Source organism: Streptomyces geranii (genome assembly GCF_002954775.1).
GTDB classification, from domain to species: domain Bacteria; phylum Actinomycetota; class Actinomycetes; order Streptomycetales; family Streptomycetaceae; genus Streptomyces; species Streptomyces geranii.
Genome location: NZ_PJME01000068.1, coordinates 1 through 43,020 on the forward strand (window position 1 = coordinate 1; position 43,020 = coordinate 43,020).

Sequence of the window (43,020 nt, forward strand, 5' to 3'; positions counted from 1 at the left end):
CGTTGGGTTTTTCTCGCCCCCGCCGCCCCTACCCGTCCCATCCCTTCCTGGGGGCTGCGCCCCCAGACCCCCGCTTGTCGCGCTGACGCGCTCGTCCTCAAACGCCGGACGGGCTGGGGGTGCGGGCCTGGGGTGGGTGAGCAGGGGTGGGTGGGCGGGGAAAATCGGCCTGGACGGCCTCGTCCTCAAACTCCCCCAGAGGGGGGACCCCCAGACGGGCTGGGATGTGCCGCCCGGCGCTTAACAGGGGTGGCGGGTGTCGGTGGTAAGTGATTTGCCTTTGTCTGTTGGGCTGACGTAACGTTGGGTTTACCGACGCGGGGTGGAGCAGCTCGGTAGCTCGCTGGGCTCATAACCCAGAGGTCGCAGGTTCAAATCCTGTCCCCGCTACTCAGGCCGAGGGCCGGAGTCCTTTACAGGGCTCCGGCCCTCAGGCGTACCGGGGCCCAGCAGCGGATGATGTCGCGGACCGAGACGATGCCGGTGGGGTCGCCCGCGTCGTTCAGGACGATGAGGTGGCGGAAGCCGCCGTGGGCCATCGCTTGTGCCGCGTCCTCCAGGGTCCAGGAGGGGGCGGCGAAGACCACGTTGTTGGTGGTGTGGGCGTGGGCTCGTTCCGTGTCGGGGCTCTGGCCCATGCCTACGGAGTTGAGGATGTCGCGTTCGGTCAGGATGCCGATTCCGCCCGCGTCCGGGTCGAGGACCACCGCCGCGCCGATACGGCGTGCCGCCATCAGTGCGGCGGCCTGGCGGAGTGTGTGATCGGGGCCGATGGTGAGGACCACGGTGCTCATGGCGTCACGTACGAGCATGGGGTGGAGCCACCTCCTAGAGAGTTCCCGCCCCTGTTCATTTCCTTGTGCGTCGCCTTGTGTGTTGCCTTGTTCAGGGTTTCACAAGTTCACAAGTGGGGGGCTCTCAGAGTGGCAGTTAAAGAGAGGGTCAAGCAAGAGGGCGTCAGTAACGCTGGTTCAGGTAGCCCAGCATCTCGTCGTGGAGGTGGCCGTTCGACGCCGCCCCGTCTCCGCTGTGCGGGCCCGGGCGGCCGTCCAGGCCCGTGAAGGTGCCGCCGGCCTCTGTCACGATGATCGCGTTCGCCGCCATGTCCCACAGGGACAGCTCCGGCTCCGCGCAGATGTCGATCGAGCCCTCGGCGACCATCATGTACGGCCAGAAATCGCCGTACGCGCGCGTGCGCCACACCTCGCGGGTCAGGTCCAGGAAGCCGCCCAGTACCCCGCGGTCCTCCCAGCCGGTGAGCGACGAGTACGCGAACGACGCGTCCGTCATCTTCGATACGCCCGAGACACGCAGCCGGGACGCCGAGGAGAGGCTGCGGCCGGTGAACGCGCCGTGGCCCTTCGCCGCCCACCAGCGGCGGCCCAGCGCGGGGGCCGAGACGACGCCCACGACCGGCTGGAAACCGCCCTCGGCCGCCTCCATCAGGGAGATCAGCGTGGCCCAGACGGGCACCCCGCGGACGTAGTTCTTGGTGCCGTCGATCGGGTCGATCACCCAGCGGCGAGGGCCGGTGCCCTCGATGCCGTACTCCTCGCCGAGGATCGCGTCGCGCGGGCGGGCCCGCTGCAACTGGCCCCGGATCAGTTCCTCGGCCGACTTGTCCGCCTCGCTGACGGGGGTCATGTCCGGCTTCGTCTCGACCTTGAGGTCGAGCGCCTTGAACCGGCCCATGGTCGTGGCGTCGGCGGCGTCCGCGAGTACATGGGCAAGGCGCAGGTCATCGTGATAGTCGGGCATAGGCGAACCGTATCTTTCGGTACTGTCGCGCGGCTACGGGGGGCGGCGGGTGTGATTACCCGCAGTTGCCCGGCCGTGCTCGCCCCGTGCTCGCCCCGTGGTTGCCCCGCGCGCGCGTGCTGCCGGCCTCGGCGGGGGGTGTGAAATGTCGATACGCGCCCCCTGGCGCTGCCGCGAACCCTTGACAGTGACTCCGTCCGCGTCAAACCTGGGGCGCAGAGCCGCTCGCCCCTGGGAGGCCGATGATGCCCGCAGCGCGGGATTCCCTGCTGGACGCCGCCTACACGGCGCTCGCGCGCCGTCCGTGGTCCGCGGTGCGGATGGTCGACGTGGCCGCCACGGCCGGAGTGTCCAGGCAGACGCTGTACAACGAGTTCGGCAGCAAGGACGGGCTCGCCCGGGCCCTGGTGCGCAGAGAGGCCGACGCCTACCTCGCGGGCGTCGAGCGGGCGCTGACCGGGCCCGCGGAGCCCGGCGCCGGTGCGCGGGAGCGGATCACGGCCGCCGCCGAGTGGACCACGGCCGCCGCCCGCGACAGCGTGCTCGTACGGGCCCTGCTGACCGGCTGCTGGAGCGAACGGCTGCCCTCGCCGACACTGTCCGCCGTGCCGTCCTCCGCCGCCGTGCCCGCGCAGCGGCGGGCCGACGGGCCACTGCCCTCGCCCGGCGAGTTCGTGGCGCTGGTCCGCGACCGCGCCGTGACGGTGCTGTCCGGCCCCGGCGCGGCCAAGTCGGAGGCCGCCGAGATGTCCCGTACCTGCGAACTGGCCGTCAGACTCGCCCTGTCCTGCGTCGCCGCGCCCCCGGGAGAGGGCGGTGTCGCCGATCTCGTACGGAGTGTGCTGCGGCCCTCCGACGCCGCCGGGTGGAACTGAGCGCGCGAGCGGGTCAGTGCGAGGAGCCCGACAGCTGCAGGCCGATCACGCCGATGATCACCAGGCTGATCGAGACGATCTTCAGGACGGACACCAGGTCGTCCAGGAAGATCATTCCGTAGATCGCGGTGCCCGCCGCGCCGATGCCGGTCCACACCGCGTACGCCGGGCCCACGTCGAGTCTCTTCAGGGAGAGGGTCAACAGGCCGAAGCTGCCGAGGGCGAAGACGCAGAAGGCCGCTGTCGGCCAGAGACGGGTGAAGCCGTGGGACAGCTTCAGGCAGACCGCGAATCCGACTTCCAGGAGTCCCGCCACAACGACCAGCAGCCACGCCATGTCTTGTCCTCCCGTGTGCCACTTGGACTGCTTCGACCGCTTCGTCACGCTCGGATTCGGCTCGGTGCGATTATGCACTTACCGGTCGTCACGTCGGCCAAACAACGCGGAGGTCAGTCGCCTTCCGTGCGCTCCCGGGTCGACAGCAGCCGGCGCAGCGAGTAGAGGCGTGCCGGGTCCGCGTGGCCCTTCTCCACCCACTCGTCCAGCGCGCAGTCGGGCTCGTCGTGGCTGCACGCGCGCGGGCAGTTCTCCGTACCCGGTTCGAGGTCGGGGAAGGCGTGGATCACCAGGGACGGGTCGACGTGGTGCAGCCCGAACGAACGTACGCCCGGAGTGTCGACCACCCAGCCCGCGTTGCCCGAGAGGGGGAGGGCGAGGGCGGAGGTGGTGGTGTGGCGGCCCCGGCCCGTGACCGCGTTGACGTGGCCCGTCGAGCGGCGCTGGTCGTTCGGTACGAGGGCGTTGACCAGGGTCGTCTTTCCCACGCCCGAGTGGCCGACGAACGCCGTGATCTTGCCGTCCAGTTGTTCGCGTACGCGGGCCACGGCCTCCCCGCTCTCCAGTTCCTGGCGGCTGGTGACGACGTAGGGGATGTCCAGGGCGCCGTACAGCTCCAGGAGCTTGTCGGGCGGGGAGAGGTCCGACTTGGTCAGGACGAGGAGGGGGGCCAGGCCGCCGGCGTACGCGGCCACCAGGCAGCGGTCGATCAGGCGGGGGCGGGGTTCGGGGTCCGCGAGGGCGGTCACGATGGCGAGCTGGTCGGCGTTGGCCACGACCACGCGCTCGTACGGGTCGTCGTCGTCCGCGGTGCGGCGCAGGAGCGTGGTGCGCTCGCCGATGCGGACGATGCGGGCCAGGGTGTCCTTCTTGCCGGAGAGGTCGCCGATGACGGCCACGTGGTCGCCGACCACCGCGGCCTTGCGGCCCAGTTCGCGGGCCTTCATCGCCATGACGATCCGGTCGTCGACCAGGACGGTCAGTCGGCCCCGGTCGACGGTGAGGACCATGCCGTCGGCGGCGTCCTCGTGCTTCGGTCGGATGTTCGTACGGGGACGGTTGCCCTTGCGGTTCGGGCGGGAGCGGATGTCGTCCTCGTCGGTGTTCTTGCCGTAGCGGCGCATGATCCAGGTCCGCCCGTCAGTTCCCGAGCATTCCGGTCCACAGATCGGGGAAGTCCGGGAGGGTCTTCGCCGTCGTCGCCACGTTCTCGATCTGTACGTCCTTCACCGCCAGGCCGATGATCGCACCGGCGGTCGCCATGCGGTGGTCCTCGTACGTGTGGAAGGTGCCGCCGTGCAGGGGGCGCGGGCGGATGTGCAGGCCGTCGGCGGTCTCGGTGACGTCGCCGCCGAGTTCGTTGATCTCCTTGGTCAGGGCCGCCAGGCGGTCCGTCTCGTGGAGGCGGAGGTGGGCCACCCCGGTGAGGGTCGAGGGGGAGTCCGCGAGGGCGGCGACCGCCGCGATGCCCGGGGTCAGCTCGCCGACCTCGCTCAGGTCCACGTCGATGCCGTGGATCTTGCCGGAGCCGGTGAACTCCAGGCCGTACTCGGTGAGTTCGCAGGAGCCGCCCATCTCCGTGAAGATCTCGCGGAGCCGGTCGCCGGGCTGGGTGGTGCGGGCCGGCCAATCGGGGATCGTGACCTTGCCGCCGGTCACCAGGGCCGCCGCCAGGAAGGGCTGGGCGTTGGAGAGGTCCGGTTCGATGGTCAGGTCGCGGCCGAGCAGGGCGCCCGGGGTGACCCGCCAGACGTTCGGCTCGCCGCCCGACTCCGGGGTGTCGACCTGGGCGCCGATCGCGCGCAGCATGTCGACGGTCATCCGGATGTGGGGGAGCGAGGGGAGGGTCGCGCCGGTGTGGCGGACCTCGACGCCCTGGTTGAAGCGGGGGGCGGAGAGCAGCAGCGCGCTCACGAACTGGGAGGACGCGGACGCGTCGATCGACACCGGGCCGCCGTCCAGGGCGCCGCTGCCGTGCACGGTGAGGGGGAGTGCGCCCCGGCTGTCGTCGTCGATGCGGGCGCCGAGAGCGCGGAGGGCGTCGATGACGCCGTGCAGGGGGCGCTCGTACGAACGCGGGTCGCCGTCGAAGCGGATGGGGCCGTCTGCCAGGGCGGCGACGGGGGGCAGGAAGCGCATGACGGTGCCCGCGTTGCCGACGTCCACCGTGGCGGGGCCGTGGAGGCCGGAGGGGATCACTCGCCAGGCCTCGCCCGAGCCGTTGGGCTCTGTTGTGGCGGAGGAGTTCGAGGACACGGTCTCCTCGATGCCCACGCCCATCGTGCGCAGGGCGGCTGCCATCAGGAGGGTGTCGCGGGAACGGAGGGGGCGGCGGAGCCAGCCGGGCTCCGAGGCGAGGGCGGCGAGGATCAGGGCGCGGTTGGTGACGGACTTGGACCCGGGCACGTGGACCGTCGCGTCGACGGCTCCGCTTGCGTGGGGGGCGGGCCAGAGGGCGGGGTCTGCGGGGTTCGGGGCCATGGGGTCACTTTAGTAGTCGGTCGTGGATCGGGTGCCGCGCCGTTGTGGCTGGTCGCGCCCCGCGGCGGAGCCGCAAATGGAAACAGCCCCGCGCCCCTGAACAGCGTCCCTTCGGGACGTGTTCATACCTCCAGGAGCCAGCGCCCCCCGCCTATCAGCGAGCACAGGCTCACCGCGTGGAACAGGAAGAGCCACAACCCCGCCGGGACATGCGTCAGGCGGGACAGCTGGTCCGCGTCCGAGTCGCCCGCGCCGCCTCGCCTGCGTTTTGCCTGGAGTTCGAAGGCCGGGCGGACTCCGCCCAGGAGCAGGAACCAGACCACCGCGTACGCGAACGCCGCCTGGATCTGGGGGCCCGTCAGCCACGACACCGCCAGGAACGTGCCGCCGGAGACGAAGACCGTCAGGGCGCCGTACGCGTTGCGGATCATCACCAGCATCGCGACCAGCAGCACCGTGGCCAGCCACAGGAGGGCCGTGATGTGCCCGGCGGCGAGCAGGGCCGCGCCGCCCAGGCCCAGCAGCGGGGGTGCCGTGTAGCCGAAGGCGGCCGTCAGGATCATGCCTATGCCGTGCGGTTTGCCCCGGCTGACCGTCAGGCCGCTGGTGTCCGAGTGCAGGCGGATGCCGGTCAGGGTGCGGCCGGTCAGCAGTGCCACCAGGCCGTGGCCGCCCTCGTGCGCGATGGTGATGGCGTTGCGCGAGACGCGCCACAGGGGGTGCGGGACGGTCACGGCGAGCGCGGCCACCAGGGTCGCGATCACCACCCACAGGTCGGGGTCGGGCTGGCTGCCGAAGATCTCGTCCCAGAGGCCGGCCAGCGAGGTGGATGCGGTGCTGTCCATTGTGGTTGGGGGCTCCCTAGCGTCGCGGGTGGCGCGTCGAATCTGGCAGTGTGACATGTATGTGCGGTAGGTATGCGGCGAGTCGTGCGCCCGAGGATCTCGCAGGAATCTTTGAGATAGAGAAGTGGGAGCCGGAGGAGACCCTCGCCCCCGACTTCAACGTGGCCCCGACCAAAGAGGTCTACGCGGTACTCGACCGTCCTCTGAAGGACGCCGACAGCCCGAAACCGGTTCGGCAGCTCCGGAAGCTGAAGTGGGGGCTCGTGCCGTCCTGGGCCAAGACTCCCGAGGGCGCCGCCCGGATGATCAACGCGCGCGCGGAGACCGTCCACGAGAAGCCCTCGTTCCGTCGGGCCTTCACCACCCGGCGCTGCATCCTGCCCGCCGACGGGTACTACGAGTGGGTCACCGCGGCCGGTGAGCGTGAGCTGGAGGTCGAGGGCAAGAAGAAGCGGCCCCGCAAGCAGCCGTACTTCGTGACGCCCGTCGACGGGACGGTCTTCGCGATGGCGGGCCTGTACGAGTTCTGGCGGGACCGGACCCTGCCCGACGACCACCCGCAGGCCTGGTGGGTGACCTGCTCCGTCATCACCACCGAGGCCGAGACCTCCCCGCTCGCGGTCGGCCCCGCCGAGGGCCCGCGCACCCTCGCCGACATCCACCCCCGGATGCCCCTGATGCTCACCCCGGAGCACTGGGACGCCTGGCTCGACCCGGCCCGTACCGACGCGGACGACCTGCGCACGCTGCTCGCGGCGCCGCCCGCCGGGCTGATGCGCGCCTACCCCGTCTCCACGGCCGTCAGCAACGTCCGCAACAACGGCCCGGAGCTGCTGACCGAGCTGGAGGGCCCCGAGGAGGGCACACTCTTCTGACGTGAACACCCAGAACAGCACCGAGACCGTCGAGACCGACGCTGGCACCGCTCGCGTCACCTGGCACCCCGCCCCGCACCCCCGCCTCGTCCTCGCCGTCAGCCACGGCGCCGGGGGCGGTATCGACGCCCGCGACCTCCAGGCGCTCGCCGGGGAGCTGCCCGGGCACGGTGTCACCGTCGCGCTCGTCGAGCAGCCCTGGCGGGTGGCCGGGAAGAAGGTGGCGCCCGCGCCGAAGACGCTGGACGTGGGGTGGCGGGGAATCTGGCCCGCGCTCGCGAAGCCCGGGCTGCCGGTGATCGCCGGTGGACGGAGCGCCGGGGCCCGCGTGGCCTGTCGTACGGCCGAGGAGCTTGGTGCCGTCGCCGTGCTCGCGCTCTCCTTTCCGCTGCACCCGCCCGGGAAGCCCGAGAAGTCGCGGGCCGGCGAACTGCTCGGGGCCGGGGTGCCCACCCTGGTCGTCCAGGGCGGCAACGATCCCTTCGGGAAGCCGGACGAGTTCCCGGCGGGGGAGTTCGAGTTGGCCGAGGTGCCGTACGGCGATCATGGCTTCGTGGTGCCCAAGCGGGCGCCCCTCGGGCAGGACGAGGCCGTGGCGTTGATCACGGGGCGGGTCGTGGAGTGGACCGCGTCACTCGGGTGACGGCCGGGAATGCCGGGCGGCGGACCGCTGTTGTGCGGATCAGACACCACAGGCGTGTGGTGACCGTCCGTACGAGAGGAAGTCCGCCGCATGGGTTCGACCATCTGCCCGAATCGCCGCAGCAGTGCTGACCTGGACTGGACGGTCCTGCACGCGTCGAAGACCGCCCCTATTCGGGCGGCGGGCGGACACGATGTTCGTCTATCCTCCGATTCGAGTGGGATCGGTTTCGGTTCCATCACGTCGCTTGAGGAGGTGGGTCCGGTCACTGGGACCGACGCGGGGACCGAACACGGTCAGGCGGAGCAGCCCGAGGGCCAGGGCAGGAGCGAGTCGACCGCCGAGCGCAGCGCGCGCTTCGAGCGGGACGCGCTCGAATTCCTCGACCAGATGTACTCGGCCGCGCTGCGCATGACGCGCAACCCGGCCGACGCCGAGGACCTGGTGCAGGAGACGTACGCGAAGGCGTACGCGTCCTTCCACCAGTTCCGTGAGGGCACCAACCTCAAGGCATGGCTGTACCGCATCCTCACGAACACGTTCATCAACTCGTACCGCAAGAAGCAGCGCGAGCCCCAGCGCAGCGCGGCCGAGGAGATCGAGGACTGGCAGCTCGCGCGCGCCGAGTCGCACATGTCGACGGGTCTGCGCTCCGCCGAGTCGCAGGCGCTCGACCACCTGCCCGACTCGGACGTCAAGGAAGCGCTGCAGGCGATCCCGGAGGAATTCCGGATCGCCGTGTATCTCGCGGACGTAGAGGGCTTTGCGTACAAGGAGATCGCGGACATCATGGGGACACCCATCGGCACGGTGATGTCCCGGCTGCACCGCGGCCGTCGCCAGCTGCGCGGCATGCTGGAGGACTACGCCCGTGACCGTGGCCTGGTCCCGGCCGGTGCCGGAGAGTCGAACGAAGCGAAAGGCTCGGGCTCATGAGCTGCGGAGAGCCGCACGAGACGGACTGCAGTGAAGTACTCGATCATCTCTACGAGTTTCTCGACCGGGAGATGCCGGACTCGGACTGCACCAAGTTCGAGGTCCACTTCGAGGAGTGCTCTCCGTGCCTGGAGAAGTACGGGCTCGAACAGGCCGTGAAGAAGCTGGTCAAGCGCTGCTGCGGGCAGGACGACGTGCCGACCGATCTGCGCGCCAAGGTCATGGGACGGCTGGACATGATCCGCTCCGGACAGGTCGTGCCCGAGCACGACGTGGCCGCCGAGGGCTGACGCCAGTCACAGCAGGTGGCTACAACAAGTAGCCACGGTAGGTAGTCACAACAGATGGATCGGCCCCGCTGCTGCGGGGCCGATCGCTGTTTTTCAGCCTCGGGCGGGTCCCGGGGTCCTCAGACCTCCAGGCCGTTCTCGATCCTCTTCAGGCTGTGCCGGGCCAGTGCCAGGTTGCTGCGCGACCGGTCGAGCGCGACGTACAGGAAGAGTGCGCCCTTGCTGCTGGAGAGCGGGCGGATCAGGTGGTACTGCCTGCCCAGCGTGATCAGGATGTCCTCGATGGTGTCGTGCATGTCCAGCGAGGCCAGCGTGCGCATCTTCGCCCGGACGACCTCGGTGTTGCCGGCCGCCGCCAGCTCCAGGTCGAGGCCCGGGCCGCCGCCGAGGGTGCCGAGCGACATGCCGCTGTCATAGTCGACAAGGGCCACTCCGATCGCCCCGTCCACGGTCATGACTTCCTTGAGCGCTGTCTCGATGTTCATTCCGCTGCCCCAATTCCTCAGTGACGCTGACCGGTCGCTGTCCGTGCAACTACGATCGAACTCAGGCGACTCGTGAGTCGCAAACATCAACTTTTATGTCTGTTGTGGAAGTTGTCGTTCAAAGTACTGTGCAATGGTCGTACGCGAAGGGGGAATGGCGAAATGTCGACGGCAGTTGAGGCCTCGTTGGCCCGGTTCCTCGACTCCCCCGGCGTCACCGGTGTCGCCCTCGTCGACGCGGTCACCGGCCTCACCTACGGAGTCGCGGGCGACACCGCCGAGGCCGGCGACGGCCAGGAGAGCTCCGAGTTCGCCGCCCTCGTCGCCGAACGGCTGGGCCGCGCGGGCGCCGAGGGCGAGTTGGAGAGCGTGGTCACCACCAGCGTGCGCCGCCACCAGGTGCTGCTCGCGGTGGGCCGCCCGGCCGGCGATCCCCTGCTGCTGACCGCCGGACTCGACCGGGACCGGGCCAACCTCGCGCTCGCCGCGCGCAGTATGGGCGACCTGGCCGGCGAGGTGCTGGCATGAAGGCGTCCGTCGCCCGCAATCTGCCCGCCCTGCTGCTGGAACTCCGCGAGGAGGGGTTCAGCGGCACGGTACGGGTCTCCGGCACCCCCGGTGGCACGATTCACCTGCGCGACGGCCTGGTCGGCGCGGCCGAGACCCCCGGTGCGCCGACCGCCACCTCCACCCTGCTGACCTCGGGCCGGATCGGCGACGAGGCCTGGCTCGCCGCCTGCGCCGCACAGCCCGACCCGGACCTGCTCGGCGAACACCTGGTGGCCGACGGGCTGGTGGGCGGCGCCGAACTCGAAGTCATCTGCACGGCCGCCGTGTTCGACGCGGCCTTCGCCATGTCGCTGGGTGCGCCGGGCGGTTGGGAACTGAGCGACCGGGAACCGGCCCTCCGCGCCCGGCCGGGTGTGGAACCGAGACGACTGACCGACGAGACCACCCGACGCATCTCGCTGCTCAGCCGCCTGTGGGGACCCCCGGGCGAACTCGCCCGGGTACGCCCCGTACCGGGTACGGGAGTTGTGGAAGGGCCGCTGTCCGGTCGGCACGAGGACATTCTGAACCAGGTCAACGGGCGCCGTACGGCCCGGGACATCGCCTTCGCGCTGGGGCGCGGACTGTACGCCGTGATGCTGGACCTGGTCCGCATGGAGACGCTCGGGCTGCTCAGGTGGGAGACCCCCACCGTGCCCGACGGCCGGCCCAGCACCGCGCCCCGCGTTCCGCCCGGCCGTACGACGGCAGCCGGCCCGCCGCCGGTGCCGTCGAGAACCGAGCCGCTGCCGAGGCGCAAGCCCCGTGGCGGAGAGAAAGGGGGGTAGTGAGTGCGGACGATGGAAGAGATGCCGAAAGCGCTGCCGGAATCAGCAGGAGAACCAGCGGGGGAACAAGCGGGAGAACCAAGGGGCGAACCAACAAGGGCAGAGTTGGGAAAACCGCTGAAGGAGCCAAGGGAGCCGAGGGAGCTGAGGGAAGCGCCGCGCCCGGTGATCCGGCGCCCCTCGACCCGGCCCGACACACCCCGGCGACCCCTGACGACCAGGGTGTGACCACACCTCCGCTTCCCGTACGGAAGCCGCTTCCCGTACGGGGTCCCGCGAACCCGGCCCTACTGGGCCCCACGGCGGAAGAACTGGCCGCCGACCAACCCTCTGTCGAGACGCTGCGGCGAGTGCACCGTGCGTTGCGTGCTCTTCCCGAGCCCGACTGACCGCAAGGAGTACGTCCCATGGGTCCCCTGAGCCCTCCCCTGAGCGAAAACCAGCAGCCCTCCCAGTCCGACCAGTTGACCGGCATCCTGACCTCGTTGCGGGACCGGGTGATGGGAGTCTCCGAGACCGTTCTGTCCACGGTGGACGGTCTGCTCGTCGTCGCCGACACGGACACCGTGCACCCCGAGTCGGTGGCCGCGCTCGCCGCAGCCACGCTCGGGGTGAGCCGCCGGATCGCCGAACAGGCGCATGTCGGCGCCCTCCGCGAGGTGGTCGCCCGCTGCGGCTCCGGCCATGTCATCGTGCTGGCCGTCGGCGAACGCGCCCTGCTGACCGTCGTGGGCGACGACGGCCTCGACCTCGCCGCCTTCCAGCGTGAATCCCCGGCCGCGGTCGACGAGTTGGCCAAGGCGCTGGCGGCGGACGTGGCGTACTGACACCGACACGCCCTGTTCCCCCTAAAGGGCTAATCTGCGGCCCCTGAGGCCTGGGATTCCCCCAATGCCTCCGTACGGCCGCCACCGGCCGCCCTATCCTCCATGTCCCGGAGCCTGAACAGGCTTGTGCCGAACGTCAGCCCGGCCGGTCCGGTCCGGGACACGGGGGAGGGAGCGCCATGCGGTCGATCACACCGTGGGCGCGCGTCTACGTCGTCTGCGTCGCCCTGGGTGCCGTCCTCTGCGCGGCGCCCGTCAGCCTCGCGCACGCCCCCTGGGGCGCCGTCGCGCTGTTCGCCGCGCTGTGCGCCGCGTGCGAGCGGCTCGCGGTCGGCCGGTTCGGCGGGAGCAGGGGGTACGAGGGTCCTGGCGCCGCCGGTTCCGGTGGCGCCGGTGGCGGACCGCCCCGCTGGCATACGCCGGTGCTGCTCGCCGGTGCCTTCCTGCTGCCGCCCGCCGCCGCCGCGCTCGTACCGCTGCCGGGCGCGCTGCTCGTCCGGGGCGGTGAGCGGACGCCCTGGCCGCGCCGGCTCTGGCGGGCCGGACAGCTCGGGATCGGTGCCTGGACGGCCTCGCGGGTGCACTGGTCGCTGGGCGGGCCCGAGGCGGTCGAATCCGCCGGGTTCCCGTACGCCCTGCTCGCCGCCGGTGCGGCCGTGGTGGCGTTCTGCCTGGTCCTGGCCGTGCTCGACGGCGGCATCCTCGCCCTTGCCGAACGGGTGCCGGTGCGGCTGGCCTGGCGGGGGCTGTTCGTACGGTCCCTGGTGCCGGTCGGCGTGCACGGGCTCGCCGGGCTGATGATGGCCGTCCTGTGGCGCGGCCCGTACGGACCCCTGGCCGCGCTGCTCGTGCTGCTGCCGATGTGGGTGTCCTGGTGGGTGTTCGCCCAGTACCACCGGGAACGGGCGGCGCACCAGGCGACGATCCGGGCGCTCGTGCAGGCCGTCGACATCAAGGACGGGTACACGCGCGGGCACAGTGAGCGGGTCGGGCAGGCGTCGATGATGATCGCGCGTGAGCTGGGCATGGACGACGAGCGGGTCGAGGTCCTGCGGTTCGCCGGGATCCTGCACGACGTGGGCAAGCTGGGGGTGCCCACGCGGCTGCTGCGCAAGGACGGGCCGCTGACGCCGGAGGAGCGGCGGGTGATCGAGCTGCACCCGGAGTACGGGGACGAGATCGTCCGGGGTATCGGCTTCCTCGGGGAGGCCAGGTCGGCGATCCTGCACCACCACGAGCGGCTGGACGGAAGCGGGTACCCGTACGGGCTCGTCGGCGCCCAGATCCCGGAGTCCGCGCGAGTGGTCGCTGTCGCGGACGCGTTCGACGCGATGACGTCGACCCGGTCGTACAGCAGGGCGAGGCCGGTACCGGTGGCGCTGGCGGAGTTGGAACGGTGTGCGGGGTCCCAGTTCGACCCGGTGATGGTACGGGCGTTGGTGCGGGCGGTCGGCCGAGGGGACGGATGGCACCCGGCGGTCACAGCGGACTCGCCCCAGTCCCGCCGCGTTCACCCGCCCACTCCACCTGTTTCCGGCCTGTCATCAACGTCCCCCGACGGCGTTCCCGGACCCGTCAGCCGCAAAGGCGCCGTGCGATGAGGCGGCTCGTTCACGTCGCCGCCGGTCTTCTCACCCTTCTCTCCCTCACCCACACCCTCACCACCGGCCTCGACGACCGCACCGTAGCCCTCTCCTTCGGTCTGCTCGTCGCGCTCGGGGAGCTGACCCGGTGGAGTGGGCCCGAGTCCCGGGAGGCCGCGCCGCTCGCCGCCGCCGGGGCGCTGTCGTACGCGCTGCTCGGGGAGACCGCCGGGCGGGCCACGCACCACGGGGCCCTTCAGGTCGTCGCCGTCGTTCTCGCGGCCACCCTCGTCGGGTGTGTGCCGCACGTCGCGCGTGGACAGGGGCCCACCGCCGACCATCTCGCCCGGCGCGTCCTGACCGCCGGGTTCGCCGCCGTCTGTTTCCAACCCCTTTACAACCAGGGCGTCTTCGAGGCCTGGGGCGGCCCCGCCTACGTACTCCTGCTGGTCGCGCTGCTCGGGCTCACCTCGCTCTGTGACGCCGTGCTCGCCGCCGCGCTCGCCCACTCCCGTACCGGCTGGCCCTTCGGTCCGCTGCTGCGGGACGAGCTGCGGGCCACGCTCGGGATCGGGACCGCCGTGTGCGCGACCGGCGTGGTCATGGCGCTGGCGGTCGCCGTGGTCGGGCTCTGGGCGCTGCCCGTGTTCTCGCTGCCGTTGCTGCTGACCCAGCTGTCCTTCCGGCGGTACGCGGCCGTGCGGGCCACCTACCGGCAGACGATCGCCTCGCTGGCCCGCGCCACCGAGATCGCCGGGTACACCCCGGCCGGGCACGCCCGGCGCGTCGCGGTGCTCAGCCGGGCGGTGGGGCGGGAGCTGGGGCTGTCCGAGCCGCAGCTGACCGTGCTGGAGTACGCGGCCCTCATGCACGACATCGGGCAGCTCAGCCTGGTCGACCCGGTACCGGCGGGCGCGACGGCCGTACTCCCGATGGAGGAGCAGCGCCGGATCGCGCTGCTCGGCGGGGCCGTCGTACGGCAGACGGGGGTGGCCGCGGCGGTCGCCGTGGTCGTCGAACGGCAGGCCGATCCGTACCGGGAGCAGCCGGTCTCCGCGCGCATCGTGCGGGCGGTCAACGCATACGAGGAGAAAGTGTGGGAAGCCGGAGCGGACGGGCCGCTGCGGGCGCTGGAGGAGCTGCGGCTGGGTACCGGCCGGGACTATCAGCCCGAGGTCGTCGAATCACTCGCCCGGGTGCTCGCCAGAAATGGTGGAGCCGTCCACGAGCGCATCGGCTGAAGGTGGTGGTGGGAGAGGGGTTCGTCGTCTTACGCTGCCCTCGGTTGGGTAACCCATGGGTAATGAGCGCCCCTCCAACGGTCCGTGGTTGGATGCGAGGGAGAGGCTGTACGGGGGCAGAAGCCGGCCCACTCCACGGCACTGGCAGGCGGGAATCGTGAGGATCTTCGGCAAGGGGCGGCACCGGCCCTCCGCCTCATGGCGGCAGGCCACCGACCGCGCGTTCACGCTGATCGGCGACGGGCGGTACGAGGACGCGGGCGCGTTGTTGACACGTGCCGCCGATCTTGAACCGTGGCTGTCCGAGTCCTGGTTCAACCTCGCCCTGCTGCACAAGTTCCGGCACGACTGGGAGCAGGCGCGGGCGGCCGGTCTGCGTGCCGTCGCACTGCTCGACCGGGAGACCGGGGCCCCCGATTGGTGGAACGTGGGCATCGCCGCGACCGCCCTCCAGGACTGGCCGCTGGCCCGCCGGGCCTGGCAGGCGTACGGGCTGCGGGTGCCCGGGGGCGTCACGGCCGCCGGTGAGCCCACCGGGATGGACCTGGGCAGCGCGGCCGTACGGCTGTCGCCGGAGGGCGAGGCCGAGGTCGTGTGGGGACGGCGTCTCGACCCCGCGCGGATCGAGGTGCTGTCGATCCCGCTGCCGTCGTCCGGGCGGCGCTGGGGCGAGGTCGTGCTGCACGACGGGGTGCCGCACGGCGAGCGGACGACCGCCGCCGGGCACTCGTACCCCGTCTTCGACGAGATCGAGCTGTGGGCGCCGTCGCCCGTGCCCACCTGGGTGGTGCTGCTGGAGGCCGCCGCCGAGGACGACCGGGACGCGTTGGAGCGGTTGGCGTCCGACGCGGGGTTCGCGGCGGAGGACTGGTCGTCCTCGGTGCGGTTGCTGTGTCGGATGTGTTCGGAGTCGCGGATGCCGTCCGACGAGGGGGACGGGGAGCATCTTGATCCCCATGATCACAGTGAGCCTGGGCATCCTGGGCCGTTGGGGCATCGGACGGACGGGCAGCTTTGGGCTCCTGAGCGGGAGTGTGGGATCGCTGCGCCGGCGTCTCTTGTTCGGGGGTTGTTGGACGGGTGGGTCGCTGACAGTCCTGAGACTCGGGACTGGCGGGATCTCGAAGAGGTCTGTTAGGGCCTGTTGCCGGGTGCTGCGTCGTCGTGGCTGGTCGCGCAGTTCCCCGCGCCCCTTCGGGGGCGCCCCTGAAGGGGCGGCCCCTGTAAGCCTCGCCCCGTACCCTGTATCCGCAACTCTCCCCCGTTTGTTTGAGGAAGGCATCGTCGGTCATGGCGCAGCAGGACACCGATCAACAGCACGTGGGCGTGCTTCCCGTGGACGACGAGGGATTCGTCGTCGACACCGAGGACGGGGAGGAGCGGGAGGCCGCCTGGCGGGAGCGGGGGACCTCGCGGCCCATCACGGTCGTCGGGAACCCGGTGCTGCACAAGGAGTGTCGGGACGTCACCGAGTTCGGTGCGGAGCTGGAGCAGCTGGTCGCGGACATGTTCGCCAGCCAGCGCACCGCCGAGGGCGTGGGCCTGGCCGCCAACCAGATCGGTGTCGATCTGAAGGTCTTCATCTACGACTGCCCCGACGACGAGGGCGCCCGGCACACCGGTGTCATCTGCAACCCGAAGCTCGTCGAGCTGCCCGCCGACCGGCGCCGGCTGGACGACAGCAACGAGGGCTGCCTCTCCGTACCGACCGCGTACGCGCCGCTCGCCCGGCCCGACTACGCCGAGGTGACCGGGCAGGACGAGCGGGGCAACCCCATCAAGGTGCGCGGCACCGGCTACTTCGCTCGCTGTTTGCAGCACGAGACCGATCACCTCTACGGGTACCTGTACATCGACCGGCTCTCCAAGCGTGAGCGCAAGGACGCCCTGCGGCAGATGGCCGAGAACGAGCCCCGCTACCCCGTGGTCGCGAACGACTGAGCACGTCTGACTACGCCTGGACACCCCTGGGCACTGCTGAGGCATCCGCACACGAACGGCCCCTGACCAGGGGCCGTTCGTGTCTCGCTCATGCGTGCGTCGCACGTTCGATCGGAAACCGGACTCAAGTGCGCTTCCAGTGATCCAAAATCGGTCAAGGGGCAGGCTAATCTCAGCAACTTGGGGTAGTGAAGGAAGCAAATCCGTTCCCAGAACGGTCAGTTGTAGTGCTGAATGGGAAGTGCGGGGATACGCAACGGCGCACGCCCGGCACAGCGGGAGGGGTGTTGCGCCAACTGGCGGCTGAGAGGGGTTTGTTCGTGCCTGCTTTCCCACACAGCACCTCACCGGCGACACCAGCGGTAGCGATCCCACCATCACTGGCCTTACCGGTGATCGAGGCGGCGTTTCCCCGGCAACTGCATCCGTATTGGCCCCTGCTTCAGGAGAGGACCAGGGGCTGGCTGCTGGAAAAACGCCTCATGCCTGCGGACAAGGTCGCAGAATATGCCGACGGCCTTTGCTATACCGACCTGATGGCGGGGTACTACCTCGGCGCCCCGGACGACGTACTCCAGGCGATAGCGGACTTCAGTGCCTGGTTCTTCGTCTGGGACGACCGGCACGACCGTGACATCGTGCACGGCCGGCCCGCCGCCTGGCGGCAGTTGAAGGGCCGGCTGCATGCCGCGCTGGACGCACCCGGGCAGTATCTGTACCACCGGGACCCGCTGGTCGCGGGGTTCGCGGACAGTGTGCTGCGGCTCTACTCGTTCCTCGGCCGGAAGTGGAACGCCCGCTTCGCGCGGCATTTCCACGCGGTCGTGGAGGCGTACGACCGCGAATTCCGCAACCGTACAAACGGAACCGTGCCGAAGGTCGAGGAATACCTCGAACTGCGGCGGCTCACTTTCGCGCACTGGATCTGGACCGATCTTCTGGAGCCGAGTGCCGGATGCGAACTACCGGCCGCGGTGCGGAAAAACTCCGCATTCCATCGGGCGGCTCTGCTGAGCCAGGAATTCGCCGCCTGGTACAACGACCTCTGCTCACTTCCGAAGGAAATCGCGGGCGACGAGGTCCACAATCTCGGGATCAGTCTCATCCGGCATCGTGGACTGACTCTCGAAGAAGCCGTCGCGGACATCAGGGGGCGGGTCGAGGAGGCGATCGCCGAATTCCTCCTGGCGGAGAAGGAAGCGCGCAGGTTCGCCGAATCGCTGGACGACGGCAGCGCCCGCGGAAAGGAGCTGGGCACCGCTGTGAATGCCTGTCTCGACAATATGCGGAACTGGTTCAGTTCCGTCTACTGGTTCCACCACGAGTCCGGCCGCTACATGGTCGACAACTGGGACGACCGCTCCACACCCCCGTACGTCAACAACGAAGCGGCAGGTGAGAAATGACCGTCGAATCAGTGCGTCCCGCGTCTCCTCCCGTGAGCGAGCCGCCCTTCGCGGGCGGCGGCGTCCCGCTCCTCGGCCACGGCCCCCGGCTGGTCCGCGACCCGCTGGGCTTCTTCGCCGGACTCCGCGACCACGGCGACGTCGTCCGGCTGAGGCTCGGCCCCAAGACGGTGTACGCGGCCACCTCGCCGGAGCTGGTCGGCGAACTCGCGCTCAACCCGGCCTACATCATCGGCGGCCCGCTCTGGGAGTCCCTCGAAGGACTGCTCGGCAAGCAGGGCGTGGCCACCGCCAACGGGCCCACCCACCGGCGCCAACGGCGCACCATCCAGCCCGCGTTCCGGCTGGACGTGCTCCCCGAGTACGGGCCGATCATGGAGGAGGAGGCACAGGCGTTCGCCCGGCGCAGGCAGCCCGGCGAGATCGTCGACTGCACCTCGGAGGCGTTCCGCACGGCCGTGCGCATAGCGGCCCGCTGTCTGCTGCGCGGCGACTACATGGACGAGCGCGCCGAGCGGCTGTGCGCCGCGCTCGCCACGGTGTTCCTCGGGATGTACCGGCGCATGGTGATCCCGGCGGGACCGCTCTACCGGCTGCCGCTGCCGGCCAACCTCAAATTCAACCGGGCACTGGCCGATATGCATCTCGTCGTCGACGAGATCGTGGCCGAGCGCCGGGCATCCGGTCAAAAACCGGACGATTTGCTGACGGCGTTGCTGTCGGCGAAGGACGGGAATGGCGACCCCATAGGCGAACAGGAGATCCACGATCAGGTCGTCGCCATTGTCACCCCGGGTGCCGAAACCGTCGCATCCACGATCATGTCGTTGCTCCAGGTCCTCGCCGAACAGCCGGACCACGCGGACAAGGTGGCCGAGGAGGCCGAATCGGTCGGGGGCGACCGCCCGGTCGCATTCGCGGACGTCCGCAAGCTGACGCACACGAACAATGTCGTCGTCGAGACGATGCGTTTGCAGCCGCCCGTATGGATATTGACCCGGCGGGCGGTGGCCGAGACCGAGCTGGGCGGCTATCGGATTCCGGCCGGTGCCGATCTCGTGTACAGCCCGTACGCCATCCAGCGCGACCCGCGTTCGTACGAGCGGAACACCGAGTTCGATCCCGACCGCTGGCTTCCGGAACGCACCAGGGACCTGCCCAAGTACGCGATGACCCCGTTCGGCGTGGGCAACCGCAAGTGTCCGAGCGACCACTTCTCGATGGCCATGCTCACCATTCTCACGGCCGAGGTCGCAAGGAAGTGGCGATTCGAACGAATGCCCGGTTCACGGGACGCGCTCCGCGTGGGAATCACCCTGCATCCGGACAAGATGCTGCTGCGGGCGACACCCCGCTGAAGGGGCGCGAGCGGCGCGGCCGACGTGCGCTCAGGCGGCCTCAGGGCCCTTGAACGTACGCCGGTACGCCTGCGGGGTCGTCCCCAGCGACCGTACGAACTGATGGCGCAGCGCCGCCGCGTTGCCGAAGCCGGTGCGCCAGGCGATCGTGTCCATCGTCTCGTCCGTCGCCTCCAGCAACTGCTGGGCCAGCAGGACGCGTTGCCGCAGTATCCAGCGGTAGGGCGTGGTGCCGGTCTCCTGCTGGAAGCGGCGGGCGAAGGTACGCGGCGACATGTGCGCGCGCTCGGCGAGCTGCTCGACGGTCACCTCCTCGTCGAGGTGGCGCTCCATCCACACCAGCACCTCCCCGACGGTGTCGCACCGCGACCGGGGCAGGGGCCGCTCGATGTACTGGGCCTGTCCGCCGTCCCGGTGCGGCGGTACGACCATCCGGCGGGCGATCGCGTTGGCGACCTCGGGCCCGTGCTCCTCCCGTACGAGGTGGAGGCAGGCGTCGATCCCGGCGGCCGTACCGGCGGAGGTGATCACCGGTCCCGCGTCGACGTACAGCACGTCAGGCTCGACCTTGACCTGGGGATAGCGCCGGGCCAGCTCGTCCGCGTGCCGCCAGTGCACCGCGCACCGCCGGCCGTCCAGCAGGCCCGCGGCGGCCAGCACGAAGACCCCGGAGCAGACGCTGAGCACCCGGGCCCCGCGGTCGACGGCACGGCACAGCGCGTCCAGCAGCTCCGGCGGATACTCCCGGGCGGCGTAGGTCTGCCCGGCCGGTACGGCGATCAGATCGGCGCTCTCCAGCCGTTCGAGGCCGTGTTCCAGCCGGACGGAGAAGCCCGCGTGGGTGTTCAGCGTCGGGCCCTCGGCCGAGGCGACCGCGAAGTCGTACACCGGCAGGCCCTCGTCGCTGCGGTCGAGGCCGAAGACCTCGCACACGACGCCGAGTTCGAAGGGATGCACGCCGTCGAGCAGGACGACGGCCACGTTTTCCAGCATGCTGCCAGTGTGCCTCGGCATTGGCAGGAAATCGAGGGTGTGCGGCAGTCCTGCCACTGACGGTCAGGAGCATCCGGCGCGAGACTGATGTCCATGAACACAGGAACGGACAACCTCGTCGGAATACTCCTCGTCGCCGCGGTCTTCGTGGCCCTCGCCCTCCCGTCCCTGCTCGGCCTCGCGCACGACCTGCGCGTCGACCGTCAGCTCCGCAGGGCCCAGCAGGACCGGCGTGCCCAGGACGCGGAGCGCGCGGCCCGGGTCCGCCCGGCCATGACCGCCCAGGACGTGACCCGGGCGGCGTGACCCCCACCGGCGGCCGGTGTCAGAACTCGTCGTCGAACGACACCGAGCCCTCCACCGCCACCTGGTACGCCGACGGGCGGCGCTCGAAGAAGTTGGTCAGCTCCTGGACCCCTTGCAGCTCCATGAAGGAGAAGGGGTTCTCGGAGCCGTACACCGGGGCGAAGCCCAGCCGGGCCAGCCGCTGGTCGGCGACGCACTCCAGGTACTGCCGCATCGACTCGGTGTTCATGCCCGGCAGACCCTCACCGCACAGGTCGCGGCCGAACTGCAGCTCGGCCTCGACCGCCTCCCGCATCATGTCGGTCACCTCCTGCTGGAGCCGGTCGTCGAACAGCTCCGGCTCCTCCTTGCGGACGGTGTCGACGACCTCGAACGCGAAGCTCATGTGCATGGTCTCGTCGCGGAACACCCAGTTGGTGCCGGTGGCCAGACCGTGCAGCAGACCGCGGCTGCGGAACCAGTAGACGTACGCGAAGGCACCGTAGAAGAACAAGCCTTCGATGCACGCGGCGAAGCAGATCAGGTTGAGCAGGAAGCGGCGGCGGTCGGCCTGGGTCTGCAGGCTCTCCAGCTTCTCGACCTCGTTGATCCACCTGAAGCAGAACTCGGCCTTCTCGCGGATGGACGGGATGTTCTCCACCGCGTCGAAGGCGGCGGCCCGGTCCTCCGGGTCGGGGAGATAGGTGTCGAGCAGCGTCAGATAGAACTGGACGTGCACGGCCTCCTCGAACAGCTGCCGCGACAGATACAGCCGCGCCTCCGGCGAGTTGATGTGCTTGTAGAGCGTCAGCACCAGGTTGTTGGCCACGATCGAGTCGCCCGTCGCGAAGAACGCGACCAGTCGGCCGATCATGTGCTGCTCGCCCTCGGAGAGCTTCGCCAGGTCGGCGACGTCCGAGTGGAGGTCGACCTCCTCGACGGTCCAGGTGTTCTTGATCGCGTCCCGGTAGCGCTCGTAGAAGTCCGGGTAGCGCATGGGGCGGAGGGTCAGCTCGAAGCCCGGGTCGAGCAGGTTCTTGGCTTCGCTGGTCATTACTGGCAGGCCTCGCAGGACTCGGGGTTCTCAAGGGAGCAGGCGACGGCGTCGGGGTCGGCGGCCTGCTGCACGGGGATGGTCTTCTCGGGCTGGGCCTGTGCCTGGGCGGCGCGGGCGATGCGGGTCGCGGGGCGCGAGCGCAGGTAGTACGTCGTCTTCAGGCCCGACTTCCAGGCGTACGCGTACATCGAGGAGAGCTTGCCGATGGTCGGCGTCTCCAGGAACAGGTTCAGCGACTGGGCCTGGTCCAGGAACGGCGTCCGGGCGGCGGCCATGTCGATGAGCCCGCGCTGCGGGATCTCCCACGCCGTGCGGTACAGGGCGCGTACGTCGGCGGGGATCCAGGCGAAGCCCTGCACCGAGCCGTTCGACTCGCGCAGCGCCTCACGGGTGCGGGCGTCCCACACGCCGAGGTCCTTCAGCTCCCGCACCAGGTAGGAGTTGACCTGGAGGAACTCGCCGGACAGCGTCTCGCGCTTGAACAGGTTGGACACCTGCGGCTCGATGCACTCGTACACCCCGGCGATCGAGGCGATGGTGGCGGTCGGCGCGATGGCCAGGAGGAGCGAGTTGCGCATCCCGACCCGGGCGATACGTTCCCGCAGTGCCGCCCAGCGCTCGGGCCAGGTCAGTTCGACGTCGTAGTGGTCGGGGTGCAGCACACCACGGGCCGTACGGGTCTTGTCCCAGGCCGGAAGCGGGCCGTTGCGTTCGGCGAGGGTCGCGGAGGCCTCGTACGCGGCGAGCATGATGCGCTCGGCGATACGCGTGGAGAGGGCCTGGGCCTCGGGCGAGTCGAAGGGGACGCGCAGCTTGAAGAAGACGTCCTGGAGACCCATCGCGCCCAGACCGACCGGACGCCAGCGGGCGTTGGAGCGGCCCGCCTGCTCGGTCGGGTAGAAGTTGATGTCGACGACCCGGTCGAGGAAGGTGACGGCGGTACGGACGGTCTCGTCCAGCCGCTCCCAGTCGATGTCCCCGGCCGTCGTGTCGACGAACGCGCCCAGGTTCACGGACCCCAGGTTGCAGACCGCGGTCTCCCCGTCGTCCGTGACCTCAAGGATCTCGGTGCACAGGTTCGAGGAGTGGACGACGCTGCCCGGCTCCGCCGTCTGGTTGGCGGTGCGGTTGGCCGCGTCCTTGAAGGTCATCCAGCCTTGGCCGGTCTGCGCGAGCGTCCGCATCATGCGGCCGTACAGATCACGGGCGGGAATGGTCTTCTTCGCGAGCCCGGCGGCCTCGGCCCTGCGGTAGGCGGCGTCGAACTCGTCGCCCCACAGGTCGACCAGCTCGGGCACGTCGGAGGGGGAGAAGAGCGACCAGGACGCGTCCGTGTTCACCCGGCGCATGAACTCGTCCGGGATCCAGTGCGCGAGGTTCAGGTTGTGCGTACGCCGGGCGTCCTCACCGGTGTTGTCGCGCAGCTCCAGGAACTCCTCGATGTCGGAGTGCCAGGTCTCCAGGTACACCGCGGCGGCACCCTTGCGCCGCCCGCCCTGGTTCACGGCGGCGACGGAGGCGTCCAGTGTTTTCAGGAAGGGCACGATGCCGTTGGAGTGCCCGTTGGTGCCCCGGATCAGCGAACCGCGGCTGCGAATCCGGGAGTACGACAGTCCGATGCCGCCGGCGTGCTTGGAGAGGCGGGCGACCTGGTGGTAGCGGTCGTAGATGGAGTCCAGCTCGTCGATCGGGGAGTCGAGGAGGTAGCAGGACGACATCTGGGGGTGCCGCGTACCGGAGTTGAAGAGGGTGGGGGAGGAGGGGAGGTAGTCGAGGCGGCTCATCAGCCGGTAGAGCGCGGCGACTTCGTCGAACGCCCGGACGCCCGTTTCTGAATCAAGCGCAGTGTCCTCGGCCAGTCCGCTCGCGACACGCAGCATGAAGTGCTGGGGCGTCTCGATGACCTGGCGGGTGATCGGGTGGCGCAGGAGGTAGCGGCTGTGCAGCGTACGCAGCCCGAAGTACCCGAAGCGGTCGTCCCCTTCGAGGTCGATCAGGGCGTTCAGCCGGTCCGTGTGCAGTCGTACGAACTCGGCGGTGCGGTCGGCGATCAGGCCCTCGCGGTGCCCGACCGCGACCGACTGGGAGAAGGTCGTGACGCCCTGTGAGGCGGCCTCGGCGGCGACGCTGATCGTCAGCAGCCGGGCGGCGAGACGGGAGTAGGCGGGGTCCTCGGAGATGAGGCCGGCCGCCGCCTCGGTGGCCAGCTCGCGCAGCTCCGACTCGTCGGCCCGCGAGGACCGGCCGCGCAACGCTGCGGCGGCCACCCGTCCCGGGTCGGCGTCGGGGAGGTCGGCGGTCAGCTCGGTCAGGGTCCGCAGCAGCGCGGTTCCGGGACCGTCCGTCTCCACTCGGGCCACTGGGGTCGCTGAAGCCGGTTCGGCTGGCGCGATGGTCACGTGGGTGCTCTCCCTCGCTCGGCACGGGGCCAGGGGGAGGGCAGCGGGGCACACGGACGCCATACGGGTACGCGCGCGTCCACCGGCCCACTCCGCGAGGCCCGGACGTCGGTGCCCGAACCGGTCGGCCGGGCACACTGTCGACAGGTCCTCGGACTGGACACGCGCACAGCCGCAATTGGGCAGGAATACGCACGTGTACACCGTTGCGGGACAGTTCCGGATTCGCACCGGATTCCCCTGCGGCGACAGCGAGCATGAGCATACATCTAGTGTTGGGCACTGGAAGCACCCCCACATGTTGTGTCGTGACGGCAATTGAGCGCCCTGCGGCGGTACGCGGCCGTACGTCCGGCCGCGCCGCCGGAGCCCGCGAACGGGCCCGATCCCTGTCCGCGCAAGGGATGTCAGCAGCACCGGAACCCCTGCCGGGGGTCCGCCTCCTGCCGGTCCGTACGCATCCGCTCGAACTCCCTCCGCGTCGGCACCGGCGCCTGCGGCCGTTCCTTGCGCAGGTGCGCGACATGGCGGTCGTACGCCGACTCGTCGGTCAGCTCCCGCAGATACCAGCGCACGGCCCTAAACGCCCGTCGGAGCGACCGCATCGCGCGCCTCCTCCTTCTCCTCCCTGGTCGGGAACAGCCCGGCCGGAGCGACGATCTTCGACTCGACGTACGGCGCCTCGCTCAGCGTGGACAGCGCCGGGCGGCGCACGTGCCGGACGCAGACCCGGGCCGCGTCCGCGATCACCACGACGATCAGCAGGGCCAGTACGGCGGCCAGGACGCCGTCCACCGTCGAGTTGGTGACGATGGTGTGCATGTCGTCCATGCTCTTGGCCGGGGGCAGGACCTTCCCGGCGTCGATGCCGTCCTGGTAGACGGACCGCTGCGTGAAGAAGCCGACGCGCGGATCGCCGGAGAACACCTTCTGCCAGCTGGCCGTCAGGGTCACCGTCGCGTCCCAGAGGAGCGGAACCCCGGTGATCCAGGCCCACTTGAGGCGCCCGGACTTCACCAGCAGCGTCGTGCAGACCGCGAGGGCGACCGCCGCGAGCAGTTGGTTGGAGATGCCGAAGATCGGGAAGAGCTGGTTGATCCCGCCGAGCGGCTCGTGCACACCGACCCAGAGGAAGTAGCCCCAGAGCGCGCACACGACCGCGCTGGTGATGACCAGCCCGGGCTTCCAACTGATGTTCCTGAAGGGCTTGTAGAGGTTGCCCAGCATGTCCTGGAGCATGAACCGGCCCACGCGCGTGCCCGCGTCCAGCGCGGTCAGGATGAACAGCGCCTCGAACATGATCGCGAAGTGATACCAGAACGCCCGCAGCCCGTCCCCGGTCACCTTGGCGAAGATCTCCGAGACCCCGACCGCGAGGGTCGGCGCACCGCCCGTACGCGACAACAGGCTTGCCTCCTCGACCTGTTCGGCGGCCTTGGCGAGCGCGTCCGGCGAGATCGTGTACCCGAAGTTCGCGACGGCCTCCGACGCCGACTGCACGCTGGTGCCGATGACCCCGGCGGGCGCGTTCATGGCGAAGTACAGCCCCGGGTCGATGACGGAGGCGGCGATCAGCGCCATCACGGCGACGGACGACTCCATCAGCATGGATCCGTACCCGATCATCCGGACCTGCGTCTCCTTCTGGATCATCTTCGGCGTCGTACCGGACGAGATGAGCGAGTGGAAGCCGGACAGGGCCCCGCAGGCGATCGTGATGAACACGAACGGGAAGAGCGAACCCGCGAAGACGGGCCCGTCACCGCGCGAGGCGAAGTCGGTGACCGGGTCCATCCTGAGCGTGGGCAGCGTGACGATCACACCGAGCGCCAGCAGCGCGATCGTGCCGATCTTCATGAACGTCGAGAGGTAGTCGCGCGGGGCCAGCAGCATCCACACGGGCAGGATCGACGCGATGAACCCGTACGCCACCAGCCAGACGACCAGCGTCGAGGGCGCGAGGGTGAAGGTGTCGGCCCACGACGACTCGGCGACCCAGCGCCCGGCGACCAGCGCGAGCAGCAGCAGCCCCACACCGATCAGCGAGACCTCGGTGACCCGCCCCGGCCGCAGTACTCGTAGATAGAAGCCCATCAGCAGGGCGATGGGGATGGTCATCCCGATGGAGAAGGTCCCCCAGGGCGAGGCGGCGAGGGCGTTCACGACGACCAGCGCCAGCACACCGAGGAGGATGATCATGATGGCGAACGCGGCGACCAGCGCCGCCGCCCCGCCGAACGGCCCGATCTCCTCCCGGGCCATCTGCCCGAGCGAACGTCCGTCGCGCCGGGTGGAGAAGAACAGTACGACCATGTCCTGCACGGCACCCGCGAAGATGACGCCCACGACGATCCAGATCGTGCCGGGTAAGTACCCCATCTGCGCGGCCAGCACGGGCCCGACCAGCGGCCCGGCGCCCGCGATGGCGGCGAAGTGGTGACCGAGCAGTACGCGCCGGTCGGTCGGATGGAAGTCGATGCCGTTGTCGAGGCGTTCGGCGGGGGTGGCCCGCGTCCTGTCGACCTTCAGAACCCTGTAGGCGATGAACTTCGAGTAGAAGCGATAGGCGATGGCGTACGAGCCGAGGGCCGCCGCGACCATCCAGACGGCCGACACTTCCTCCCCACGCGCCAGCGCGAGCACGGACCAGCCGCTCGCGCCCACCAGCGCGACGAGGGTCCAGATGACGATGGTTCGAGCGTTCGCAGTGCGCACCGGGTCGTCCTCCCGTCCATGCGATGAGGGAAGGACGGTAGTGCGGGACGGGACACAGCGCTACACCGCGTACGTGCGCTGCAGGCTTTTAGGGGCGCGAGGAACTGCGCGAGCAACCACAACGAGCCCGCACTCGCCCAAGCACAGCAAGCCCCCTACTCAATAGGCCGCTTGAGCCGAGCCACGAACTTGTACCGATCCCCCCGATAAACAGACCGCACCCACTCCACAGGCAACCCGTCCTTGTCCAACGAGTGCCGGGACAGCATCAACATCGGCAACCCCACATCCGTACCGAGCAACCCCGCCTCACGAGGCGTCGCCAGAGACGTCTCGATCGTCTCCTCCGCCTCCGCGAGATGCACGTCGTACACCTCGGCCAGAGCCGTGTACAGGGACGTGTACTTCACAAGTGACCGCCGCAGAGCGGGAAACCGCTTCGCCGAGAGATGCGTGGTCTCTATGGCCATCGGCTCGCCGTTCGCCATCCGCAGCCGCTCGATCCGCAGCACCCGCCCGCCCGCCGTGATGTCGAGCAACTGGGCGAGCGTGTCGTCGGCCGTGATGTACCCGATGTCCAGGAGCTGTGAGGTCGGTTCGAGCCCCTGGGCCCGCATGTCCTCGGTGTACGAGGTCAGTTGCAGCGCCTGCGAGACCTTCGGCTTGGCGACGAACGTGCCCTTGCCCTGGATGCGTTCCAGCCGGCCCTCGACGACCAGTTCCTGGAGGGCCTGGCGGACGGTCGTGCGGGAGGTGTCGAACTCCGCCGCCAGTGTGCGCTCGGGCGGGACCGGCGTGCCGGGCGCCTGGGTCTCCGTCATGTCGAGCAGATGCTTCTTCAGCCGGTAGTACTTGGGCACGCGCGCGGTACGGACGGTAGCCCCACCCTCGTTCTCCGCACTGCTCACGTCGGTGCTCATGCTCCGCCTTCCCGGCTACTGGTGCTGCTGAGACCGGCATCCCGCCGGTCCAAGCCCACATCGTGACACGGCTCACGCGGCGATTGACCTGTGAATGGTCTCCACGAGCCCCCGCGCGCTCCGTGATCCCCTCTGTATACCTTCACGCCCCTCGCTGGTCTAGTCCACCGCGAGGAATCCCGAACCCGCGCCCCGGCCCATCGCTCCACCGAAGTGGTCTACCTCGAACCGGACACGTGTGCAGGGTATTTCCGCCACCTTCTTACTTAAAGGTTCCTGCATATGTAGGTCGCATAACGGCTGGTCAGAGATGTTCACGCACTCTTGACACGCAGTTTGGTCTGAGCCAAGCTCCGCCTACTGGTCTACACCATTGGTCCAGGTCCCTGAGGAGGGTGGCGTGAAGCGCAAGCTGATAGCCGCGATCGGTATCGCGGGCATGATGGTCTCCATCGCGGCATGCGGGGACAGTGACAGCGGCAGCTCGGACAAGACCGGCGCTGACGCCAAGGAACTGACCGTCTGGCTGACCGTGGACGCGCAGAACAACTGGCCCGAGCTGGTGAAGGCCGCCGACGCCGCGATCGTGAAGAAGCACCCCGGCATCAAGATCAACCACGAGTACTACGGCTGGCCCGACAAGAACGCCAAGCTCGACGCCGTCCTCGCCACCGACAAGGCCCCCGACGTCGTCGAGATGGGCAACACCGAGATGCTCGGCTACATGGTCAAGGGCGCCTTCGCCCCCGTCGACCCGGCCAAGTTCGAGAACTCCGCCAACTGGCTCGACGGCCTCAAGGCCTCCGTCACCTACGAGGGCAAGACGTACGGCGTCCCGTACTACGCCGGTGGCCGCGTCGCCAACTGGCGCAAGGACGTGGCCGCTTCGGTCGGCGTCACGTCGACGCCGAAGACGTACGCCGAACTCACCTCCGCCCTGGACAAGATCCAGAAGAAGGAGGGCGACAAGTACAACGCCTGGTACCAGCCCACCCGCGACTGGTACGCCGCCATGTCCTTCGTCTACGACGCCGGCGGCGCGATCGCCGAGGAGTCGGGCGGCCAGTGGAAGGCGACCCTCTCCTCGCCGGAGTCCGTCAAGGGCCTCACCGAGTTCAAGAACGTCATCGACAAGTACATGCACGGTGACAAGACCAAGGACGAGTCCGACCGTTACATCGTCTACGGCCAGGGCAAGACCAGCATGATCTTCGCCGCCGCCTGGGAGGGCGCCACCGCCGAGGCGCCGGAGAACGACAAGACCGGCAAGCTCAAGGGCAACCTGGAGAACTTCGTCATGCCCGGCCCGTCCGGCAAGAACATGCCGGTGTTCCTGGGCGGGTCCGACCTCGCCGTCCCGGTGAAGTCGAAGGCCCAGACGGTGGCCGCGGAGTGGATCAACGCCTACACCGGGGCCAGCGGCCAGAAGGGCCTGATGGCCAAGGGCAACCTGCCCAACAACAAGACCGACCTCGCCACCCTGAAGAACGACCCGGCGACGGCGGTCCCGGCCACGGCGGCCGAGTCCAACTGGTTCGTGCCGATGGCACCGGGCTGGGGCCAGGTCGAGAAGGCCCAGATCCTCCAGACGATGCTGCAGAGCATCGGCACCGGCAAGAAGACGGTCGAGGAGGCCGCGAAGGAAGCGGACGCGGCGATCGACAAGGTCATCAACGTCGAGTAGTAGCGCGCCGAGGCGGGGCCCTGACACGGAGAGGGCCCCGCTCGCCCGCCACACCACGCACGTGGGACGACCGCAACGACCGTACGACCTGAGGGACCGCTGAGGAGCGCGCGGATGAGTGCCGCTGATACGACCACCCCTGCCAAACTGCCGCCGGAGACACGGCAGGCGCCACCGTCACCGCCGGCCGGTGGCCCGGACGCCCCACGGAGAAAGCGGACGGCCATGGGTGCCGCCGCGGTCCCGTGGGCCCTGCTGGCCCCCTGTCTGCTGATCCTCGCGCTGGTCCTCGGCTATCCCCTCGTCCGACTGGTCGCCCTGTCCTTCCAGAAGTTCGGGCAGTCCCAGCTGTGGGGCTTCCAGCCCGCCGACTGGGTGGGCCTCGCCAACTTCACCGCCGTGCTCGGCGACGGCGAGTTCTGGGACGTCGTCGTCCGCACGATCGTCTTCGCCGTCGGCTGCGTCGTCTTCACGATGGTCGTCGGCATGCTGATCGCGCTGCTGCTCCAGCGGGTCAGCGGCTGGATGAAGACGCTCATCAACATCGTCCTGGTGGCCAGTTGGGGCATGCCGATCATCGTCGCGACCACCGTCTTCAAGTGGCTGTTCGACTCCGACTACGGCATCGTCAACGCGCTGCTGAGCAGGCTGCCCGGCGTCGAGATGATCGGCCACAACTGGTTCGCGAGCGGACCGCAGGGCCTCGCCGTCATCATGCTGCTCGTGGTCTGGGGCGCGGTGCCCTTCGTGGTCATCACGCTCGGCGCCGGTCTCACCCAGGTCCCGAAGGAACTGGAGGAGGCGGCCCGGCTGGACGGCGCGGGCGCCTGGGGCGTCTTCCGTTACGTCACGCTCCCCATCCTCAAGCCGATCATCGTGATGCTCACGACCCTGTCGGTCATCTGGGACATGGGCGTCTTCCCCCAGGTCTTCGTGATGCGCGGCGGCCACCCCGAGGCCGAGTTCCAGCTCCTGACCACCTACTCCTACGACCGCGCCTTCGCCGTCAACGACTACGCCCAGGGATCGGCGATCGCCCTGCTCACCGTGGTGCTGCTGCTTGGCGTCGTCGCCGTGTACATGCGCCAGATGCTGAAGATCGGAGAGGTCGAATGAGCGGCCTGAGCGCGACAGCCCCCGCCGTGCCCCGGAAGGCCGAAGGGAGCCGGAAGCCCCGGAAGTCGAAGGCCGGCTGGAACCTGCTGGGCCTGCTCGTCTTCCTGTCGACCGGCTTCCCGGTCTACTGGATGCTGAACACGGCGATCAAACCGGCGAAGGACGCGATCGACCCCGACCCGAGCCTGCTCCCGACCGGCTTCACCCTCGACAACTTCCGGCGCGCGCTGAACATCGCTGACTTCTGGGGCCCGGTCGGCCGCAGCCTCGTCGTGTCCCTCACGGTCGTCGTGATCGGCATCGTCGTAGGCATGCTCGCGGCCTTGGCGATCTCGCGTTTCGCCTTCCGTGGCCGAAAGGTCGTCATCGTCGGCATTTTGGCCGTGCAGATGGTCCCCCTGGTCGCGATGATCATCCCCGTGTTCCTGCTCCTGAACGACCTCGGCCAGTACGACCGGCTGACCGGCCTGATCATCACCTACCTCACCTTCATCCTGCCGTTCACGGTGTGGACCCTGCGCGGTTTCATCGTCAACATCCCGAAGGAACTGGAGGAGGCGGCGATGGTCGACGGCTGCTCCCGCACCACCGCCTTCATCCGCGTGGTCTTCCCGCTGCTGGCCCCCGGCCTGGTCGCCACCTCGGTCTACGGCTTCATCCAGGCCTGGAACGAGTACCTCTACGCCCTGATGCTGATGAGCCAGAAGAACCAGACCGCCACCGTCTGGCTCGGCAACTTCACCACCAAGCACGGCACCGAGTACGCCCCGATGATGGCCGGTTCCACGATGATGGCCGTGCCGATCGTCGTCCTCTTCCTCCTAGTCCAGCGCAAGATGGCCGCGGGTCTGACCGCGGGCGCCGTGAAGGGATAACCCGACCCGATGACGACACTCGCCCGGCGCCCCGACACACTGACCCGCGACGCCCTCACCGTCCTCCAGCCCGGCTTCCCCGGCACCACCGCCCCCGACTGGCTGCTCCGCCGCCTCGGCGAAGGCCTCGCCTCGGTGGGCCTGTTCGGCCGCAACATCGCATCCCCGGCCCAACTGTCCGCCCTCACCGCCCAGTTGCGCGCCGAGCGCGACGACGTCCTGGTCGCGATCGACGAGGAGGGCGGCGACGTCACCCGCCTGGAGGTCCGCACCGGCTCCTCCGTCCCCGGCAACCACGCCCTGGGCGCGATCGACGACGTCCGGCTGACCCGCGAGGTGGCACAGGAACTCGGCCACCGCCTCCGCACCTGCGGCGTGAACCTCAACTGGGCCCCCTCCGCCGACGTCAACTCCAACCCGGCCAACCCCGTCATCGGCGTCCGCTCCTTCGGCGCCGACCCGGAGCTGGTCGCCCGGCACACCGCCGCCTACGTCACCGGCCTCCAGTCGGCCGGTGTGGCCGCCTGCACGAAGCACTTCCCGGGCCACGGAGACACCTCGGTCGACTCCCACCACGCCCTCCCGCGCATCGACGCGAGCCGCGCGGTCGTCCTGGACCGCGAACTCGCCCCCTTCCGCGCGGCGATCGCCGCCGGCACCAGGGCGGTGATGAGCGCCCACATCCTGATCCCGGCCCTGGACCCGGACCGCCCGGCCACCCTCTCCCACCCGGTCCTCACGGACCTCCTGCGCGGCGAACTGGGCTACACGGGCCTGATCGTCACCGACGGCATGGAGATGCAGGCCATCGCGGGCACCTACGGCATCGAACGCGGCAGCGTCCTCGCCATCGCGGCGGGCGCCGACGCCATCTGCGTGGGCGGCGGCCTCAAGGACGACGAGACGGTACGCAGCCTGCGCGACGCCCTGATCGAGGCGGTCCGCACCGGCGAACTCCCGGAGGAGCGCCTGGCGGACGCGGCGGAACGCGTCCGCACCCTGGCCCGCTGGGCGGCAGCGCCCCCGCAGTCCGCCGACTCCGGCAAGGCACCCACGGACGTCGGCCTGACAGCGGCCCGCCGTGCCCTGAAGGCAACACACGCCACGCCCTACGAGCCCCTACGGGAACCCCCGTACGTGGCGGCCTTCACCCCCGTGGCGAACTTCGCCGTAGGCAACGAGACCCCCTGGGGAGTGGCAGCCGAGCTGGCACGCCTCCTCCCCGGCACCCGCACGGGCACCCACACAGGCGAGACAGCGGCAGAGACAGCCCTGACCGAAGCGGGCGAGAGCCGCATCGTCGCAGTGGTCCGAGACGAACACCGCCACCCCTGGATGAAGACGGCCCTGGACACCCTCCTGGCAGCCCGCCCCGACACGATCGTGGTGGAAATGGGCGTCCCCCAGTCACCTCCGAGAGGCGCCCTCCACCTGGCAACTCACGGCGCGGCGAGGGTCTGCGGCCAGGCAGCGGCAGAATTCATCGCAGGGGAGTAGAGCGCCCGTTAGGGGCGCGGGGCTGTGTCTATTTGCGGCTCCGCAGCGGGGCGCGACCAGCCACAGCGAACCCGCGCCCAACAAACAACCGAACCCGGCAAACGCTCAGATCCCTCTAGATCCCTTGCCACGCAGGCTTGTTGACAAAGGTATGCCGAAAATAATCCGCATGCTTCAACTTGGCAGCCGCCCCCTCATCGACAACCACCGTCGCATGCGCATGCAACTGCAGCGCCGACGCGGGGCACACCGCGGCAACCGGCCCCTCCACAGTCGCCGCCACCGCATCCGCCTTGCCCTCACCCGTGGCGAGCAGCACCAGATGCCGGGCCTCAAGAATCGTCCCGATACCCTGCGTGATCACGTGATGCGGAACCTGCCCGATGTCCCCGTCGAAGAACCGCGCGTTGTCGACCCGGGTCTGCTCGGTCAGCGTCTTGATCCGCGTCCGTGACGCGAGCGACGAGCACGGCTCGTTGAACCCGATGTGCCCGTCGGTCCCGATCCCCAGCAACTGGAGGTCGACCCCGCCGGCCTCGGCCAGCGCCCGGTCGTACGCCTCGCACGCACCCCGTACGTCCTCGGCGGTCCCGTCGGGCCCGAAGAACGCGTCCATCCCGATCCCGAGCGGCTCCAGCACCTCGCGCCGCAGCACCGAGCGGTACGACTCCGGATGCTCGGCCGGCAGCCCCACGTACTCGTCGAGCTGGGCTATGCGCGCCCGGGACACGTCCACCGCGCCGGCCGCCACCTGGGCCGCGAGCGCCTGGTAGATGGGCAGCGGGGTCGAGCCGGTGGCGACGCCGAGCAGGGCGGTCGGCTTGTCCAGCAGCAGCTGTGCCATGGCCCCGGCGATCAGCTCGCCGCCGGCCTTGGCGTCCGGAACGATGACAACTTCCACGCTGGGCCTGCCGATCTGGAGTGTGCCGTGTGGTTTAGACCAATCTAACAGACCGGGGTTACGGCGGAAATTGACCTGACGATCCGCCCCCGCACAGGAATCAACAAGGCTAGGCTGCACAGTGGACGCTTGGATGTCCGACTAGTTCTTTCGGGTGGCCATCGGGTGTCCGATGCGCTCGTGAAAGCACAGCGGCGAACACTCTTCAACGCATGGACACGGCCTGGTGGTCTAGTCCACAATGCGTGGAGAGACGTACGACCAGAACCTAGAACCTCCGTCTTCCCCGCACAGGAAGACGGATCGAGGAACCGGGGCTCTCTGCCCTGACTGCGCCGGCTCCTCATCCATCGGCCGACCGGGACCGCACAGCCCTCGGCCGTTGCTGCTCCGGGCTGCGGTGCCGGGAGGGTTGAGGGTCCCTCTCAGGCGCCGCGGCCCGCGGGTGTCTCCGGGCTCCTTTCGCGGTTCCGGGCCCCTTTCCCGCCGTCCCGCCAGCCACGGTTTCCGGCCATGTCCGAACCGGCGGGTACGCTCGCATCCGTGCCCTCCATGAACGAACTCGTACGCCAGCACACCGCGCTCAGCGACTCCGACCTGGAGTGGCTGCATCTGCTGGTGTCGGAGTGGCAGCTGCTCTCCGACCTCTCCTTCGCCGACCTCGTCCTGTGGGTCCCCACGCGCGACGGCACCCGCTATGTCTCGGTCGCCCAGATGCGGCCCAACACCGGCCCGACCTCCTACCAGGACGACATGGTCGGCCACCTCGTCCCCCGTGGCCGCCGCCCCCTGCTGGACGCCGCGCTGGACGAGGGCCGGATCGTGCGCGAGGGCGACCCGGAATGGCGTGAAGAGGTCCCTGTCCGGGTCGAGTCGATCCCCGTCCGCCGGGAAGGCCGCGTCCTCGGGGTCATCGCCCGCAACACCAACCTCCTCACCGTCCGCACCCCGAGCCGCCTCGAACTGACGTATCTCCAGAGCGCCTCCGACCTGGCCCAGATGATCGCCGCCGGATCGTTCCCCTTCTCCAACCAGGTCGTCGACATGGACGCCTCACCGCGCGTCGGCGACGGACTGATCAGGCTCGACGCGGACGGCGTCGTCCAGTACGCCTCGCCGAACGCGCTGTCCGCGTACCACCGCCTCGGCCTCGCCGCCGACCTCGTCGGCCACCACCTGGGCATGACCACCGCGGAACTCGCCCCCACCCGGGGCCCGGTGGACGAGGCGCTCGCCAAGGTCGCCAGCGGCTGGGCGCCGCGCGAGTTCGAGATCGAGTCCGGTGACGGGGTCATCCAGTTCCGGGCGATCCCCCTCAAACCCAAGGGCACCCGCATCGGTTCGCTCGTGCTGCTCCGGGACGTCACCGAACTGCGCCGCCGCGAGCGCGAGTTGATCACCAAGGACGCGACCATCCGGGAGATCCACCACCGGGTCAAGAACAACCTCCAGACGGTGGCCGCCCTGTTGCGCCTCCAGGCCCGGCGCATCGACTCCGAGCGCGGGCGCGAGGCCCTGGAGGAGGCCGTACGGCGGGTCGGGTCGATCGCGATCGTGCACGAGACGCTCTCCCAGAACCTGGACGAACGCGTCGAGTTCGACGAGATCGCCGACCGAGTCCTCGCGATGGTCTCCGAGATCTCGCCGGGCACGGTCACCGTCCGGCGCAGCGGGCGCTTCGGCATCCTGGACGCGGAGGTCGCCACCCCGCTCTCCATGGTGCTGACCGAGATCCTGCAGAACGCCCTGGAACACGGCTTCGGCCCGGGCGAGACCGGCACGGTCGAGGTCTCCGCGGTCCGCGGCGGCAGCAGCAAGGAGGCCCGCCTCCTCGTCACCGTCCAGGACGACGGCGTGGGCCTCCCCGAGGGCTTCGACCCGCACCGCTCGGGCAACCTCGGCCTGCAGATCGTACGGACCCTGGTGGAAGGCGAGTTGGGCGGTACGTTCGACATGGTGCCGGCGCCCGAGCGGGGCACGCAGGTGATCCTCGACGTCCCGGTGCGCGCCAACAAGTAGTCCTCGTACGGCGATCGGGGTGCGGGGACCCGGGCGCAGCGATGAGCCCCGGACCATGGAATGATCCGGGGCTCATGTGCTTGTTCGTGTGCGTTGCTATGCGCATCGGGGGTACTGCGCGCTGCGGCTCGGGGGCGGGAGATGCGTACTCGCTGTACGCGCCGCCAAGCTCAGGCTGTTACGGGGTGGGTTGTCAGGCGGTTGCCTGGCGGGCCCGGTTGCGGGCGGCGCGGCGCTTCATGGCGCGGCGCTCGTCCTCGCTGAGACCACCCCAGACGCCGGAGTCCTGGCCGGACTCAAGCGCCCACTGCAGACACTGCTCCATGACGGGGCAGCGGCGGCAGACGGCCTTGGCTTCCTCGATCTGCAGCAGCGCAGGACCGGTGTTGCCGATGGGGAAGAAGAGCTCGGGGTCTTCCTCGCGGCAAACGGCGTTGTGACGCCAGTCCATGGCTGCTACCTCTCCTTGGTATTACATGCACGTTGCTTGTGAATGTGAACGCTTTCACGAATCCCTCAACAAGTGAAGGGCCGATCATCAGACGGACTGATGTGGTCCTGTGAAGTGAGGAGGGGTTCTGGCTCTCTGTGGTGGCCGGTGTTGCGGGCCGTCCCGAGCGCCACGTAGAGACTCGCAAACCTCAGCGGCGGATACAACCCCTACCGGAAAGTTTTTTTTGATTCCTCGGTGTCGGCTCGGTCACAGCCGTACTTCCATGGGGTGGACCCTGGTCTAAACGTTCGAGTGGAAGGACTTTAGCCCGTTCCGCTCACACAATCACACGCAGTGCACGGCGTACGCCTGTGAACGTCACGCTCGTTCGCAGTCCGAGGTGGTCGCCGTCCATCTGGAGGGGCAGAGGCACCTTCGAATGCAAGGTGAAGTCCGTCAGGTCGTGCAGGGAGGTCGCATGCCTGCCATGGGGTCCCCGCTCGGGGGACGAAGTGAGCAACTGCATCCCATATCGGGCAAGCGCGGCGGTCGACATGCGGCTCAGACCGAGTACGTCGAGCCCGGTATCGAACGAGGCCTTAGGTGACGCGTACACCGGGCGATTGCCGAGAAACGTCCAAGGGGACGTGTTGCAGACTATGGACAGAACGAGATCGGTAACGGGGTCCGCGCCCGGTTGTTCCAGGGTGATCGTGCCGTGCCGGCGATTCGCCTCTCCCAGGAATTGGCGCGCGGCCTGACGCAGGTAAAGGGAATGTGTGGATTTCCTGCCGCGTTCGCGCTGCTGTTCCACCCGGCCGATCACACCGGCGTCGAATCCCAGCCCGGCGCAGAACGTGAACCAGCGCTCCGGCACGGACTCGTCCTCGGTCCCCGGCGTCCCCTTCGCCACCCCGAGACCCACCGTGCGCTCCCGTTCCTCGCGCAGGGCGTCCAGCAGGACGCCGGTGGCCTCCACGGCGTCGTTGGGCAGACCGAGGGCGCGGGCGAAGACGTTCGTGGAGCCGCCGGGGACCACCGCGAGGCCGGGCAGCCGGTCCGGGTCGGGGCCGTTGTGCAGGAGCCCGTTCACGACCTCGTTGACCGTGCCGTCGCCGCCGAGGGCGACGACCAGATCGATGTCCTTGCTCTCCGCGGCCTGCCGTCCGAGGTCACGTGCGTGCCCCCGGTACTCGGTGGTGACCGCCTCCAGCTTCATCTCGCTCGCGAGAGCGTGGGTCAGCACATCGCGCGTACGTGCGCTTGTGGTGGTAGCTGCCGGATTGACCACGAGAAGTGCACGCATGCGATGCAGGGTACCTACTCGGTGGTACTCGGCCCAGGGCAGGTTAGGGATCAGTAAGAGTCGGAGGGTGTGAACGGGGGGCTCGGTGTTTGGCTGCGGGTGCGTTGTGGCTGGTCGCGCAGTTCCCCGCGCCCCTTTGGGGCGCGTCCGAGTGCCGTCGTACCCCAGCGATACCCTTCTTGGGTGAGCGTTGAGCGGAACTCTGCCCCGGAAGCCCCCGAATCTGCGGGGCCGCGGCCCCTGCGGCTGACCCTCGCCGCCGTGCTTGCCGGGGTGGAGGGGCTTGGGCTGGTTGTCGGCGGAGTCTTCATCCTCGTCATGGGGATCGCGGGCGACGCGGACGACCGGCAGCAGGCCGTCACCGGGGGCGTCACGCTGATCGTGCTCGCACTGCTGCCGCTGCTTGCCGCGCGTGGGCTGCTGGGGCGGCGGAGCTGGAGCCGGGGGCCCGCGGTCATCACGCAGATCATGGCGCTGCCCGTGGCCTACAACCTGCTGCGGGCCGACAGCATGGCCATTCCGGGCGGGATCGTGCTCGGGGTCGTGGCGGTCACCGCGCTGGTGCTGCTGGTCAACCAGGAGACGACCCGGGCCCTCGGGATCCGTGGGCCCGGCCGGGCGTCGGAATGACTGCGGAACAGCGGCGGAACGACCGCTGAGGTCTGTTCCTCTGCCGAGGTCTACTCCTCGACGAGCAGCTTCTCGCGCAGCTGGGCCAGGGTCCTGGCCAGCAGGCGGGAGACGTGCATCTGGGAGATGCCGACCTCCTGCGCGATCTGCGACTGCGTCATGTTGCCGAAGAAGCGCAGCAGCAGGATCCGCTTCTCGCGGGGCGGCAGATCCTCCAGCAGCGGTTTGAGCGACTCGCGGTACTCGACGCCCTCCAGGGCCTCGTCGTACGCGCCCAGCGTGTCCGCCACCGCCGGGGACTCGTCGTCCGTGTCGGGGACGTCCAGGGACAGCGTGGAGTAGGCGTTCGCCGACTCCAGGCCCTCCAGGACCTCCTCCTCCGAGATGCCGAGCTTCTCGGCCAGCTCGTGGACCGTGGGGGAGCGGCCGTGCCGCTGGGACAGCTCCGCCGTCGCCGTGGTGAGCGACAGGCGCAGCTCCTGGAGCCTGCGCGGGACGCGGACCGCCCAGCCCTTGTCCCGGAAGTGCCGCTTGATCTCGCCGACGACCGTGGGGGTCGCGTATGTCGAGAACTCGACACCGCGGTCCGGGTCGAAGCGGTCGACCGACTTGATCAGGCCGATGGTCGCGACCTGGGTCAGGTCGTCCAGCGGCTCACCTCGGTTGCGGAAGCGGCGCGCGAGGTGCTCGACGAGCGGCAGGTGCATACGGACCAGCCGGTTGCGCAGCTCCGCGTACGCGGCACTGCCGTCCTCCAGCGCGCGCAGCTCGATGAACAGGGCGCGCGCTCCGCTGCGGTCCGTCGGGGAGTGCTGCGTGGCCTGCGCCGTCTGCTGTGCGCCCTGCGCGTCGTCTCGTTCGTGCTCGCTCATCGTCCCGCCCGTCGACCCTCCCTGGGTTCGAGCGTCGGCTCGAACAGGGGAGACCTCACTTGGCCCTTCCAGGGGCGCACTCTGCACGGCACCTTCCCGATCCAGCTGCCCGTCGTCCATGAAGCCGGCCTCCGAGGGGTCGTCCTCCGGGTGCGGCCGGGCCTGCTCGGGGATGCCGGAGACACCGGCGATGCCGGAAATGGCGTCCGCCGTGCCCCGCGGCCCGGCGGGGCCGCCGCTGCCCGCCGCGGGCAGCTCCCGTGTGCCGCGCTCTTCGTCCCGCACCGGCCCGTCCCCGTTCCTCACGCCGGCCCGGGTCCCGCGCCGCGCTTCTTGTAGAGACTGATCGACACGGTCTTGTCCTCGGCCACGGTCGAGTCGACCTGACCCGCGAGGGCCGACAGAACGGTCCAGGCGAAGGTGTCACGCGCGGGGGCGTGACCGTCCGTGGTCGGTGCCGAGACCGTGACCTCCAGGGAGTCGTCGATCAGCCGGAACACACAGCTGAGCACGGAGCCGGGCACGGCCTGCTGAAGCAGGATCGCGCAGGCCTCGTCCACTGCGATGCGCAGGTCCTCGATCTCGTCGAGGGTGAAGTCCAAACGGGCCGCGAGACCGGCCGTGGCCGTACGCAGCACCGACAGGTAGGCACCCGCGGCCGGCAGCCGGACTTCCACGAAGTCCTGGGTCGCGGGCTCGCCTGTGAACTGGGACACCCTCACCTCCAAGGTGGTACAAGCTCTTTCGGGGGCCGAGGGTCGCCCCCCCGGGGTAACGCGATACGTGGTTCAGCGGTGACGCTACCGCGCTCTCGACTTTCCTGTCCCCGGGACCCCAGCCCCTTGCTGTCACTCATAGTAAACATACGGATACGCACAGTGGCTAGGGGTTCTGCGGGCCCAATTGGGAACAACGAGCGCCGGGTTGACGTACCCAGACGTCAGACGGTCGAACCGTCCGGATCCAGGGTCACACGAGTACGCCTCCGGTCACCAATGCCCCTGCTCACAAGGGTGCGGGCGGGTGCGGGTCAGACGAGGACATGGTCGACGAAGCACCAGCGCCAGCTCTCACCGGGTTCGAAGGTGCGCATGATCGGGTGCCCGGTCTCCTTGTGGTGCGCCGTGGCGTGGCGCATCGGCGAGGAGTCGCAGCAGCCGACGTGGCCGCATTCCAGGCACAGGCGCAGCTGCACGGGGTGGGTACCGGCCGCCAGACACTCGGGGCAGGTCTCGCTCTTGGGCCCGGGCTCCGGGAGCGGCAGCGCGTCGGCATGCGTGCACTGTTTCATGATTGCCAGATTACGACGGCTGTGCGGAAAGCCGCGCGGAAAGCCGGAGCGCAGGGACAACAATGCCGGAGTGCACGGAGAGCAAGGTGCACCGGAACCAGGGTGGGCGGAGACGAGAGTGGGCCGAGACCGATGCATGTGATGCCACTGCTCCTGCTGGTCGCGGGCAGCGCGGCCATTGCCGCCGCGGCCCGCCGTACGCCGGTCCCGCCTCCGCTGATGCTGGTCGCGGCCGGACTGGTGTTCGCGTACGTCCCCGGGGTGCCCGACTACGCCCTGGACCCGCACATCGTCCTGCCGCTGATGCTGCCCCCGCTGCTGCACACGGCGGCCGTCGACAGCTCCTACCTCGATCTGCGCGCGCAACTGCGGCCCGTGGCACTGCTGTCGGTCGGCTATGTGCTCTTCGCGACCCTGGTCGTCGGCTGGGCCGCCTATCTGCTCGTGCCCGGGCTGCCGCTGACCGCCGCGCTGGTGCTGGGCGCGATCGTGGCCCCGCCGGACGCCGTCGCGGCGACGGCCGTCGCCCGCCGGGTCGGACTGCCCTCGCGGGTCACGACCATCCTCCAGGGCGAGTCCCTGGTGAACGACGCCACCGCGATCACCGCCTACCGCGTCGCCCTCGCGGCGGCCGTCGGGGAGGGCGCGACCTGGGCGGGCGGGATCGGCGAGTTCCTGCTCGCGGCGGTCGGCGGCATCGGGATCGGCCTGATCCTGATGATGCCGATCCACTGGCTGCGCACACACCTCAAGGAGGCGCTGCTCCAGAACACCCTCTCCCTGCTGATCCCGTTCGCGGCGTACGCGGTCGCCGAGGAGGTGCACGCCTCCGGGGTCCTCGCGGTGGTCGTCGTGGCGCTCTATCTGGGCCACCGCGCGTGGGAGGTCGATTTCGCGACCCGCCTCCAGGAGGAGGCGGTCTGGAAAATGGTTGCCTTCGTTCTCGAATCGGCTGTCTTCGCCCTGATCGGGCTCCAACTGCCGGTCGTCCTCGAAGGACTCGGGGCGTACGAGGGTGTCGACGCCGCCTGGTACGCGATCGCCGTCTTCGTCGTGGTCGTCGTCACCCGGTTCGCCTGGGTCTACCCCGGGACGTTCGTGCCCCGGCTGCTGTCGGCCCGGATCCGGGAACGCGAACCGAACCCGACCTGGAAGGGCGCGTTCGTCATCTCCTGGGCCGGGATGCGGGGTGTCGTCTCGCTGGCGATCGCCTTCTCGATCCCGCTCACGATGGAGGGCGGCGAGGAGTTCCCGGAGCGCAACCTGGTGCTCTTCCTGACCTTCACGACGGTCATCGGCACCCTGGTCGTCCAGGGGCTGACGCTCCCCCCGCTGATCCGCCTGCTGAAACTCCCCGGCCGGGACGCCCAGGCCGAGACCCTCGCGGAGGCGAACGCCCAGGCACAGGCGTCCAGAGCGGCGCAGAAACGCCTGGAGGCCCTCCTGGAGGACGAGCGCAACGCCCTGCCGCCCCCACTGGCCGACCGGCTGCGTTCGGTGCTGGAACGCCGCCAGAACGCCGTCTGGGAACGCCTGGGCTCGGTCAACCCCGTGACCGGCGAGACGGTGGACGACACCTACCGCCGGCTGTCGAGGGAGATGATCGGCGCGGAACGGGAGATGTTCGTACGGCTGCGGGACGGCCGCTACATCGACGACGAGATGCTGCGAACGCTGCTGCGCAGGCTGGACCTGGAGGAGGCGGCGGCGTTCCGCGAGACGGAGTGAACGGAGTGAGGCGGGCGACCGTCAGGGGAACGGGCGGCCGGTGACCACCGCCGCGAGGGTGGTGCCGGGCGCGAACGCGCCCTCCTCCGCGAGGGCGACAAGTCCGTACAGCATCTTGGCGACATAGAGACGTTCCACGGGTACGCCGTGCCGGGCCTCGAAGTCGTCGGCGAAGGCGTGCAGTTCGGGGGTGGTACGGGCGTAGCCCCCGAAGTGGAATCGGTGGTCGAGGCTCCAGGAGCCCCGGGGCCCGCCGAAGGCGTCGTCCTGGAGGGCCCGGATCTCGGTGTCCAGGAAACCGCCCTTGAGGACCGGGATGCCGAGGGCACGCTGGTCGGGGGCGAGTCCGGCGGCCAGCCCGGCGAGGGTGCCGCCGGTACCGCAGGCGACCGCGACGACGTCCGCGAGACCGCGCAACTCCTCGCCGAGGGCACGGCAGCCGCGCACGGCAAGGGAGTTGCTACCACCCTCGGGCACGACAAAGACGTCCTCGGCGTCGGCACCGATCTCCGCTCGGATGACGCCGAGGACGCCGGCTTCGGCCTTGCGTCGATAGACCGCCCGCTCGACGAAGTGCAGACGCATGCCGTTGGCGGTGCAGTGCGCGAGGGAGGAATTGAGGGGGCGGCCGGCGAGTTCGTGCCCCCGAACGACACCGAAGGTGGACAGCCCGAGGAGCCGGCCGGCGGCGGCGGTGGCACGGAGATGGTTGGAGTAGGCACCGCCGAAGGTGAGCACCGGACGACCGGCGGCGGCATCCAGGTTGGGCACGAGCTTGCGCCACTTGTTGCCGATGAGGTCCGGGTGAATGAGGTCGTCGCGCTTGAGGAGGAGCCGGAGGTGATGGCGACTGAAGCGGGGGTCGACGACCTCTTGAAGGGGACTGGAAAGGGGCACCAGCCCATTCTCAACTTTTCCTTCGCCCCCGCCGCCCCTACCCGTTCCCATCCTTCTGGGGGCTGCGCCCCCAGACCCCCGCAATCGCGCTGAACGCGCTCGTCCTCAAACGCCGGACGGGCTGGGAGTGCCGGCCGACGCTTGGGTTTTCAGCCCGTCCGGCGATTGAGGACAAAGCGGGGGT

General features: G+C 69.6%; 42 protein-coding genes, 1 tRNA gene and 1 riboswitch. Of the genes, 23 read left to right on the plus strand and 20 right to left on the minus strand.

Features of this window, described 5'->3' with window-relative positions; translation table 11 throughout:
• Positions 1–316 precede the first annotated feature (316 nt).
• Positions 317–390: transfer RNA gene (locus CW359_RS41190), tRNA-Met, on the plus strand.
• Between the two features lie 23 nt (positions 391–413).
• Here CW359_RS41190 and CW359_RS41195 read toward each other — a convergent pair.
• Positions 414–812, minus strand: coding sequence for a CBS domain-containing protein (locus tag CW359_RS41195; RefSeq protein ID WP_105975383.1), 399 nt, complete (start codon positions 810–812; stop codon positions 414–416).
• Positions 813–957: 145 nt separating this feature from the next.
• A complete protein-coding gene (gene hisN, locus CW359_RS41200) occupies positions 958–1,758 on the minus strand; it encodes a histidinol-phosphatase (RefSeq protein ID WP_105975384.1) in 801 nt (266 codons plus the stop codon).
• A 245-nt stretch (positions 1,759–2,003) separates the two neighbouring features.
• Between hisN and CW359_RS41205 the strand changes: the two genes are divergently transcribed.
• The gene (locus CW359_RS41205; RefSeq protein WP_105975421.1) at positions 2,004–2,633 is read left to right on the plus strand and encodes a TetR/AcrR family transcriptional regulator; all 630 of its coding nucleotides are present in this window, start codon (positions 2,004–2,006) and stop codon (positions 2,631–2,633) included.
• A 13-nt stretch (positions 2,634–2,646) separates the two neighbouring features.
• On the opposite strand, the gene CW359_RS41210 is transcribed toward CW359_RS41205, so the two are convergent.
• The 4 genes from CW359_RS41210 to CW359_RS41225 form a co-directional block, all read right to left on the minus strand.
• A complete protein-coding gene (locus CW359_RS41210; protein ID WP_105975385.1) occupies positions 2,647–2,970 on the minus strand; it encodes a DMT family transporter in 324 nt (107 codons plus the stop codon).
• 113 nt (positions 2,971–3,083) lie between these two features.
• The gene (rsgA, locus tag CW359_RS41215; protein WP_105975386.1) at positions 3,084–4,094 is read right to left on the minus strand and encodes a ribosome small subunit-dependent GTPase A; all 1,011 of its coding nucleotides are present in this window, start codon (positions 4,092–4,094) and stop codon (positions 3,084–3,086) included.
• A gap of 16 nt (positions 4,095–4,110) precedes the next feature.
• Positions 4,111–5,451 carry a 3-phosphoshikimate 1-carboxyvinyltransferase gene (gene aroA, locus CW359_RS41220; protein WP_105975387.1) on the minus strand — a complete coding sequence of 447 codons (1,341 nt, stop codon included), beginning with the start codon at positions 5,449–5,451 and terminating at the stop codon, positions 4,111–4,113.
• Between the two features lie 122 nt (positions 5,452–5,573).
• Positions 5,574–6,296 carry a M50 family metallopeptidase gene (locus tag CW359_RS41225; RefSeq protein WP_105975388.1) on the minus strand — a complete coding sequence of 241 codons (723 nt, stop codon included), beginning with the start codon at positions 6,294–6,296 and terminating at the stop codon, positions 5,574–5,576.
• 59 nt (positions 6,297–6,355) lie between these two features.
• Here CW359_RS41225 and CW359_RS41230 point away from each other — a divergent pair, with 59 nt between their 5' ends.
• The 4 genes from CW359_RS41230 (at position 6,356) to rsrA (ending at position 9,040) form a co-directional block, all read left to right on the plus strand.
• Entirely contained in the window at positions 6,356–7,171 is an 816-nt protein-coding gene (locus CW359_RS41230; protein ID WP_105975389.1) for an SOS response-associated peptidase, read from the plus strand.
• A gap of 1 nt (position 7,172) precedes the next feature.
• A complete protein-coding gene (locus CW359_RS41235) occupies positions 7,173–7,814 on the plus strand; it encodes an alpha/beta hydrolase family protein (RefSeq protein WP_105975390.1) in 642 nt (213 codons plus the stop codon).
• Positions 7,815–8,069: 255 nt separating this feature from the next.
• Complete coding sequence (gene sigR, locus CW359_RS41240; protein ID WP_198655571.1) at positions 8,070–8,750, plus strand: RNA polymerase sigma factor SigR; 681 nt, start codon at positions 8,070–8,072, stop codon at positions 8,748–8,750.
• Complete coding sequence (rsrA, locus tag CW359_RS41245; protein ID WP_105975392.1) at positions 8,747–9,040, plus strand: mycothiol system anti-sigma-R factor; 294 nt, start codon at positions 8,747–8,749, stop codon at positions 9,038–9,040. The genes sigR and rsrA overlap by 4 nt, the downstream gene beginning before the upstream one ends.
• Before the next feature lie 119 nt (positions 9,041–9,159).
• Here rsrA and CW359_RS41250 read toward each other — a convergent pair whose 3' ends face one another.
• Positions 9,160–9,525: a hypothetical protein gene (locus tag CW359_RS41250; protein WP_105975393.1), complete on the minus strand. Its 366-nt coding sequence runs from the start codon at positions 9,523–9,525 to the stop codon at positions 9,160–9,162.
• A 162-nt stretch (positions 9,526–9,687) separates the two neighbouring features.
• Between CW359_RS41250 and CW359_RS41255 the strand changes: the two genes are divergently transcribed.
• The 9 genes from CW359_RS41255 (at position 9,688) to CW359_RS41300 (ending at position 19,218) form a co-directional block, all read left to right on the plus strand.
• Entirely contained in the window at positions 9,688–10,053 is a 366-nt protein-coding gene (locus tag CW359_RS41255) for a hypothetical protein (protein ID WP_232838827.1), read from the plus strand.
• Positions 10,050–10,862: a hypothetical protein gene (locus CW359_RS41260; RefSeq protein WP_105975394.1), complete on the plus strand. Its 813-nt coding sequence runs from the start codon at positions 10,050–10,052 to the stop codon at positions 10,860–10,862. The genes CW359_RS41255 and CW359_RS41260 overlap by 4 nt, the downstream gene beginning before the upstream one ends.
• 407 nt (positions 10,863–11,269) lie before the next feature.
• Positions 11,270–11,689 carry a roadblock/LC7 domain-containing protein gene (locus CW359_RS41270; protein ID WP_105975396.1) on the plus strand — a complete coding sequence of 140 codons (420 nt, stop codon included), beginning with the start codon at positions 11,270–11,272 and terminating at the stop codon, positions 11,687–11,689.
• A 179-nt stretch (positions 11,690–11,868) separates the two neighbouring features.
• A complete protein-coding gene (locus CW359_RS41275; RefSeq protein WP_105975397.1) occupies positions 11,869–13,290 on the plus strand; it encodes an HD-GYP domain-containing protein in 1,422 nt (473 codons plus the stop codon).
• Positions 13,287–14,513, plus strand: a complete 1,227-nt coding sequence (locus tag CW359_RS41280) for an HD-GYP domain-containing protein (protein WP_105975398.1) — start codon at positions 13,287–13,289, stop codon at positions 14,511–14,513. The genes CW359_RS41275 and CW359_RS41280 overlap by 4 nt, the downstream gene beginning before the upstream one ends.
• A 157-nt stretch (positions 14,514–14,670) precedes the next feature.
• A complete protein-coding gene (locus CW359_RS41285) occupies positions 14,671–15,651 on the plus strand; it encodes a tetratricopeptide repeat protein (protein ID WP_105975399.1) in 981 nt (326 codons plus the stop codon).
• 152 nt (positions 15,652–15,803) lie between these two features.
• The gene (gene def / locus CW359_RS41290) at positions 15,804–16,454 is read left to right on the plus strand and encodes a peptide deformylase (RefSeq protein WP_105975400.1); all 651 of its coding nucleotides are present in this window, start codon (positions 15,804–15,806) and stop codon (positions 16,452–16,454) included.
• A gap of 320 nt (positions 16,455–16,774) precedes the next feature.
• The gene (gene cyc1, locus CW359_RS41295; RefSeq protein WP_105975423.1) at positions 16,775–17,860 is read left to right on the plus strand and encodes an epi-isozizaene synthase; all 1,086 of its coding nucleotides are present in this window, start codon (positions 16,775–16,777) and stop codon (positions 17,858–17,860) included.
• Positions 17,857–19,218, plus strand: coding sequence for a bifunctional albaflavenone monooxygenase/terpene synthase (locus CW359_RS41300; RefSeq protein WP_105975401.1), 1,362 nt, complete (start codon positions 17,857–17,859; stop codon positions 19,216–19,218). Before cyc1 ends, CW359_RS41300 begins: the two co-directional genes overlap by 4 nt.
• Before the next feature lie 30 nt (positions 19,219–19,248).
• On the opposite strand, the gene CW359_RS41305 is transcribed toward CW359_RS41300, so the two are convergent.
• Positions 19,249–20,211, minus strand: coding sequence for a GlxA family transcriptional regulator (locus tag CW359_RS41305; RefSeq protein WP_105975402.1), 963 nt, complete (start codon positions 20,209–20,211; stop codon positions 19,249–19,251).
• 93 nt (positions 20,212–20,304) lie between these two features.
• On the opposite strand from CW359_RS41305, the gene CW359_RS41310 reads away from it, so the two are divergent.
• Positions 20,305–20,517: a hypothetical protein gene (locus CW359_RS41310; RefSeq protein ID WP_157968738.1), complete on the plus strand. Its 213-nt coding sequence runs from the start codon at positions 20,305–20,307 to the stop codon at positions 20,515–20,517.
• A 19-nt stretch (positions 20,518–20,536) separates the two neighbouring features.
• Here CW359_RS41310 and CW359_RS41315 read toward each other — a convergent pair whose 3' ends face one another.
• The 5 genes from CW359_RS41315 to CW359_RS41335 all read right to left on the minus strand — a co-directional run bounded on the left by CW359_RS41315 (position 20,537) and on the right by CW359_RS41335 (position 27,587).
• Positions 20,537–21,550 carry a ribonucleotide-diphosphate reductase subunit beta gene (locus CW359_RS41315; RefSeq protein ID WP_105975404.1) on the minus strand — a complete coding sequence of 338 codons (1,014 nt, stop codon included), beginning with the start codon at positions 21,548–21,550 and terminating at the stop codon, positions 20,537–20,539.
• Positions 21,550–23,952: a ribonucleoside-diphosphate reductase subunit alpha gene (locus tag CW359_RS41320; RefSeq protein WP_105975405.1), complete on the minus strand. Its 2,403-nt coding sequence runs from the start codon at positions 23,950–23,952 to the stop codon at positions 21,550–21,552. The genes CW359_RS41315 and CW359_RS41320 overlap by 1 nt, the downstream gene beginning before the upstream one ends.
• 125 nt (positions 23,953–24,077) lie before the next feature.
• Positions 24,078–24,217, minus strand: a riboswitch (cobalamin riboswitch).
• 142 nt (positions 24,218–24,359) lie between these two features.
• Entirely contained in the window at positions 24,360–24,557 is a 198-nt protein-coding gene (locus CW359_RS41325) for a YbdD/YjiX family protein (RefSeq protein ID WP_105975406.1), read from the minus strand.
• Positions 24,532–26,667 carry a carbon starvation CstA family protein gene (locus tag CW359_RS41330; protein ID WP_105975407.1) on the minus strand — a complete coding sequence of 712 codons (2,136 nt, stop codon included), beginning with the start codon at positions 26,665–26,667 and terminating at the stop codon, positions 24,532–24,534. The genes CW359_RS41325 and CW359_RS41330 overlap by 26 nt, the downstream gene beginning before the upstream one ends.
• Before the next feature lie 155 nt (positions 26,668–26,822).
• The gene (locus tag CW359_RS41335) at positions 26,823–27,587 is read right to left on the minus strand and encodes a GntR family transcriptional regulator (protein WP_105975408.1); all 765 of its coding nucleotides are present in this window, start codon (positions 27,585–27,587) and stop codon (positions 26,823–26,825) included.
• A 400-nt stretch (positions 27,588–27,987) separates the two neighbouring features.
• On the opposite strand from CW359_RS41335, the gene CW359_RS41340 reads away from it, so the two are divergent.
• From CW359_RS41340 to CW359_RS41355, 4 genes are all read left to right on the plus strand, one after another.
• Positions 27,988–29,271 carry an extracellular solute-binding protein gene (locus CW359_RS41340; protein ID WP_105975409.1) on the plus strand — a complete coding sequence of 428 codons (1,284 nt, stop codon included), beginning with the start codon at positions 27,988–27,990 and terminating at the stop codon, positions 29,269–29,271.
• Positions 29,272–29,385: 114 nt separating this feature from the next.
• Entirely contained in the window at positions 29,386–30,387 is a 1,002-nt protein-coding gene (locus CW359_RS41345; RefSeq protein WP_105975410.1) for a carbohydrate ABC transporter permease, read from the plus strand.
• Entirely contained in the window at positions 30,384–31,262 is an 879-nt protein-coding gene (locus tag CW359_RS41350; protein WP_105975411.1) for a carbohydrate ABC transporter permease, read from the plus strand. The genes CW359_RS41345 and CW359_RS41350 overlap by 4 nt, the downstream gene beginning before the upstream one ends.
• Positions 31,263–31,271: 9 nt before the next feature.
• Complete coding sequence (locus CW359_RS41355) at positions 31,272–32,759, plus strand: glycoside hydrolase family 3 protein (RefSeq protein WP_105975412.1); 1,488 nt, start codon at positions 31,272–31,274, stop codon at positions 32,757–32,759.
• A gap of 115 nt (positions 32,760–32,874) precedes the next feature.
• On the opposite strand, the gene nagB is transcribed toward CW359_RS41355, so the two are convergent.
• Positions 32,875–33,660, minus strand: coding sequence for a glucosamine-6-phosphate deaminase (nagB, locus tag CW359_RS41360; protein ID WP_105975413.1), 786 nt, complete (start codon positions 33,658–33,660; stop codon positions 32,875–32,877).
• A gap of 552 nt (positions 33,661–34,212) precedes the next feature.
• Here nagB and CW359_RS41365 point away from each other — a divergent pair.
• On the plus strand, positions 34,213–35,679 hold the full coding sequence (locus tag CW359_RS41365; protein ID WP_105975424.1) for a sensor histidine kinase: 1,467 nt from the start codon (positions 34,213–34,215) through the stop codon (positions 35,677–35,679).
• Positions 35,680–35,872: 193 nt separating this feature from the next.
• On the opposite strand, the gene CW359_RS41370 is transcribed toward CW359_RS41365, so the two are convergent.
• Positions 35,873–36,130, minus strand: a complete 258-nt coding sequence (locus tag CW359_RS41370) for a WhiB family transcriptional regulator (protein WP_006380970.1) — start codon at positions 36,128–36,130, stop codon at positions 35,873–35,875.
• 319 nt (positions 36,131–36,449) lie between these two features.
• A complete protein-coding gene (locus CW359_RS41375) occupies positions 36,450–37,418 on the minus strand; it encodes a diacylglycerol/lipid kinase family protein (RefSeq protein WP_105975414.1) in 969 nt (322 codons plus the stop codon).
• A gap of 183 nt (positions 37,419–37,601) precedes the next feature.
• On the opposite strand from CW359_RS41375, the gene CW359_RS41380 reads away from it, so the two are divergent.
• Positions 37,602–38,048 carry a hypothetical protein gene (locus tag CW359_RS41380; protein ID WP_105975415.1) on the plus strand — a complete coding sequence of 149 codons (447 nt, stop codon included), beginning with the start codon at positions 37,602–37,604 and terminating at the stop codon, positions 38,046–38,048.
• Positions 38,049–38,098: 50 nt separating this feature from the next.
• Here the strand turns inward: CW359_RS41380 and CW359_RS41385 are convergent, their stop codons facing one another.
• From CW359_RS41385 to CW359_RS41395, 3 genes are all read right to left on the minus strand, one after another.
• Positions 38,099–39,226: an RNA polymerase sigma factor SigF gene (locus CW359_RS41385; RefSeq protein ID WP_105975416.1), complete on the minus strand. Its 1,128-nt coding sequence runs from the start codon at positions 39,224–39,226 to the stop codon at positions 38,099–38,101.
• Positions 39,223–39,636, minus strand: coding sequence for an ATP-binding protein (locus CW359_RS41390; RefSeq protein WP_105975417.1), 414 nt, complete (start codon positions 39,634–39,636; stop codon positions 39,223–39,225). The genes CW359_RS41385 and CW359_RS41390 overlap by 4 nt, the downstream gene beginning before the upstream one ends.
• Before the next feature lie 314 nt (positions 39,637–39,950).
• Positions 39,951–40,211: a UBP-type zinc finger domain-containing protein gene (locus tag CW359_RS41395; protein WP_105975418.1), complete on the minus strand. Its 261-nt coding sequence runs from the start codon at positions 40,209–40,211 to the stop codon at positions 39,951–39,953.
• 132 nt (positions 40,212–40,343) lie between these two features.
• Between CW359_RS41395 and CW359_RS41400 the strand changes: the two genes are divergently transcribed.
• Positions 40,344–41,939, plus strand: coding sequence for a Na+/H+ antiporter (locus tag CW359_RS41400; protein WP_105975419.1), 1,596 nt, complete (start codon positions 40,344–40,346; stop codon positions 41,937–41,939).
• Positions 41,940–41,960: 21 nt separating this feature from the next.
• On the opposite strand, the gene CW359_RS41405 is transcribed toward CW359_RS41400, so the two are convergent.
• Positions 41,961–42,887: a 1-aminocyclopropane-1-carboxylate deaminase/D-cysteine desulfhydrase gene (locus CW359_RS41405; RefSeq protein WP_105975420.1), complete on the minus strand. Its 927-nt coding sequence runs from the start codon at positions 42,885–42,887 to the stop codon at positions 41,961–41,963.
• Positions 42,888–43,020 lie beyond the last annotated feature (133 nt).

What these genes read in the sequence shown, in the direction of transcription:
- CW359_RS41195 (WP_105975383.1), bottom strand. Translation starts at nt 812, where the DNA reads ATGCTCGTACGTGACGCCATGAGCACCGTGGTCCTCACCATCGGCCCC.
- hisN (WP_105975384.1), bottom strand. Translation starts at nt 1,758, where the DNA reads ATGCCCGACTATCACGATGACCTGCGCCTTGCCCATGTACTCGCGGAC.
- CW359_RS41205 (WP_105975421.1), top strand. Translation starts at nt 2,004, where the DNA reads ATGCCCGCAGCGCGGGATTCCCTGCTGGACGCCGCCTACACGGCGCTC.
- CW359_RS41210 (WP_105975385.1), bottom strand. Translation starts at nt 2,970, where the DNA reads ATGGCGTGGCTGCTGGTCGTTGTGGCGGGACTCCTGGAAGTCGGATTC.
- rsgA (WP_105975386.1), bottom strand. Translation starts at nt 4,094, where the DNA reads ATGCGCCGCTACGGCAAGAACACCGACGAGGACGACATCCGCTCCCGC.
- aroA (WP_105975387.1), bottom strand. Translation starts at nt 5,451, where the DNA reads ATGGCCCCGAACCCCGCAGACCCCGCCCTCTGGCCCGCCCCCCACGCA.
- CW359_RS41225 (WP_105975388.1), bottom strand. Translation starts at nt 6,296, where the DNA reads ATGGACAGCACCGCATCCACCTCGCTGGCCGGCCTCTGGGACGAGATC.
- CW359_RS41230 (WP_105975389.1), top strand. Translation starts at nt 6,356, where the DNA reads ATGTGCGGTAGGTATGCGGCGAGTCGTGCGCCCGAGGATCTCGCAGGA.
- rsrA (WP_105975392.1), top strand. Translation starts at nt 8,747, where the DNA reads ATGAGCTGCGGAGAGCCGCACGAGACGGACTGCAGTGAAGTACTCGAT.
- CW359_RS41250 (WP_105975393.1), bottom strand. Translation starts at nt 9,525, where the DNA reads ATGAACATCGAGACAGCGCTCAAGGAAGTCATGACCGTGGACGGGGCG.
- CW359_RS41255 (WP_232838827.1), top strand. Translation starts at nt 9,688, where the DNA reads ATGTCGACGGCAGTTGAGGCCTCGTTGGCCCGGTTCCTCGACTCCCCC.
- CW359_RS41260 (WP_105975394.1), top strand. Translation starts at nt 10,050, where the DNA reads ATGAAGGCGTCCGTCGCCCGCAATCTGCCCGCCCTGCTGCTGGAACTC.
- CW359_RS41270 (WP_105975396.1), top strand. Translation starts at nt 11,270, where the DNA reads ATGGGTCCCCTGAGCCCTCCCCTGAGCGAAAACCAGCAGCCCTCCCAG.
- CW359_RS41275 (WP_105975397.1), top strand. Translation starts at nt 11,869, where the DNA reads ATGCGGTCGATCACACCGTGGGCGCGCGTCTACGTCGTCTGCGTCGCC.
- CW359_RS41280 (WP_105975398.1), top strand. Translation starts at nt 13,287, where the DNA reads ATGAGGCGGCTCGTTCACGTCGCCGCCGGTCTTCTCACCCTTCTCTCC.
- def (WP_105975400.1), top strand. Translation starts at nt 15,804, where the DNA reads ATGGCGCAGCAGGACACCGATCAACAGCACGTGGGCGTGCTTCCCGTG.
- CW359_RS41300 (WP_105975401.1), top strand. Translation starts at nt 17,857, where the DNA reads ATGACCGTCGAATCAGTGCGTCCCGCGTCTCCTCCCGTGAGCGAGCCG.
- CW359_RS41305 (WP_105975402.1), bottom strand. Translation starts at nt 20,211, where the DNA reads ATGCTGGAAAACGTGGCCGTCGTCCTGCTCGACGGCGTGCATCCCTTC.
- CW359_RS41310 (WP_157968738.1), top strand. Translation starts at nt 20,305, where the DNA reads ATGAACACAGGAACGGACAACCTCGTCGGAATACTCCTCGTCGCCGCG.
- CW359_RS41315 (WP_105975404.1), bottom strand. Translation starts at nt 21,550, where the DNA reads ATGACCAGCGAAGCCAAGAACCTGCTCGACCCGGGCTTCGAGCTGACC.
- CW359_RS41325 (WP_105975406.1), bottom strand. Translation starts at nt 24,557, where the DNA reads ATGCGGTCGCTCCGACGGGCGTTTAGGGCCGTGCGCTGGTATCTGCGG.
- CW359_RS41335 (WP_105975408.1), bottom strand. Translation starts at nt 27,587, where the DNA reads ATGAGCACCGACGTGAGCAGTGCGGAGAACGAGGGTGGGGCTACCGTC.
- CW359_RS41345 (WP_105975410.1), top strand. Translation starts at nt 29,386, where the DNA reads ATGAGTGCCGCTGATACGACCACCCCTGCCAAACTGCCGCCGGAGACA.
- CW359_RS41350 (WP_105975411.1), top strand. Translation starts at nt 30,384, where the DNA reads ATGAGCGGCCTGAGCGCGACAGCCCCCGCCGTGCCCCGGAAGGCCGAA.
- CW359_RS41355 (WP_105975412.1), top strand. Translation starts at nt 31,272, where the DNA reads ATGACGACACTCGCCCGGCGCCCCGACACACTGACCCGCGACGCCCTC.
- CW359_RS41365 (WP_105975424.1), top strand. Translation starts at nt 34,213, where the DNA reads ATGAACGAACTCGTACGCCAGCACACCGCGCTCAGCGACTCCGACCTG.
- CW359_RS41370 (WP_006380970.1), bottom strand. Translation starts at nt 36,130, where the DNA reads ATGGACTGGCGTCACAACGCCGTTTGCCGCGAGGAAGACCCCGAGCTC.
- CW359_RS41375 (WP_105975414.1), bottom strand. Translation starts at nt 37,418, where the DNA reads ATGCGTGCACTTCTCGTGGTCAATCCGGCAGCTACCACCACAAGCGCA.
- CW359_RS41395 (WP_105975418.1), bottom strand. Translation starts at nt 40,211, where the DNA reads ATGAAACAGTGCACGCATGCCGACGCGCTGCCGCTCCCGGAGCCCGGG.
- CW359_RS41400 (WP_105975419.1), top strand. Translation starts at nt 40,344, where the DNA reads ATGCATGTGATGCCACTGCTCCTGCTGGTCGCGGGCAGCGCGGCCATT.
- CW359_RS41405 (WP_105975420.1), bottom strand. Translation starts at nt 42,887, where the DNA reads ATGGGAACGGGTAGGGGCGGCGGGGGCGAAGGAAAAGTTGAGAATGGG.